Below are 52,497 nucleotides of genomic sequence, written 5' to 3'. Positions count from 1 at the left end.
GGGAGTCCGGGTGGCCGAGGTCTACGACGCGCCGTCGTGGTGGCCCCGGGCGTGTGAGCACCCTCACCGGCTCACGGGCCCGGGTTCGGCAGCGCGTCGACGCCCCGCCACGCTCCGTTCCGTGAGCGCCGTCTCAACTCGGCTGCCAGCGAAGGCCCGGAGCCCCGTGCAGCGCTCCGGAAGGAGGGCGTCATGGCCGACCACGACGACGAGCAGCGGCAGGACGCGGCGGAGAGGGAGCGGGAGGAGCAGCGGTACGCCGCCGCGCTCGACACGGCCGAGCGCCTGCTCGGAATGCGGCTGGAGCAGTTCCTGGACCGCGGCCCCGGTGAGCCCGCGAACGGCGCCGACTTCAAGCGGCTCGCCACGGTCCACACCTTCGGCGACTCCTGGCCGCGGACGGGCGTCCTCGACACCCGCACGCGGGCCCTGGTCTCCGTGACGATCGCCGCGACCCTGGGGACGCTCGAACCGCTGCGCGGACAGCTACGCATCGCGCTCAACAGCGGCGTCACCCCGGAGGAGATCGTGGAGGTCTTCGTCCACCTGGAGGCATACGCCGGTGCGGCCCGGGCGTTCGACAGCTATCGGATCGCCCTGCAGGTCTTCGCCGAGCGCGCGCAGGCGGACGGCGGCCGGGGCGTGGGGTGAAAGGTGCATGGCCAGCCGCGTGCCCGGGGTGGGCACCCCCTGCATGTCTGAAGGCGTACCCCGGCGGGAGGCCGGGCGTCAGGGGCCGGCCTTCGGTGGCGGTGCCGTGGCGTGCGGGCCGCGGAGTTCGGCGTAGACCGACCAGACCACCGAGACCGCGGGGACGGCGACCACCGCGCCGATCACCCCGGCCGCGATGCTGCCCGCCAGCACCGAGACGGCGACCACCACCGGGTGCAGGCTGACCGCCCAGCTCATCACCAGCGGGTGCAGCAGATGGCCCTCGATCTGGCCGATCACCACGATCAGCAGCAGCACCACGATCGCGATCACCGGGCCGCGGGCCGCCAGCGCCACCAGGGAGGCGACCAGCATGGCGATCGGCGAGCCGACCAGTGGGACGAAGGAGGCGAAGAACTCCAGCACGGTGAGCGGCAGGGCCAGCGGCACCCGCAGCAGGAAGAGCGCGATGCCGACCATGGCGGCGTTGCTGGCCGCGACGATGAAGATGCCGCGGGTGTAGCCGGCGAAGGTCCGCCAGGCGGCGCGGCCGCCCCGGTCGAGGTGGTCGCCGGCGGCGGCGGGCAGCAGGTCAGCGGTCCACCGCCACATCCGCTCCCCGGAGTGCAGGAAGAACACCGACATGAAGAGCGCCAGCGCCGCGCCGGTCGCCACTTCGACCGCCCGGCTGGCGCCGCTGACGGCGGTGCTGATCAGGGTCGAGCGGTGCGCGGAGAGGAAGTCGGCGATCTTCTTCTGGAGGTCGTCGAAGGTTTGGTGGGCGATATGGAAGGGGGAGCCCTCCAGGGCCTTCTCCAGCCGGTCCAGGCCGCCTTGGAACTCCTTGGTCAGGCTGGACAGGTCGTTCGCCACGGTCTCGCCGATCAGCGCCAGCAGCCCGGCCGGCACCAGGATGGCGACGGCCAGGCCGGTCAGCACCGCGAGCGGGCGGGGGAGGCCCCGGGCGAACAGGTCGACCAGGGGCCGGACGACCGAGGTGATCACCAGCGCGAGGAACCCGGCCAGGGTGATCAGGTGGAACTTCCCCAGCACCATCAGCACCACGTACGCGGCCGCCGCGACCACCAGCAGCCGCCACGCGTAGTCGGAGAGGCGCCGCAGACCGTGCGGTGCCCCGGCGCCGTCCGCCGTCCGACGGTCGGGCCGTCCGCCTCCCGGCCGCCTCACCGGCATGCCGCACCACCGCGCCCGGCCGCCGCCGCACCCGTCCGTCGCGCCGCCGTCCGCTCGGTCGCCGTCGGCCGGGTCGGGGCCCGTCGGGCGGGGGCGCGTCGGACGGGCCGGGGTCTGCCGGGGTGCGAAAGCGACATGAACCCTGGATAGCGGGTGGAGCGCCGTACGGGCTGTTCCCGCGCCGACGGGTGCCCGCCCTGCGGCCGATCCTTCACCCTGCGGGGCGCCGACCCGCGATGCGCGGGTGCGGCTCAGGCCTTGGTGCGGACCCCGTCCAGGGCGATGCCGAGGACCCGGTCGCGCTGCGCCTCGTCGGGGAAGGCCACCGAGGTGATGCCAGAGACCAGGCGCAGCAGGTCGTCGATGCTCATGTCCGTCCGCACCTCGCCGGCCTCCTGGGCCCGAAGCAGCAGGGGCGTGCCGGCGTCGTACATGGACTGGCGGCAGGCCAGGAAGACGTCGGTCTCCTCGCCCTCCAGTGCTTCGCGGATCGCGCGCTTGGTCATGGCGTAGTCGACGAAGCGGCGCAGCCAGGCGGCGAGGGCCTCCCACGGCGGTTCGCCGGAGACTTCGGCGGCGACCCGTCCGAGGTCGTCGACCTCGTTGGCGTACACCGCCTCGAAGAGGTGCCGGCGGGTGGGGAAGTTGCGGTAGAGGGTGCCGATGCCGACCCCGGCGCGGCGGGCGATGTCCTCCAGGGAGGCGTCGGCGCCGTGCTCGGCGAAGGCCTCGCGGGCGGCGACGAGCAGCGCGTCGAAGTTCCGCGCGGCGTCGGCGCGGCGCGGGCGCTGGGCGGCGAGGAACTCGCTCACCACGATCTGGTCCGGCACGGTGACCTCGTTTCGACGCCGGGATTGAACCGGAGGGGCACCTCCGCTAATGTGGAGGCATGCCTCGACTTTAGCACCGGGGCCTCCGCTTCGGCCTGCCGTAACGGCCGGCCGTCCTCCGTCCCGTGCCCTGCCGGTCACCCGCCGGGTGACCAGTCCCGGTCCTGCCCGCTCCCGAGCGCCGTCCCGTGTCGGAACGGCCCGAGCGGCCGGGTGCCCTGCTGCCCTCACGCCGCGTACTCCGCACGTCCGTACCCGCCGGCGCCTCCCCGTCGGTCCCGTGCCACGACTTCCGAGTCCCCGAGTCCCGAGAAGGTTCGATGAACCGCCAGTCCCATCGCCTCACCTTCGGCGTCCTCGCCACCGGTGCCGGCGTGTTCGCGCTGCTCCAGTCGCTGATCACGCCCGCGCTGCCGATCGTCCAGGCCGAGATGCACACCTCGCAGTCCACGGTCACCTGGGTGATGACCGCCTACCTGCTCTCCGCCTCCGTCTTCACGCCGATCCTCGGCCGGGTCGGCGACCTGGTCGGCAAGAAGCGCACCCTGGTGGCCGCGCTCGTCGCCCTGCTGGTCGGCTGCCTGGTCGCCGCCCTCGCCCCGAACATCACCGTGCTGATCGTCGCCCGTGTCCTGCAGGGCATCGCCGGTGCGCTCTTCCCGCTGTCCTTCGGCATCATCCGCGACGAGTTCCCCGCGGGCCGGGTGCCCGCCGGCATCAGCAACCTGTCCGCAGTGATCGCCGTCGGCAGCGGCCTCGGCATGGTCCTGGCCGGCCCGATCGTCGGTGCGCTGGACTACCGCTGGCTGTTCTGGTTCCCCGTCATCGTCGTCGCCGCCACCGCCCTGCTCGCCCACCGCTACGTCCCCGAGTCGCCGCACCGCACCGAAGGCAGCGTCAACTGGCTGTCCTCCGTGCTGCTCTCCGGCTGGCTGGTGGCCCTGCTGCTGCCCGTCAGCCAGGCGGCGAAGTGGGGCTGGGGCTCCACCCCGGTGATCGGCCTGCTCGCCGCCGCCGCCGTCCTCTTCGCGCTCTGGATCGTCGGCGAGACCCGTTCCCGGAACCCGCTGATCGACATGCGCGTGATGCGCCTGCCGGCCGTCTGGACCACCAACACCGCGGCACTGCTCTTCGGCGGCGGCATGTACGCCGTCTGGGCTTTCCTCCCCGGCTTCGTCCAGACCCCCGCCTCGGCCGGCTACGGCTTCGGCTCCAGCGTCACCGGCGCCGGGCTGCTGATGCTGCCGATGCTGGTCGCGATGTTCGTCTCCGGCCTCCTCAGCGGCCGGTTGGCCGGACGCTTCCCGGCCAAGGCGCAGCTCGTCACCGGGGCCCTGCTCGGCGCCGCCGCCTGCGCGCTGCTCGCCGCCCGGCACCACGCGCCCTCGGACGTCGCTCTCGCGGCGGGCGTGTTCGGGCTCGGCATCGGCCTGGCCTTCGCCTCGATGAGCAATCTGGTCGTCCAGAGCGTGCCGCCCGCGCAGACCGGCGCGGCGACCGGCATGAACGCCAACATCCGGACCATCGGCGGCTCGATGGGCGCGGCCCTGATGACGGGTCTGGTCACCGGCCACCTGCAGCCCGGTGGCCGCCCCTACGAGGCCGGCTACACGCACGGGTTCACCCTGCTGTCGGTGTTCTGCCTGGCGGCCGCGCTCGCGGCACTGGCCGTGCCGACCCGCCGCAGCGCCCCGGCCGCGGCGCCGGTCGCCGCCTCCGTGCCCCGGCGGGAGTCCGTCGGCAGCTGACCGGCCGTCCGTTCACGGCGGCAGGTGCGGGGCAGGTCCGGGATGCTGTGCTCGGACCCGCGGCGCACCTGCCGCGCGTCCGGGGCGGGTGGTCGCGCCGGTCTCCCGGGCCGCGACCCGCGGTTCGGCGAAGCGCCCGCGCCGGGCCGGCGTGGCCGTGCGGGCGCCCATGACATCCGTCATGTCCCTTTGCTGACACACCGTCGCTACCCGCGACCGGGCCGCCCTGCGAGACTGGTGATCATCACCGGGGCGAGCGCGTCCCGACGGGACGACACCACGGGGGACTTCATGCAGAGCACCGGCGCCGACACGGCCGCACCCGAACTCACGAGCGGCCCGGAGGAGGTCGCTGTCGCCGAGGTCGTGCCCACGGTCGGCGAGATGCGGCTGCCGGCCTGGTTCTTCGGCTTCGAGGGCGTCCTCGCCGGCGCCTTCGATCTGCTGAAGGCCTTCCCGTCCGTCTGGCCCGCCCTGGTCGTCCTCGCGGTGGTCAACATCACCGTCTCGCTCACCCTGCTGCGCAGGCGGCTGAAGCTGGCCAAGCTGCTGTGGCGCGGCAAGGGCACCCGCAAGGTGGCCTTCGCCCTGGTGGGCCTGCGGATCGGCATGCACGTCCTGCTCGGCGCCGTCGGCCTCGCCCTGACCTCCGCACTCGGCCACGTCCTGATGGCCCTGGTGATGGCGGCGATCACCGTCGGCCTGCTGGCGTACGTCCAGCGGACCGCCCTCACCGCCCTGGTCGCGGCCGGCAAGGCCACCGCCTGAGGTCCGGCCACCGCCCGGCGGCCGTCGCCCGGGGTCCGGCCGCTGCCGCCCGCGACCCCGGTCATCCCAATTGAGCAACCAATGGTTGCGTATCGGTCGGGGGCGTCGTAGGGTTATCTGCAACCAAAGGTTGCGAATGGATGGAGCGGCGGCATGGAGGAGTACGGCAGCATCGAGCGGGAGATCCGGGTCGATGCCCCGCCCGAGGTGGTCTACGAGGTCATCAGCACCCCCGAACACCTGCGGGAGTGGTGGCCGGACGAGGCCGAGCTGAAGCCGGTGCCCGGCGGGACCGGCGTCATCACCTTCGGCGACAGCTCCGCGCCGGACGCCAAGGTCGAGCCGATCACCGTGGTGGAGGCCGACCCGCCCCGGCGGTTCTCCTTCCGGTGGGTGTACGACGGTCCGGAGGCCGCCGCGCCCGGCAACTCCCTGCTGGTCACCTTCGACCTGGTGCCCTCCGGCGCGGGTACGCTGCTGCGCTTCAGCGAGACGGGCTTTCGGGAGAGGGGCTGGGAGGCGGCCGTGCTGGAGGAGGCCTACCGCGACCACGACAACGGCTGGACCTACTTCCTGCCGCGTCTGGTCGGCTACCTCGACCGGCTGGTGTCCACGCCATGAGCGCCGTCATCGACGACGAGCTCTGGTCGGCGGTCGGCGACCCGATACGCCGGCGCATGCTCGACCTGCTGCTCACCGAGGGCGGTGGCACGGCGACCACGCTGAGTGGTCGGCTGCCCGTCACCCGGCAGGCCGTCGCCAAGCACCTCGGCGTGCTCGACCGGGTCGGCCTGGTCCACGCCACCCCGTCCGGGCGGGAGCGCCGCTACGAGGTGGACGAGGCCCAACTCGCCCGCGCGGTCGCCCAGCTGTCCTCGGTCGGGGCCGCCTGGGACGCCCGGCTCAACCGGATCAAGCGGATCGCCGAAGCCATCCACCGCAGCCAGGAGGGCTGACCCGCTCGCCCGAGAGGCGCTGCCCGACCGCGGCGGCGCAGACCGATCGCGCCCGGACACCGGGCGCCCGCACCGAAGAGAGGTGTCGACATGCCCGACATCCTGCACAGGATCGGCGTCACGTCGTCCCCCGACGCCGTCTACACGGCCCTCACCACGATCGACGGGCTGGCGAGCTGGTGGACGGAGGACACCGCCGGCGACAGCGAGGTCGGCGGAGTGATCCGGTTCCGCTTCCTGCCCGGCGGATTCGACATGAAGGTCCTGGAGGCGAAGCCCGCCGAGCGGGTGGTCTGGGAGGTCGTCGACGGCCCCGAGGAGTGGATCGGCACGCAGGTCCGCTTCGAACTCGAGCAGGAGGGCGACTTCACCGTCGTCCTGTTCCGGCACCAGGGCTGGCGGGAGCCGGTCGAGTTCATGTACCACTGCAGCACCAAGTGGGCGACCTTCCTGATGAGCCTCAAGAAGGTGCTGGAGACCGGCGAGGGCGACCCGGCCCCGCGCGACGTCCGGATCAGCAACTGGCACTGATCCGTGCCGCGTCGACGCGCCCGCCGGACGGGATCTCCCGGGCCGGCGGGCGGCGCGTGCCGGACGTCAGGCGGTCCAGGTCCTGAGCCGTGCGGCGACCTCGCGGACCGGCAGCCCCTCACGGGCCTCCCGGGCCAGCGGCAGCACGGTGTCGAGCCCGGGCTTCACCGGCAGGTGGCACGCGGACAGGTAGGCCGCGGTGACGGTGGCCGCGTACAGCAGGTTGCGCACCTCCAGGCAGGGATTGCGTGCGAGTTCGCACAGCAGCGCGGCCGCCTTGTGGTGCGGCTCCGGGTAGACCTCGTGGGCGAGGACCTCGGCGCGATGCCGGGCCTCCGCGGCGATCGGCACGCCGTAGTCCACGACCTGCGGGTCGCCGGGGATCTCCTGCGCCAGGGCCAGGATCCAGGCGAGGTCGACCCTGAGGTTCACGCGGCGTACCCCGGCACCTCGTGCGGGCCGCGCGCGGCCCGGCCGGGCTCACCGGGGTAGCGGTCCTCGCCGAACTCCTCCTCGAAGGCGTCGGCGTACGCGGCGAGGAACGCCTGCGCCCCGGCCAGGAAGGCCGCCCGGGACTCGTTGACGTCCTGCTCGATCAGGTCGGCGACGTAGCCCTGCAGGCTCAGCCCGCGCCGCTTGGCCCGCTCCTCCGCCGCCGCGCGGATCTGGTCGTCCAGCCTGATGTTGGTCTGCTTCGCCATGCCCGACATGGTAGCTAGCACCCGGTATCGATGGCTAGCAGTCGCGAGCGGGGCGTCGTGGCTTCACCCGGACGCGCCGGCCGGGATGCCGGCCGGGCCGCAGCCCGGCCGGTTCCCTGGAAGGGACCGGCCAGGAGGAGGACACGGGTGCTGCTGGAGAACAGGAACGCCGTGATCTACGGCGGCGGCGGTGCGATCGGCAGCGCCGTGGCGCGGGCGTTCGCCGAGGAGGGCGCCCGTGTGCACCTGGCCGGCCGCACACGGGCGAGCCTGGACCGGGTCGCCGAGGAGATCCGCGCGGCGGGCGGCGAGGCCGAGACGGCGGTGGTGGACGCGCTCGACGAGGACGCCGTCGACCGGCACGCCGACGCGGTCGCGGAGCGCTTCGGCGGGATCGACATCTCCTTCGACCTGATCTCGTACGGTGACGTGCACGGCACCCCGCTGGCCGGGATGGCGCTGGAGGACTTCGAGCGGCCGGTGGTGAACGCCGTCCGGTCGATGTTCCTCACCGCGCGGGCCGCCGCCCGGCACATGGTTCCGCAGGGCTCCGGCGTGATCCTCAACTTCGGCGGCGACGGCGGCCGGAACCCGATCCGCGACTACTTCGTCGGCGGCTTCCAGGTGGCCCTGGAGGCGACCGGCACCCTGCGCCGACAGCTCGCCGCCGAACTCGGCCCGCACGGCATCCGCGTGGTGACCCTGCACACCGGTGGCATCCCCGAGACCGTCCCGGCCTCGGACCCGGCCCGCGACGCCATCACCGACATGATCGTCGGCAAGACCATGCTCGGCCGCGCCGCGAGCCTGACGGACGTCGGCCGGGTCGCCGCCTTCCTCGCCTCGGACCGGGCCGCGAGCATCACCGCGGCCTCGGTGAACATCACCTGCGGCGCCGTGGCGGACTGACGCCCTGTGCGCCGACGGGTGCTCAGCACGTCCCGCCCGGGCGGGCGCAGAGCCGACCGGCCCGCGAAGCTTTACCGAACGGTCGACCAACCGCCCCCGCGGGCCGGATAGGTTCCAGGCATCCCCGATCCCGCACCGGACGCCCCGCACCGGGCGTGCCGCCGAGGAGGCCTGCCATGACCCCCGTCACCCCGGTCCCCGTCGACCTGGCCGCGGCCGCCGCCGCGCTGCCCGCCGCCTGGAGCTCCCACCTGCTCGGGCACGTGGGCGGCGCCGCCGTGAAGGTCCTCCGCATGGACGGGCGGCCGCTCGACACCGAGCACCACCCCACCGCCGAAGCCCTGCTGGTCCTCGACGGTCGACTCGAACTCGTCGTGGACGGCGCCGAGACCACCGTCGGCCCGGGCGGCCTGGCCTGGCTGCCCGCCGGCGCGCGGCACGCCGTCCGCCCCGGCAGCCACGGCACACTGGTCATCGTCGAGGTGCCCGAGGCGTAGCCCGGCCACGGACCCGTCCGACGGAGAGGGACACCATGCCGAAGCAAGGGGACGCCATGCCGACGGCGCAGCAGTGGATCGACTCGCTGGCCCTGGAACCGCACGTGGAGGGCGGCTACTTCCGTCGCACCTACCAGGCCGACCACCGGCCCATGGTGGCGACCCCGGCCGGCGAGCGGTTCGCCGTGACCGCCATCCACTACCTGCTGACGCACTGGTCGCCGATCGGGCACTGGCACCTCAACCGGTCCGACATCCTGCACTTCCACCACCACGGCGACCCGATCACCTACCACCTGCTCCACCCCGACGGTCGGTACGAGAGCGCCGTCCTCGGCCAGGACCCGGGCCGTGGCCACCTCCTCGCGCTCGCCGTCCCGGGCGGCGTCTGGAAGGCCTCCCACCTCGCGGCCGGCGACCACGGGCTGATCAGCGAGGCGGTGGTGCCGGGCTTCGACTACGCCGACATGACGCTCGGCCGGGTCGAGGACCTGCTGCGCCGCTTCCCCGACCACGGGGAGCTGGTCCGCCGGTACTGCCGCCGGGCCTGACCGTCCGACAGGGGCCGCGGCTGCCCGGCGGACGGCGGCCGACACCGGCGGGCCCGGCCGACAGCCGCCGACCGGGCGCGCCGCGCGGACCGCTACCGAACCCGAGCACGCAGCGCCAAGGCGATCGGGGTACCGAGCGCGCAGGCCAGCGCACAGGCCGTCCAGATCGCGGTGTAGGCCCCCTCCTGCGGGACGGCCGGCCGCAGCAGCAGGTGGTCCAGCACGGCCGCCGCCCCCGCACCCGCGGCGGCGCCCGCCAGCGACTTGAGGGTGTTGTAGACACCGGTGCCGATCCCCGTCTGATCACGGGGGAGGCGCCGCATCAGCAGACCCGGCAGCAGGCTCAGGCCCAGCCCGGCACCGAAACCGCAGACCGCGCCCGGGACGGCGAACTGCCAGAACGCGTGGTGCCCGATCGCGATCGCCGCATAGCCGGCGGCGCACAGCCCGAAGCCGACCGCGAGGACGCCCGCCGCCCCGTGACGGCGGGCCAGTCGGTCCGCGGCGACGGCGCCGGCCATCGCGGCCACGGTCTGCGGGAGGTACAGCAGACCGAGCTGCAGCGGCACCGCGCCGAGGCCGTACCCCGTGTCCGACGGGTCCGCCGCCTCGAACGCCAGGGTGGGGCCCTGCGCGCCGTACAGGGCGCAGCCGAGCAGGAAGCTGAGCGCGAAGACCGGTGCGGTCGCCCGCCGGGACAGCAGCCGCACGTCCACCATCGGCCGGTCGGTGCGCAGTTCGTGGCGGACGAACAGGACCAGCAGCACCGGGCCGAGGACCAGCAGCAGCCCGGTCGCCGCCCCCGGCAGCACGGCACTCACGCCGAGACCGGCCAGCAGCAGGGTGAGGCCGAGCGACAGCAGCGCCGCACCGGGCCAGTCGATCCGCCCGTGCGCCCGGGTCCGCGAGTCCGGGACGAGCCACCACACCACCGGCAGGACCAGCAGCGGCAGCACCGCCAGGGCCCACAGCAGCGGACGGGTGGCGCCGTCGCTCGCGCCGAGCCCGCCGACCGCGAGCGCGCCGAGGGTCGAGCCGACGGTCAGCGAACCGACCAGCGGGCCGACCGCCGGGCCGCCGCGCTCCTCGCCGAGACCGTCGCGCAGGATCGCGAACTCCAGCGGCAGCCAGCAGGCCAGGAACCCCGACAGGGCGCGGCCGAGCAGCAGCAGCGGCAGATCCGGGGCGAGCGCCGTGCACACCGCGCCGAGCAGGGTCAGCAGGACGGTGGCGCGCAGCAGCAGCCGGTGGCCGTGCAAGTCGCCCAGCCGCGAGGTGAGCGGCACCGCGACGCCGGACACCAGGAACTCCACGCCGAGGGCGAGGCTCAGGTCTCCGGTGTCGAGGCGCAGCTGCTCGCCGAGACGCGGCAGCAGGATCGGGAAGCCGCCCTGCAGGACGCCGCTGGCGAACTCCACCAGGACGAGCAGGGGGACGGTCGTCCGGACGGCCGTCCGGACGGGGGCGACCGCAACGGGGACGGTCTCGGTCATGGGCACATCCGTGGGGGCCGGAGGGGCGGTGGGGGTGGCCGTAAGGATGGCTAACCTGGGGGCCCACGCCCCCGAGCCGCACGATTTCGCACCTGCGGCCCCCTCCGCGCAAGGATCGGCCATGATCGACGAGCTGGACCTGGCCCTGGTGGACGCGCTCCGGGTCGACCCGCGCGCTCCCTGGTCCCGGCTGGCGGGCCCGCTCGGCGTCGACCCGGCGACCCTCTCCCGCCGCTGGGCCAGGCTGGAGGCGGACGGCGACGCCTGGGTCACCTGCTATCCCTCGGCGGACCGGATCGGCCGCGGCCTGACCGCACTGGTCGAGGTCGAGTGCAGCTCCGGGCGGGTCGCCGAGGTCGCCCACGCCCTGGCCGGCCACCCGCAGATCGCCTCGATCGAGATCGTCACCGGCAGCGCCGACCTGCTGCTCACCGTCGCCTCCGCCGACCCGGCCGCGCTCGCCGGCCACCTGCTGGAGCAGATCTGCGCCGTGCCCGGGATCGGGCGCACCCGGACCGCCCTGGTCGAACGGACCGTCCGCGAGGGCAGCCGGTGGAGCGGCGGCGCCCTCGACGCCGAACAGCGCCGCGCGATCGCCGAACCGCCCGGCGAACTCCGCAGCCCCCGCGGCGGCCGGCAGATCGAGGCGGACCTCGCCCTGATGCAGGCCCTCGGCGGCGACGGCCGGATGCCGTACGCCGAACTCGCCGAACGGACCGGGCTGCCCGCCACCACCGTCCGCCGCCGGCTCGCCGAACTCCGCGACTCCGGACGGTTGGTACTGCGCTGCGACGCCTCACCCCGGGTCACCGGCAACCCGCTCGCCGTCCTGCTCTGGCTGGAGGTGCCGCCCGCCCGGCTGGAGGAGGCCGCCGGGTGGCTGGCCGGCCTGCCGCAGGCGCGGATGTGCGCGGTGACCGTCGGCCGGGCCAACCTCGCGCTCTACCTGATGGTCCACCGACTGCCCGAACTGCGCCGACTCGAGGAGGAACTGGCCAGGCGATTCGACCGGCTGCGGGTCCGCGACCGGCTGGTGACCCTGCGCACCGTCAAACTGGTCGGCCGGCTGCTCACCCCGGACGGCCGGGCGCACGGCTACGTCCCCATCCACCCGTGGCCCCCCGGCCGGCCCGGGGAGTGATCCCGGGCGGCCCGCGGCCTTCAGCCCGCTGCGACGGGTCAGCCGCGCTCCAGGCGGCCGATCGCCAGTGCCGCCAGCAGGGCGGCCGCGTCCGGCAGCACCGCGTCGTCGAACTCGGCCTGCGCCGAGTGGTTGTACGCCGCCGTGAACGGATCGCGCCCCGGGGGGCAGGCACCGAGCATCAGGTACGCCCCCGGCACCAGCTGCGCCAGCACGCCGAAGTCCTCGGAACCGGCCACCGGACGCGGCATCTCCACGTACCGGTCCTCGCCGAGCAACTGCCGGGCGGTGTCCGCGGCGAAGGCCGCCTCCACGGCGTCGTTGACCGTCACCGGGTAGCCCGGCTCGACGACCGCCGTGATCTCCATGCCGTGCGCCTCGCCGACGCCCCGCACCACCCGCACGGCCTCCTCGACCACCCGCCCGCGCGCCTCCGGCGAGAAGGAACGGACCGTCGCCGCGAACACCGCCTCGTCGGGGATCACGTTCTCCACCGTCCCCGCGTGGAAGGTGCCGACCGTCACCACCACCGGATCGAACGCGTCGAACCGCCGGGTCACCATCGTCTGCAGCGCGAGCACCGCCTCGCAGGCCGCCGGGACGGGATCCAGTGCCAGGTGCGGACTCGACCCGTGGCCGCCGCGGCCCCGCACCGTCACCCGGAGCGTGTCCGAGGCCGCCATGATCGGGCCCGGCCGGCTCGCCACCCAGCCGCCCGGCAGCAGCGCCGCACCCACGTGCAGCGCGTACGCCGCGGCGACCCGCTCGCCCGCCGCGTCCAGCACCCCCTCGTCGACCATCAACGCGGCCCCGCCCCCGCCCTCCTCACCCGGCTGGAACATGAACACCACGCTGCCCGCCAGCTCCCCCTGCCGCTCCGCCAGCAGCCGGGCCGCACCGACCAGGGCAGCGGTGTGCAGGTCGTGTCCGCAGGCATGCATCGCCCCCGGCACCTGCGAGGCGTACGGCAGCCCGGCCGTCTCCTGCACCGGCAGCGCGTCCAGATCGGCCCGCAGCAGCACCGCCGGGCCCGGCCGGCCGCCGCGCAGCACCGCCGTCACGGAGCTCAACTTCTCGCCGAGGGTGACCTCCAGCGGCAGCCCCTCCAGCGCGGCCAGCACCCGCGCCCGCGTCAGCGGCAGGTCGAGCCCGATCTCGGGCTCCCGGTGCAGCGCCCGCCGCAGCTCCAGCAGACCCGGTCGGAGCCCCTCGGCCGACTCGCGCAGCGCGGACAGATGAACGGCAGCCGACATGGCCACTCCTCCTGGGTAGACGGTCCCCGAATCGTCCCCCCGCGGGCCGCCCCGCCCGCCGGAACCGCACGGATCCTTCCCCCGCCGCCACCCCCACGCACGATTCCGCCGAGCTCCGGCACGGACGGTCGGTGGCGGACGGCACCATGCCGGGATGACCACGAGCGAACCGCGCAGTGCGGCCGAGGCGGTGGAGGAGCTGCGCGCCATCGCCCACGGGTGGGCGAACGGCCGGCGCTGCGACACGGCGCAGCTGCTCCTCGCCGCCGACCGCGCACCGTGGGCCGGGGTGGACGCACCCCTCACTGGCACCGCTCGCCGAGCTGCTCACCACCGAACGCGACCTGGCCGCGGCGCTGGTCGGGCAGGTCACGGACGGACTCGGCTTCGGCCTGCCGCTCGCCGACGGCGGTCCCGGCGGCCTGCTGCTGGCCCGCTGGTGGGCCGCCGAGATCGCCGCCGGCCGCCTCGACCCCGCCGAGGGCAGCGACCTCGTCGTCGACGACATCGCCGAAGTCCACGGCGAACACGCGGCGCTGCCCCCGTGCTGGACGCGGTACGGGCCCTCTGGAGCCCCCGCCTGCCCGGACCCTCCGCCGCCGAGGCCGACGCCCGCCTCACCCGGGCCACCCGCGAAGCTCCTCACCCGCGTTCAGGACCCACAGGGGTGAGCCCGCGAGCGGCCCCTAGGGGTGCCCCCACGCTCCTCTGGGGTGGCACGTGGGCGCCTCCGCCCGGGACGCCGCCACCGGTACGGACTACGCCCCGTCGGGGACCGTATCCACCGCGACGCGGACCCGGCCCTCACGCGCCCGGCCCCACGCGTCTGAGGCCGCGGGCCGCGGTCAGGCTCGGCCGCCCTCAGGCTCGGGCGAGGAGCCGGCGCAGGGTGAAGGCGGCGGCGCCGACGGCGAGGACCGCGGCGCCCTGCAGCACCGAGGCCGCCGGCAGGGCGAAGGCCAGGACCAGGCAGCCCGCGCCGCCGATCAGCGGCACGGCGCGCGGCGGGCGGCCCTCGGCGGGCGCCAGGGTGAGGGCGGAGGCGTTGGCGATCGCGTAGTAGACGAGCACGCCGAAGGAGGAGAAGCCGATCGCGCCGCGGACGTCCGCCGTGGCGGCGAGGACGGCGACCACCGCGCCCACGGCCAGTTCGGCGCGGTGCGGGACGCGGAAGCGCGGGTGGACGGCGGCCAGTACGTGCGGCAGGTGGTGGTCGCGGGCCATCGCCAGCGTGGTGCGGGAGACGCCGAGGATCAGGGCGAGCAGTGAGCCCAGCGCGGCGACGGCCGCGCCCGCCCGGACCAGCGGGACGAGCCCGGGGGCGCCGGCGGCCCGGACGGCGTCGGCCAGCGGGGCGGTCGTGCGGGCCAGCCCCTCCGGGCCGAGCACCGCGAGCAGGGCGAGGGCGACCAGCGTGTAGACGACCAGCGTGACGGCCAGCGCGACGGTGACGGCCCGCGGGACGGTGCGCGCGGGGTCGCGCACCTCCTCGCCGAGGGTGGCGATCCGGGCGTAGCCGGCGAAGGCGAAGAACAGCAGGCCGGCCGCCTGCAGCACGCCGTGCGGTCCGGCGTCCGCACCGACCGCCCAGTGCGCCGGGTCCGCGGCGCCGCCGGACAGGCAGACCGTCACCACGGCGGCCAGCACCGCCAGGACGGTGGCGACGATCGCCCGGGTGAGCCAGGCCGCCTTCTGCACCCCGACGTAGTTCACCGCGGTCAGCGCCGCCACGGCCGCCACCGCCACGGCGTGCGCCTGCGCGGGCCACAGGTACGAGCCGACGGTCAGGGCCATCGCCGCGCAGGACGCGGTCTTGCCGACCACGAACGCCCAGCCGGCCAGGTATCCCCAGAACGGGCCGAGCCGCTCCCTGCCGTACACATAGGTGCCGCCCGACGCCGGGTAGCGGGCGGCCAGCCGGGCGGAGGAGGTGGCGTTGCAGTACGCCACCGCCCCGGCCAGGGCCAGGCCCAGCAGCAGACCGGAGCCGGCAGCCGCGGCCGCCGGGGCGAAGGCGGCGAAGACGCCCGCGCCGATCATCGACCCCAGGCCGATCATCACGGCGTCGGACACGCCCAGGTGCCTCCGCAGCCCGGGCGGTCCGGCCGGTGCTGTCGACGTGCTCATGGTTCTCTCCCCCCGGGACGGATCGGATCGGGCCGCACAATAGACGACCTCGGTGTACGGCCGCCGAACCGGCCCGTGCCGCGGCCGGCGGGCGCCCCTCAGACGCCGGCGGCGACGAGCACCGCGTCGGTGCCGAAGCCGAGCAGCAGTCCGAGCAGGATCATCCAGGCGGTCAGCTCCTTCGTCCCCGCCCGCCGGGCGACGGCCAGCAGCTCGATCGCCACATAGAGGATCGAGCCGGCCGCCAGGCCGAGGAAGGCGACGCCGACCGTCTCGTCCACCACGCTCTGGCCGATCAGCGTGCCGACGAAGGTCGGCCCGCCGGCGATCAGCCCGAGCACGGCCAGGCCGCCCCACGACGGCCTTTCGCCCGCGGCCGCCAGCGGCGCCGCGATCCCGAAGCCCTCGGTCGCGTTGTGCAGACCGAAGCCGATGACCAGCAGGACGGCGAGCGAGATGTCGCCCTGCGCCGCCGAGTTGCCGATGGCCAGCCCCTCGGCGAAGTTGTGCAGGCCGATCCCGGTGGCGATCATCAGGGCGAGGCCGGCGGCGTGCGAGCGGGCGCCCACGGTCGGCTCGGTGGCCGCCGCGGCACCCGGCCCGGGGGAGCGGGGCGGGGCGGCCGCGCTCCGGCGGGCCATCCAGCGGTCGTAGCGGACGAGCCCCAGCAGACCGACCGTCAGCCCGGCGGCCAGCACCAGGCCGTCCTGCGCCGCCGTGCCCCAGTCGTGCGCGGCCAGCGCCTCGTCGGTCGGCTCCCACGCCGCGCCGAGGATGTCCCAGAGCAGGAAGAGCAGGACTCCGATCGCGACCGCGTTCAGCGCGGCCCGCAGCCGCGGTGCCGGCCGGCGCAGGCGCGCCACCGGCAGCCCCAGGAAGACGGTGACACCCGCGACGGCACCGAGCAGGGCGACTTGCGGACCGGACATCGAGCACCCTCCGGGGAAGCGCGGTGGCGGACGCCCCCGATCGACTGTGGTTAGCCTTACCTAAAGGGCGTTGTCTCCAGCCTGACCTCCACCGCGCGCGCTCGCACCTCCGGCCCGTCCGCCGTGCGGGCCCCTGCGGAGGGCGGGGCGGCCGGTCGCGCGGTCAGCCGCAGGCGCAGCCGGCGGTGTCGGTGGCCGTGTCCGGGTCGCAGCAGGCGTCCGGCGTGCCGGCCGGCTTGGTCAGGGTGTCGGCGTCGGCCTTGACCACGTAGACCTCCCAGGGTTCCCGGCCGGGTCCGTGCACCCACACCTTGTCCTGGAGTGCGTAGCAGCACGTGGTGTCGTCCTCCTCGGTGGTCGCGAGGCCGGCGTTCCGGAGGCGGGCGGCGGCCGCGGTGACCTGCTCGGTGCTCGCGACCTCGACGCCGAGGTGGTCCAGGCGGGTCTCCTCGCCGGGCTCGCCCTCGATCAGGACGAGCTTGAGCGGGGGCTCGGCGACGGCGAAGTTGGCGTAGCCGGGGCGGCGCTTGGCCGGCCCGGTGCCGAAGAGCTTGGTGTAGAAGGCGACGGAGCCTTCGAGGTCGGCGACGCGCAGGGCGAGCTGTACACGGGACATGGCGGTCTCCCCGATCCGAGGTTGTGCATCGATGGCTGTCGATACAGTTGAGCTTGCCGCCTGGATTCGATGACTGTCAACATAGATGCATGTCGAATTCTGGGCGGGTCATCCTCGGGCAGGACGGCGGTGCGGTGTGCCGCCCGTCGGTGGCGCGCGAACGCCTCGGCCGGCACCACTGCTGCCGGTACGACGTCGGCCTGCTGGAGCGCCGCAGCCCGAGCGTGGGCTGAGGGCGGGCGCCCCCGGGCGGGTGTCCCGCGCGGCCCGGGTATACTGGGCAGTGCGAAGGGGAGTAGTCCCGAAACACCGGTTGGTCGACACACTGGACGTCCGCACACCAGCGGACGGCCCGGCCGCCGGGCCGCAGCGCCTCCGGGCGGTGCGGTGGACGAGACCTTCGGCAAGGCATGACCGGCGCCCGCACCCGCGGGGGCCGTTCTTCGTGCCGGGCCGAGGCGTCCTCCCGGACCACCCGCGACGGGTGTTCGCACCGACACTCCGGCCCGGCCCCAGTAGAAAGCCCCCGGATGTCCCTCGACCCCCTGGCGATCCTCACCGCCTTCGGTCTGATCTTCCTCGCCGAACTCCCCGACAAGACGATGTTCGCGTCCCTCGCCATGGGCACGCGGATGCGACCGCTCTACGTCTGGATCGGCGCCTCCAGCGCCTTCGTCGTCCACGTCGCCATCGCCGTCGGCGCGGGCAGCCTGATCGGCCTGCTGCCGAACGTCGCCGTCAAGCTCGTCTCGGCCGCGCTCTTCGCCTTCGGCGCCCTCGTCCTGCTCCGCAGTGGCGGCGACCAGGACGGCGCCGACGAGGCCGGCCGGACGGTCACCGGGTTCTGGCCGGTGTGGACGGCGGCGTTCATGGCCGTGTTCATCGGCGAGTGGGGCGACCTGACCCAGATCACCACCGCCAACCTCGCCGCCACCAACGGTGTGCTCTCCACCGCGATCGGCTCGGCCGCGGCGCTGATGAGCGTCTCCGCCCTCGCCCTGGTGGTCGGCCGCTTCATCGCCAAGCGGGTGCCGCTGCGGATGGTCCAGCGCGTCGGCGGCGTCTGCATGGCCGCGCTCGCCCTCTGGTCCCTGGTCGAGGCCTTCACCGGCTGACACCCGCGGCCGCCCCGCACTCCTCCGACTGCCGCCGCCGGTCCGTTCCGGCGGCGGCAGTCGCGTGCGGTCCCACGGCCGGGACCCACAAGGCGGTCGGGCCGCGCATCAGGTGCCGCCGCACGCCGCCGTACCGACCCGAGCCGGAGCTCCTAGCGTGCGATCGCCGGGGTGCCGCGGGCGGTCAGGACGACGGCGGGCAGCACGGCGAGCGCGAGGAGCCCGCCGCCGAGGGCCAGCACGGGGTAGCCGGCCAGATCGACGACGGCGCCGGAGGCCAGTCCGCCGGAGGCCCCGGAGACGGCGATGGCGACGTCGACCATGCCCTGCGTCCTCGCCCGGGTGGCCAGCGGCACCGCGTCGGTGATGATCGCGGTGCCGGCGACCAGACCGAAGTTCCAGCCCAGGCCGAGCAGGGCGAGGGCCAGCGCCAGCAGCGGGACGGACCCGCCCGGCGCGATCGCGGCCAGCACGCCCGCCGCGAGCAGCGTCAGCCCGGAAGCGGTCGCCAGTGCCTTCCGTCCGTAGCGGTCGACCAGCCGGCCGGTCAGCGGCGACGGCAGGTACATCGCGCCGATGTGGATCGCGATGACCAGCCCCGACGCCGCGGTGCCGTGACCCATGTCGTGCATGTGGACGGGCGTCATCGTCATCACGGCCACCATGACGAGCTGGGTGAGGACCATCACCGCGGTGCCCAGCAGCACCCCGCGGCGCACCCCCGCGCCCGGCTCCGGAGCACTGTCCGCAGACCCGGCCGGGACGTCCGCACCGGCGCCGGCGGCGAGTTCCCGGGCCAGCAGCAGCGGGTCGGGGCGTAGCCAGATCGCGAGGACGGCGGCGGCCGCCGCGTAGGCGATGCCGGCCAGCAGGAACGGTCCGGCCAGCCGGGGTATGCCGAGGTCCGCCGCGAGGTCACCGGTCGGCGCGGCCAGGTTCGGGCCCGCGATCCCACCGAGGGTGGTGGCGACCAGCACCGTGGAGACCGCACGGGCACGGTGGGTCGGCGCGGCGAGATCCGCCCCGGCGTAGCGGGCCTGCAGGTTGGTGGCCGTCCCCGCGCCGTACACGAGCAGGGCGGCGAACAGCAGGACGGGGCTGTCGGCGACGGCGGCGGCGATCACCCCGGCGCTGCCGACCGCGCCGGTCGCGTAACCGAGCGCGAGCCCGGGCCGGCGCCCGCGGGCCGCCGAGATGCGGCTGACGGCGATCGCGGCGATCGCACTGCCCGCGGTGAACAGCGCACTGGGCAGGCCGGCCAGCCCGGCCGAGCCGAGCATCTGCTGCGCCAGCAGGGCGCCGACGGTGATCCCGGCGGCCAACCCGGCCCCGCTGAGCACCTGGGAGGCGACCAGGACGGTCAGGACGCGGCGCTGCGCGGCGTCGACGGACGCGGCGGCACCGGGGTCGGAGTCGGTCGAGGGCGTCGAGGCGGTACTCGTCACGGAGCGGGCCCTTTCGGCGGCAGATCGGCGTGCGGGACGGGGAACGGCAGGGGCTCCCGGGCCGGTGGACAGACAGACGCATCATGCCGTCGGCCCCGGCCGAGGGGAACGCCCCGGCCGCCCCGCGGCCGATCGGACCCGGAGGGACTCCGGCTGCCGGCGGACACGGCGTCGACAGCCGCGGGCCCCGGCCTCGGTGGGGCGCAGGACCGGTCCGTGCTGCGGCAGGACCGGCTCGCCCTCGCCGTCGGGCTGCTCGAAGGCGGACAGGTGGCGTTCCAGCGGCCGCTTGTCCACGGTGACGGCACCGGCCCCGACCTCGCGGTGGAGGGCGGCGAGACGTCGCCGCAACGTCGCCCCGTCCGCCTTCAGGTGGACGGGCTCCCAGCGGCAGCCGTGCCGCTCGACCAGCGCCTTGAAGTCCTCGCGTGCCGCCCGGCTCCAGAAGCTGTAGTCCACCACCACATCCCGCCGCGCCAGCATCAGGCCGACCGGCTCCTGCCGCTGCTCGCGGCGGACCTCCTCCTTCGGCGCGTCGAACGCCGCCTCAACCGGCACCAGGGCGGCGTCGCGCTGCCCGAGCCGCTGCCAGACCGCCTCGTCGATCGACAGCCGCACGTCCCCGCGGCGGACCAGCGCCTGCGCGTACGGGGTCTTGCCCGCCCCGGGGAGACCGCACATCAGGACCACCGTGCTCGCGGACTCCACCATGCGGCCACCCCGGTGCGGGACCGGACGGGCCGTCAGCCCGTCAGCCCGTCAGCCCGTCGGCCGGACCGGCCGCGGGCATGCGTGCGGCCCGGCGGCGCCGTCTGCGGCCGCCGGGCCGGACACCGCCGCGGCGGCTGCTACGCGGTACGGGGCTGGGTGAACCGCAGCATGTTCCCGGCCGGGTCGCGGAAGGCACAGTCGCGCACGCCGTACGGCTGGTCCATCGGCTCCTGCAGCACCTCGGCACCCGCAGCGCTGATCCGCTCGAAGGTGGCGTCGCAGTCGTCCGTCTCGAAGATGACGCCGCGCAGCATGCCCTTGGCCATCAGCTCGGCCACCGTCTGGCGGTCGGCCTCCGAGGCGTTGGGGTCGGCGAGCGGCGGCTCGAGGACGATCTCCACGCCCGGCTGGGTCGGCGAGCCGACCGTCACCCAGCGCATCCCCTCGAAGCCGACGTCGTTGCGGACCTCCAGGCCGAGGGCGTCGCGGTAGAAGGCGAGTGCCTTGTCGTGGTCGTCGACGGCGATGAAGCACTGCGAAAGCTTGATGTCCATGGCCATACGCTACGGACCGGCGTCCGATTTTGCTTCTCCGTTCCTGACCGGCCTGGTGTGCATCTTCGCGACACAGGCCGGGATGGGCGCGCCGTGGTCGTGGTCGCGGGCCCGGTACGCGCTCGGGCTCTCGCCGACCAGCTCGGTGAACCGCGAACTGAACGAACCCAGCGACGTACAGCCCACCGCCATGCAGACCTCCGTCACCGACAGGTCCCCGCGGCGCAGCAGCGCCTTCGCCCGCTCGATCCGGCGGGTCATGAGGTAGCTGTACGGAGTCTCGCCGTAGGCGGCCCGGAAACTGCGCGAGAAGTGGCCCGGCGACATGAGCGCGTCGCGCGCGAGCGCCGGGACGTCCAGCGGCTCCGCGTAGTCGCGGTCCATGCGGTCACGGGCCCGGCGCAGCCTGACGAGATCGGCGATGTCCACACCGAGCACGGTACAGGCCGCCCCCGACAGCGACCGGACGCCGGCGCGGCACCGCGGATTGCCCCGCACCGGCCGGACAGGGTGGAATCGCGGCGGGACGGCACGGTCCGCCGCCGGACTCGTACCGCCGGACCCGTACCGCCGACCCGCGAGGGCGCACCGCACAGGGGGAGAGCATGGCCGACAGCAGCCGCGGATTCGTCAGGGACGCACGCGGATGCCGCCACTGGGGACCGCACGGAGCCGCAGGGCTGCTGCTGCTCCGGGGCCCCGACCTGCTGCTCCAACGCCGCTCCTGGCGGGTCCACCACGGGCGCACCTGGAGCGTTCCCGGTGGCGCCCTGGAAGCCGGTGAGAGCCCCTGGGACGGCGCCCGCCGGGAGTTCGCCGAGGAGCTCGGCGGCGTCCCCGCCCTCCGCCACCTGCACACCTTCGTCGACGACCACGGGGGCTGGGCCTACCACACCGTGGTCGCCGAGGCCCTGGAGCCGTTCCGTGCGCGCCGCGGCGACGGAGAGGCGGCCGCCCACCGGTGGTACAGCCCCGCCGAGGTCGCCTCGCTGCGCCTCCACCCCGGATTCGCCGCCACCTGGCCCCGGCTGGCCACCGAGCTGGACGGCCTCGGGCCGCGCGGCTGACCGGAATCCATTCACGCCGAATCCGGCGGGAAACGGCGTCCGTGACGGACCGTGCGGAGCTGGCGGCAGCGGCACTGCACATCGGGCGGGGAACAATTCCGCACGGGATACCCGGGCGCTACATCGGAGCGAAAAGGGGCAAGTGAACACGCCGGACCGGCCGTTCGGCGGCGGGTGCGGAGAATAGCGCCGGATCCTCCGCGGCGTAAGGCCGTTCCTGCGGATCGGCTGAAAGAACGCCCTGGTCGGGACGGTCGGGGCCGTTGCCTTGGCGCGGCCGGAACGCAGCTGAATACGATCCCGGCTGCGCAATTCGGGTCGGTGGGAGGGAATTCCCCGGCCGGAATCGTGCGGCCGGAGGGAGCGGACCTCCTCCCCCCGGCGCCCGACGATCCCGCCGCCCCTTGCGGCGGTGGGCGGGCAGGAATGCCGGCCCGTGAAAGGAACACGTCCTTGCTGAAGAAACTGTCCGCCGTCCTCGGCGCCGTGGTGATGGCGGGCGCCGCCACCGTGATGGCCGCCCCGCAGGCCTCGGCGCTGGCCGCCTCTCCGACGGCCCTCTGCGGCTCCGGCTACAGCGTCGTCGACTCGGAGAAGCTGATCAACCGGGAGGTGTGGACCTACCTGCTCTACAACAGCTCCAACGGCTACAACTGCGTCGTCACCATCCGCGGCGAGGCCGGCAGCCCGGTCAAGATGGCGGCCCGCCTCCAGGTCCAGGGCAGCGCGGAGAAGAACGACACCGGCTCGTACACCAAGTACGCCGGCCCGGTGTACGCGTACGGCGCGGGCAAGTGCGTTCGGTGGGGCGGCTGGTTCAGCGAGTCCGACCAGAGCTCGTACTTCAGCGACTGGGACCACTGCGGCTGACACCACCGGCGTTTCGGGGCCGGCCCGGGAGGACTCCCCGGGCCGGTTCCTCGTTCACACCTGCTCCGTGTTCACACCCGCTCCGCGCCGCCGCCCGCCTGCAGCACCAGGCTGCTCCAGCGGACGCCGTCCCGGCCGTGCAGGTCGGGGCGCTCGGAGCGGTGGAGCAGCCGCAGGCCGAGCGCCCGCGCCGCCGCGACGGTGTCCGCGGCCGACACCTCGAACATGCGCCGACCGGCGGGCACCGGGCCGTGGCGCAACTGCACGAAGAAGCGGCCGCCGGGCGCCAGCAGCTCCGCGATCCTGGCCAGGGCGCGCGACCGCTCCGCGGGGTCCAGGTGCATCCAGACCGCGGTGGCGAAGACCGCGTCGAACCGCTGCCCGTCCCGCGCGCCCGAGAGTTCCGGAAGGCTGTCGTCGACCCAGTCGATCCCGGTGCCGGGGTGCAGGCGCCGCCCGTGGCGGCGCAGGGCCGTCGTGGGCTCGACCGCGACCACGCGGTGGCCGCGGGCCGCGAGTGCGGCGGCGTCGCGCCCCGTCCCGGCGCCCACGTCGAGCACCCGCCCGGGCCCGGCCGGCACGAGGTGCAGCACTTCGTGGTGGACCTGCTCGAAGGTGACCGCCTCGTACTGCACCGCCAGCAGGTCCGCCGCCTCGGCGTAGCCCGCCGTGCCCGGAACCCGCCGGTCGCCCCCGCCCGTCCCCGCCCCTGGATCACCCATGGGCAGTAAGGCTAGCGACCGGCCGGCGCCAGCCCTGCGCCGATGAACACTTATGAAGAGATTTCATGCTCTGAAACTCTTGGTACGGAGACATCCGCCGGGGAGGGAGAGAGGAGGCCGGACCCATGCCCGGCAGTCCGGTGACGAGCGGCACGGCGGTCGGCGCGACCCGCCGGTTAGGTTCGACGCGCGCAGGTTCGACGCGCGCACTCCGGACGGTACTCGCCGCCGCGGGGGCCTCGCCGTGCGTCCTCACGCCCGTCCTGCAAGGCTCCGCCGCGCCCGCCGCCCGCGCCGACCTCGGCATCGGCCCCACCGCCGACGTCGGCGACTGGACCCACCAACTCGCGGACGACATCGCCGTGATCGCCCTCACCCGCCCGGCGGCCGAGCACGCCCCGACGGCCGCCTGACCACCGAGGCCCGGGGGCCGGTCGGGCCGCTCCCCGCTCCGGTCCGCAGTGGTGGGCGGCGCGTACTGCTGCTCCCTCTGATCCGCGTGCGGCTTGGTCTGCGGCCGGCGCCCCGCGTCCTCTCCGGGAGCGGTGCCTACGGCGGTGGCGGGGTCGCCCGGTCGCTGCCGCGGATGGTGTCCGCGGCCCGGACCAGGGCGGTCAGGACGGTGCGCACCGCCAGGCGGGCGGTGCGTTCGGGGCGGTGCAGGACGTCGATGTGGCGGCTGGCGTGCACCCCGGTGAGCGGGCGGAGCACCACGGCCGGGTGCGGCCGTGCCGTCCAGCGCGGCATCAGCGCCAGCCCGCCGCCGGCCGCGACGACCTCCGCCGCGACCGTGAACTCGTTGATCCGGTGGACGATCCCGGGCCGGCGGCCGGCCACCGCCGCAATGGCCTCGACGGTGGCCAGCAGCGGGAAGCCGTCGTGGACGGTGATCCACGGCAGGCCCGCGACGTCGTGCGGAGTCAACCGCTCCCGGGCCGCGAGGGGATGGCCGGCCGGCAGCGCCACGTCCAGCGGCTCGTGCAGCAACGGGGTGACCGCCACCGTGCCCGGCCAGGGCGCGGTGTGGTCCAGACGGTGCGCCAGGACGAGGTCGTGGTCCCGGGTCAGCTGCGGGAACCGGTCCTGGGCGACGTCCTCGTCCGCCAGGGTGAGCCCCGGGAAGCCCTCCGCCGCAGCCGCCTGACGCAGCAGCAGCGGGAAGAACGCCGCGCCCGCACTGTGGAACGCGGCGACCGACACCAGGCCCTGCGGCTGCTCCACGAACCGGTCGACCGCGTGCCGGGCCCGGGCCAGTGCCGCGGACACGTCGATCGCCGCGTCCGCGAGGGCCCGCCCGGCATCGGTGAGCACCAGGCGCCGCCCGGCACGCTCGGTCAGCGGGACCGGCACCGAACGCTGCAGCAGCCGCAACTGCTGTGACACCGCCGACGGCGTCACCGTCATCGCCTCCGCGACCGCCGTGACACTGCCGAGCTCGCCGAGCTCCCGCAGCACCCGCAGTTGGCGTTCGTCCATCCGCACAGCCTAGGTGCTGCTCCAGGAGACCTTCCGCGCAGAGCTCACCGAGGGGCTTGAGTAGTCGTACCTCATGCAGGGCGGTTCGGCCGTCGGGCACGGCAGGGGCCGTCGGGCAGACGCCCGCATCCGCCCGGCCGTTCGACCCGAGGTGATCACATGAACGCTCCGCCCGCGTACGGTCCACCGCCGCCCGTGTACGGTCCGGCGCCGCGCCGGCCGGCCGAGATCGCCTTCGGTGTCGTTTCGGGGCTGCTCCTGTTCGGCGCCCTCACGGTGAATGCGGGGCTGTCGTTCGTGAGGCTCTTCGTACCCGACGGCTGCGGATCCTCGCCCGTGTCGGGCAGGCGCGTCTGCGGCGGAACGGGCTACCTGGAGGTGTGCGCGGCACCCTGGGGCCCGCCGGTCGCGGCCGTGCTGGTGGCCGGGCTCGGCGCCGCCTGGGCACGTCGCCGCGGCCGGACTCCGTGGCCGGCCCTGCTCCCGGCGGTGCTCGTCCACCTGACCGGCCTCGGCTTCGTCCACGTCTCCGTCCGGGGGTCGACCGGTTCGAAGCCGGAGACCGGACGCGGCCCGCCGCGCCGTCCCGCAGGCCCCCCGTCGCACAGGAAGCCGAGTACGGGACGACGACCCCCGGGTCAACCGTGCAGCTGTGCTAAAAGATCGTTTCAGTAAGTGGTCCTTGGCTTCACGGTCGCGCTCCGGCAGCGTGGTGGCCGTGCCTGACAACCGCCGTACCGACCTGGTCCTGCTGCTCGTGGCGATCGTCTGGGGCTCCAGCTATCTCGCCGCGAAGGCCGCGACCGGCGCCGTCCCCGTCCTGACCGTCCTCTTCGTGCGCTACGCCCTCGCCGGGCTCGCGGCCGCCGCCGTGATCGCCGCCGGAGCCGCCCGCCGCCCCCGCCGACGCACCGGCCCGCGCACCCCGGCCCGGCTGCGGCCCGCCGAGCTGCGGTACGGCTCGGTGCTCGGCCTCACCCAGGCCGCCGTCCTCGCGATCGAGACCTACGGCGTCGCGCACACCAGCGCCGCCAACGCCGGACTCATCATCAGCCTCACGATCGTGCTCACCCCGCTGCTCGACCGCACCGGCGGACGCGGCCCGCTGCCGGGACGGTTCTTCGCCGCCGCCGGGCTCTGCGTCCTCGCCGTCGGACTGCTGATGTCCGGCACCGGCCTGCACACCCCCGGCCTCGGCGACCTCCTGATGCTCGCCGCCGCGGTCGTCCGCGCCGCACACGTCGCACTCGTCGGACACCTCACGGCCGGACGAGACCTGCGCCCCATGCACCTGACCGCCGTGCAGACCGCCGTCGGCACGGCCGTGTTCGCCGCGCCCGCCGCCGCGGGCCTGCACGGCCTCGCCCAGGCGAGTGCGGCCACCTGGGGATCGCTGCTCCACCTCGCGCTGTTCTGCAGCGTGTTCGCCTTCCTCGCACAGACCTGGGCGGTGCAGCGCAGCTCCGCCAGCCGGGCCAGCCTGCTCCTCGGCACCGAACCCGTCTGGGCGGTCGCCGTCGGCATCGGTCTCGGCGGCGAACGGCTCACCGCACCCGCCGCCCTCGGCGCCGTGCTCATGGTCGCCGGCACCTACTGGGGCCAGGCCGTCGAACGCACCCACCGCACCGCGGCACCGGCCGTCGCCGACCGCCCGGCCGAGCCGCTGCCCAGCGCCTGACCGGCCGCGGCCCGGTGCAGCGGCTGCCGACCGGCATCACTGCGGAGTGTCTTCACGGGCGATCGGGTAGCCACAGGGGCGCTGGGGGGTGCCCCCAGCGCCCCTGAACCAACCACCCGACCGCCCTTTGAAGACATCCCCTACCCCGGTGCGGACCGGGAGACGGCGGCGAGGGCGTCGACCAGGGCGCCGACCAGCGGATCGGTACAGTCCGCGGGTCGGGCGGCGACGATCCGGCTCGGCGGGTGGCCGTCCACCGGGACGAAGGCGATGCCGGCCCGCGCATGCCGCAGCGCGGCCCCGGCCGGCAGCAGCCCCACGACGCCCTCCCACACCACGCTGTGCAGGCACTCCTCGACCGAGGCCACCACCGGGCCGGGGGAGTCGTCCCCGCCGGCCAGCCAGTAGGCGCGCCACCGGGCGTCCGTCCCGGGCGGCAGGCGGAAGCGCGGGCGGGCGACCAGCTCCGAGACGTGCAGCCGGTCGCGGTCCGCGAGCGGATCGTCGGCGGGCACGGCCGCGACCACCGGCTCCACCCCGAGCGGGCGGACCGTCAGACCGGCGGTGTCGAAGGGCAACCGGGTCAGCGCCAGGTCCCCCCCCGCCGCTCCCGCAGCCCGGCACTCGGGTCGGTGACCGGCGCCTCGCGCAGCCGTACCCGCAGCCCGGGGCGGCTGCGCCGCAGGGCGGCCAGCGCCGCCGGGCCGACGTCCAGACCCGCACCGGCGGCGACGCCGACCACCAGCACCCGGCCGGCCCCGGCGCCGCGCACCCGTTCCCGGGCGCGCTCGGCCCGTTCCAGGAGATCGCGCGCCTCCGCGAGCAGCACCTCGCCGGCCGGGGTGAGCCGGGCCCCGGTCGGGATCCGGTCGAACAGCCGGCACCCGAGATCCGCCTCCAGGTCGCGGATCCGGCGGCTCAGCGGCGGCTGGGCGAGGTGCAGCCGGGCCGCCGCGCGGCCGAAGTGGCCCTCCTCGGCCACCGCGACGAAACAGCGCAACGCCCGCAGGTCCATGACCGGCCACGATACCCAGAACCGAACCGCCCGTCCGAAACCGGTCTTGGACGGGCCCGGGCCGCCCCCGGTGAGGTGGTGTCGGGCGGCGGACAGCAGTGTCCGCCGCCACCCGTCGACCGAGGAGTCCGCCCGTGTACGAGAACCCAGACGACCTGCACCGCGCCCGAGCCGTCGGCCGGGCCGCCCCGGCGGAGTTCGCCGCCTGGCTCGCCTTCCAGGAGGCCGTCGACCGGGAGGACGGCGTCGTGCCGCGGCGCTACCGCGAGCTGATCTCGGTGGCCGTCGCGCTCGTCACCCAGTGCTCCTACTGCCTCGACGTGCACACCGCCGCAGCCCGCCGACACGGCGTCAGTGTGGAGGAACTCGCCGAGACCGCCTTCGTGGCCGCCGCCGTCCGGGCGGGCGGGACGCTCGCCCACGCCCTGCTCGCCGACCGGCTCTACGAGCAGCACGGCAGGCACGGCCGCGCGGACGGGGCCGTGCACGGCGACGTGTCCGTGCGCGGCTGACGGCCGTTCGGCGGCGGGCGGCCCGAGGCCGGCGCCGACGGTCGGTCAGTGCTGCCGGGCGGTCAGCGCCCGGACGGCCGCGGCGGCGGCATCACGGACGGTCGGGAACCAGTCGTCCGCGGCCGTCCGCCGCAACCGTTCCACCGCGCCGTGTGCGCCGACCCGGCCGAGCGCCGTGGCGGCGCGGGCCCGGACCCGTTCGTCGGGGTGGGCGAGGGCGCGCTCCAGCAGCGGGCCCGCGGCTGGGTCGCCGCGCAGACCGAGGGAGGCCGCGGCCTCGGCGCGGGTGCGGGAACACGGGTCGGAGAGGAACTCCGTCAGCAGTCGTACCGCGCGGCCCGTCCCGCAGTCCGCACGCCCGAAGAACCAGGCGAGCGACTGCCGGAGCCGGCGGTCGGCCTCCGGCGTCCACGGCACGTACGGGAGCAGCGCCGCCACCGCGGCCGGGCCCGCCGCGACCAGCGCCCGGCTCGCGGCCTCGTGCAGCCGGCGGTCGTCCGCCGACCCGGTGAAGACGGCCACCAGGGTGCGCACCGCGCCGGGGCCCGGGCGCAGCGCCGCCAGAGCCTCCAGCGCCACCAGGGCCACCGGGCGCGGCGCGGTGGCGAGACGGACGAGCAGCGGGACGAAACGGTCGTCGGAGACCCGGGCGACCGCCCGCACCAACTCCTCGTCCCAGGGCAGGTCGGCCGTGACGGTGAGCCGCAGCAGTGCGTCGATGCGATCCGGATCGGCCCGCCGGCACAGGTCGAGGACATGGCCGCGGGCACGGTGCGCGGGCGGGCCGTCCGGTGTCTGCGGTCGGCGGTGCCTCGTGGCCACGGCTTCGGACGGCGGTTCGACATCCATGGGCACGATCCAACCCGGCGGGAACACGGCCGTGCAACGGGATTCCGGGCAGCCACGGGCAGCCCGGTGGCAGCCGGATGCCGTTCGTCGTCGGGTCGTGAGGATCTGCTCCTCAGCGCTCGGCCGCCGGGGGCGGTTCGGCCGGGCTGGGGGGGGAGTGCGGCCGGCGCGGGTGCCGGCGGGTGAGCGCTGCGCCCTCGGCGGAGGGGCGGCCGGTGCGTCGGGTGTCAGGGGAGGGTCAGGATGCGCGGCCCGTCCTCCGTAATGGCGACGGTGTGTTCGATGTGGGCCGCGCGGCTGCCGTCCGTGGTGAAGAGCGTCCATCCGTCGGCGCCGGTGCGGTAGTCGTCGCGCCCGCCGGCCATGAGCATCGGCTCGATCGCGAGGACCAGGCCGTGGCGCAGCGGGAAGCCCCGGCCGGGGCGCCCCCGGTTGGGCAGGTGCGGGTCCTCGTGCATCCGGCGGCCGATGCCGTGACCACCGAAGCCCTCCGGCATGCCGCAGCGGGCCCGGCGGGCGACGGTGCCGACAGCGTGGGAGATGTCGCCGATGCGGCCGCCCGCCACGGCGGCGGCGATACCGGCGTCGAGGGCCCGGCGCGTGGCGTCGATCAGGGCCTGGTCGGCGGGCCGCGCCGTGCCGACGGTGAAGCTGATCGCGGCGTCGCCCGTCCAGCCGTCCAGCTCCGCGCCGCAGTCGATGCTCACCAGGTCACCGTCGCGCAGCCGGTACCCGGTCGGGATGCCGTGCACCATCGCGTCGTTGACGGAGGCGCAGATCACCGCGGGGAAGGGCGTGGGCGCGAACGAGGGCCGGTACCCGAGGAACGGGGAGCGGGCCCCGGCCTCGGCGAGCACACCGCGCGCCACCTCGTCGAGTTCCAGCAGCGACACTCCCGGGCGCGCGGCCCCCTGCACGGCCTCCAGCGCGCGGCCGACCACGCGTCCGGCCTCACGCATCGCATCCAGCGCCGCGTCCGACTTGATCTCCACCATGTGCGATTCCCCACCCCGGATGGACCCAATACTTATACCGGTATTAATATCACGGTCATGGTGAGGACTCCATTGACCCCGTGGGAGCGCGAGCGCGGCGAGCGGTTCGGCGCACTGCTGCGCCGGGCCCGGGGCGACCGCAGCATGGTGGAGGTGGCCGCGGCGGCGGGCGTCTCCGCCGAGACCCTCCGCAAGATCGAGACCGGCCGGGCACCGACACCGGCGTTCTTCACCGTCGCCGCCCTGGCCGCAGCGCTGGACGTCTCCCTCGACCGGCTGGCCGCCGCCTGCGCGGAGGGCGAGGGCGGGCGCGACGAAGCGCTCTCGGCGCTCTCGGCCTGAACGGGCGCCTGATCCCGCCCGCCGAACCTCTGAAGGTGCTCAAGTCCGGTATGAAGCAACGGAGTCGGGGGAATTCGCCGGTCGGGCCAGGTGTGTCCCGCGTCGGGCCGCACCCCGCTGTCCGGCACCGCGGCCCGCCTCCGGAGGTGGACGATGGGAACGTTCTGGACGGTCTGCTCGGCGGCCGGCGTGGTCGTGGCCGCACTGCTCCGCCACTGGCCCGCCCGCGGCCGGACGGACGGCCTGGGCGCGGCACGCCTGGCAGCCCTCCGCGGCGGTCCGAAGGCCGCGCTGGTGGTGGTCGTCGTCGAGTTCCGACTCTCCGGAGCACTGGACGCCGACCGCGGCGGACGGCTCCGGCTAAGCGGCAGGGTCGACCTGCCCGCCGACCCGACCCCCGCGCACCGCGCCGTCCGCAGCGCCCTGTCCAGACCGCTCGCCCTGGCCGACGTGGCCGCACGACCCGCCGTGCAGCGGGCCCGGCACGATCTCCGCCGGGACCTGTCCGACCGTCACCTGATCTGCGGCCCGACCCGGCTCGCAGGGGTACGCCTCATCTCGGCCGCCGCCGCCGGTGCCGCCGGCACGGCGATCCTCCAGGGCTCCGTCGTGCCCGGCGCGCTGCTCGCCGCCGCCGCCCTCGCCCTGCTCCTCGCCGGCCCCCGAACCGCGGCCGGCCGACGCGAACTCGCCCGCCTGCGCCGACTCCACCCCCTGCCCACGGTCTCTGCCGCGACCACCCGCCCCGTGGACCGACCGGGCGCCGCCGAGGAGACGGCCCTGCTCGTCGCGGTCCACGGCAGGCGCGCGCTGCGCGTCCTGCTGCCCGTCTTCTCCGCCCGGACGGGACTGCTCGGCGGCCGGACGGCCCGCGACACCGTCAGCCGCTCCGACGGAGCCCACGGCTTCCACCACGCCTGGATCTCCGGCTCGGACACGGGCGGCGGCCACGGCCTCTGAGACCCACCCACCCGGCCCCGGCCCGACCTGACCGGCCGACAGGACCGCCGGCCCGGGGCCGAGGCGACGCGGACCGGGGAGGGGAGCCCTCAGCCGGCGGCCTTCGCGATGAGCTCGGCGATCCGCGCCTCGGTGTCGGCCGTCAGCTCCGTGAGGGCGTAGGAGGTGGGCCACATGGCGCCCTCGTCGAGGTCGGCCAGGTCGCTGAAGCCCAGGGTGGCGTACCGGGTCTTGAACTTCTGGGCGCTCTGGAAGAAACAGACGACCTTGCCGCCCCGGGCGTACGCCGGCATCCCGTACCAGAGCTTCGGTGCGAGGTCCGGTGCCGTGGAACGGACGATCCGGTGGAGCTGTTCGGCGAGGACCCGGTCCGCCTCCGGCATTTCGGCGATCTTCGCCAGGACGTCCTGCTCGGCGTCCGCCTTGGCCGTGCGGGGACTGCGGCGCGCGGCGGCCTTGAGCTCCTGGGCGTGCTCCTTCATCGCCTCGCGCTCCTCGGGCGTGAACCCGTCGAACTTCTGCTCGGCGGCACTGCTGCTCCGGGGGGACTTCTTGGCGTTCGACATGTCGCTTCCTCTCGTGCACAGGTCTGTAGGGGTTCGCGCCGACACCGCTGCGGAGGGCATGCTCTGCCGCACCGCGGTCAGGGGCCAGGGTAGGCGGCAATGGCATGGGAGAAGCGGGAGTTCTCCAACGAGTCGCATCGGCCCCGGGGGTGTCTTCAAGAGGCAGTCGGGTGGTTGGTTCCTGGGAGGTGCCCCCACGCGCGCCCCTTGTCGGTTCCCATGCGCCCGTGAAGACACGCTCCGGGGGTGCCGGTCAGTCGAGCCAGCGGCCGTCGCGGAGAAGGGTGCGGCCGGGCGGCTCGTCCGCCTCGCGCCGGGCCTGGAGGCGGCGCGGCGTGATGCGGAACCAGCGGTACGGGGTGGCGAGGGTGCGGGGGTCGGAGCCGGTGCGTGCGGCGAACCGGTCGCCCCGCTCCCGGGACAGCGCATCGATCTCGAGGACGTCGACGTCGCCGTCGATCACCGTCACGTCGCGGGTGGGCCCGAGGGCCGTCCGGCCGGGCCGCCGTCGGTTCCCCGCCCGTCCGGGCGGACTGCCGCCCCGGATCGTCCGTGCCGGTCATGCTCGCTCCCGAGGTCGCGGCCGTGATCGCCCGGGCCTCCGCCGGGCCCGGTCGCCGTGGTCACAGCCTCTCCCGACCGGTGTGCCCTCCGCCTCCGTGCCGACCACGGAGAGCACCACGGAGTGCGGCACGGAGAGCCTCACCGAGTGCGGTACGGAGCGCGGCGCGGAGGGCCTCACCGAGTGCGGTACGGAGCGCGGCACGGGGGGCGCGGCGCGCGGACCAGGCCGGTGGGCGGGAATGCCGCGGGTGCGGAATTCACACGCATCTGGAGTTCTTGTGAGGTCTCACCCGCCGCCATTGACAGGTGCTCGACACCGGTTGCTAAGCTGAACCGCACACGATCAAAGATCAATTGCGCCGCGTTTGCGCGCCTGGGGGCAGATAGTTGATCAATGTGACGCGCGAGAGCGCACCAGCGGCGGCGGACGGTTCATCGGCGAAACTGCTGAGCCTTTTCGCCACTCCGGTTGCGAAGATCCCGTGCCCTTTCGGCGCGGAAATCAACGAGGAACTGGCGGCAGCCGTACTGAGCCGGTCGGCGGCGGACATCAAGGACCTCTCCTTCAAGTCCGAGACGGTGGGGAACCTGACGGACTGGGGCGATCCGGGGGTGGACCGACTCACCTCCTGGGTCCTGGCCATGGCCCGGACGTTCGTGGAGACCCTGCGGGGCGAACCGCTCCACCGGGCCGTGGGTGCGACCCGCCCGTCGGACGTCCGCCTTGCCGCGCACCGCAGTTGGGCGAGCATCTACCGCGGCGGCAACCATCACGCGCCGCACTTCCATCCCAACACGGCGATCGCCGCGGTCTACTACGTCGCTTCGGCCGGCGCCTGCGACCTGGAGCTGGCCGACCCGCGCGCGAACGTGGAGTTCTTCGACCCGGGCATCAGCTTCGCCAACGAGGGCCGGACCGTGCGGATCGGCTCCGGCCCCGGAACGCTGCTGCTCATGCCGGGCTGGATGAAGCATTCGGTACCCCCGTACGAGGGTGCCGACGTCAGAATCTCGATCGCGTGGAACCTGGCCTACGCCTTCAGCGCGGACGTCGCCCTGCAGCCGGCCGGCGACTGAAAGGAGATCCCGAACCCGACCGGAATCGCCCTGCGCCAAAGATCCGCGATCACCGCACACAGATGCACGTCCGATCAATTCCGAGGAGTAATCTGTGGCCATCGAAATCTACTCGACCGACACCGACTCGGGTCAGATCAGCGTCGTCCGCAAGGAGGGCGACGGCTACGAGCACGTGACCTCGATCCCCGTCGGCAACGCACCGCGCGGCAGCGTGAAGTTCACCCGCGACGGACGCGGCTTCGTCTCGAACACCTCGACCAACTCGGTCTCCGAGATCGACGCCCTGACGCACCGTGAGGTCGCCCGGATCACCGTCGGCTCCGGACCGCGCGGGCTGGGCATCCTGCCCGGCGACCGCTACATGCTGGTCTCCAACTCCGGCTCCAACACCGTCTCCGTGGTCGACCTGGAGTCGCGCGAGGAGCTCACCCAGATCGCCGTCGGCCGCGACCCGCGGCACATGGCGATCGTCGGGGACAGCGCCTACGTCTCCGTCTGGGGCTCCGGGTACATCTCCAAGATCGACATCTCCGGGCTGAGGAAGGGCGACGCCTCGGACGTCCGCGAGATCGCGCGCATCCGCATCCAGGAGAACTCCCACCCCTACAGCCTCAACGTCGACCGCACCGGCCGCTTCGCGCTCGTCGCCTGCAACTCCGTCGACTACGTGCCCGTCATCGACCTCGCCACCGACCAGGTGGTCAAGCGGGTCCCCGTCACCAGCCAGGGCGGCCGCGCCGTCGCCTTCTCCCCGGACAACCGCTACGCGCTGGTCACCCTGGAACGCGAGTCGGTGATCGCCGTCATCGACATGGAGACCCTCGAGACCACCCGCTACCTGCCCACCGGCCCGTCCCCCCGCGGCATCGCCGTCGACGAACGGGACTTCACGGTCTACGCCTCGGCGTTCGCCCGCGGCACCGTCCTGCACGTCGACCAGCCCGGCAGCATGCCGCACGCCATCACCGTCGTCCGGCTGGAGGACGTCGACCTCGGAGCCGAGCAGGACTCCCCGGACCGCAAGCCCGTCTTCGCGGACATCCCGGTCGGCTACGGCCCCTGCAGCGTCTCGCTGTTCGACACCGACCGGGTGAGCCTGGACAACGTCGACCTCGACGCCGCCCACATGTCCCACAGCTCGGTCGGCTCCGCCGGCTGACCACGGACCACCGCACACCGCCTGCGCCGCCGTCGGGACCCGACGGCGGCGCACGCAGGGAAGGACACCCACACCCCGCATGAAGTTCCACGCCCTCCAGCCCTGGGCCCTGGTGCCCGAACGGCGCACGGTCGACATCGAGGCCGCCAAGGAGCGCGAACGCCTCTACAGCGACAACTTCCGCTTCCTGCGCGCCGCGCGGCAGCCCGAGTTCTGTGCGCCCTGGGTGCTGGGCCAACGCATCGGATGGCGCATCCCCAGCCCGGTCGACGTGACGCTCTCCCCGCTGCCGCAGGTGGAGATCTCCGCACAGGAGGCCGAGGCCGCGGCCGCCGCCGTCGGCAAACAGGAGGTCTGGTTGCGCAGCGGCACGGCGCTGGCCATGGACAAACCGCCGTGGCTCCACCTCTTCCAGTTTCGCGAGGGCGACGGCTGGGGGAGTATGTTCGTCCCCAACGGCCGGGGCACGGTGGAATGGCGTCTGGGCTGGATGCCGGAGGACGTGGCACCGCTGTCCGTCCTGACCTTCCCGTCCGAGGAACTGCCGGACCTCGGCGTCCAGGTCGGCGTGCTCACCGCGGCGTCGCTGGGCCGGATGGAGTCGAGCGGCTTCAGCATCGCCGTCAGCCCGCGAACCACCGTCCACGTCCGCCGAGGACAGGAGATCGCCCGGATCGTCCTCGTCGGCCCTGAATCCCTGCGGGACTCGTGACTGCCGAACTGACCACCGACGAGGCGCGCCGCATCGCGGTCGCCGCCCAGGGCCTGCACCCCGTGCAGCCCGCCACCCCGACCGCGGCCGAGACGCTCGCCCGGCTCGGCTGCCTCCAGATCGACTCGATGTCTGCCGTCCGACGCTCCCACGAACTCGTCCTGCTCGGACGCGGAGTGACACTCGATCAGGCACTGACCCTCGGTACGGCGGCACAGGCTGGTACCTCGTTCGAGGGAATGGCCCACGCCCTCTCGCTCGTCCCGCTCGACCTCTGGCCGGCGTTCGGGTTCCGTCGTCGCCGCATCCTCGCGGACGGCTGGCGCGGCCCGGCCGTCGACACGGCGGCCGTCGACCGTGCGCGTGACGTCCTCCAGGCCCGGGGCCGGGTCCGGCTCCGGGACTTCGGACGGACGACCGGCACCGGCTGGGAACGGGACTCGGTGTTCCGCTGGGCCCTGGAGTGGCTGGCCGCCACCGGCGGCGCCGTCTGCGCCGAACGCGACCGCTGGGAACGGGTCTACTGCCTGCCCGAACTCGCCCTCCCCGAACACCTGCTGCGCACCGAACTCCCGGACGACGCGTGCCTCCGGCTGCTGTGCGCCCGAGCCGTCGACGCACTCGGCGTCGCCACCACCAAGGACGTGGCGGACTACTTCCGGCTCCGGCCGGCCCAGGCCGAGGCCGCTCTCACCGCCCTCCGGCTGGAGCGGCGCACGGTCGCGGGGTGGCGCGAACCGGTCTGGCTGGCCCCGGAGGCCGACCCCGGGCAGAAGGTCGACGAGGACGCCGTGACCCCGCTGTCCCCCTTCGACTCACTGATCTGGACCCGCGAGCGGCAACTGCGGCTCTTCGGCAAGGACTACCGACTGGAGGCCTACAAACCCGCCGCCAAGCGGGAGTTCGGCTACTTCGCGCTGCCCGTCCTGTACGGCGCCGACATCGTCGGCCGCCTCGCCCTGCGCCGCCGCCCACCCGCGCTCGTCGTGGAGAACTCCGAGCTGGACGACGGCCTGGCACCCGCCGTCCTGGAACGGGCCGCCGCCCTCGCCGCCGAGTGGACCGGCAGCGACACGGTCAGCCACGAAAGGGACCACGCGTGACCGAGCAGCCCGCACCGCCCACCTACCGGACCCTGTGGGGCGACCGCCGCGTCGTCTGCGTCATCACCGCCGTCACCCTGGGACGCCTCGCGGCCGGCATGGTCCCGTTCGGCATGATCGCGCTCTTCACCGGCCGGCACCAACTCGGCTGGGCGGGAGCGGCCTTCGCTGCTTTCCTGATCGGCGCCGCCCTCAGCGGCCCCGCCAAGGGCGCCCTGATCGACCGGTTCGGCGCGCACCGGCTGCTGCTGCCCATGGCGGCCGCCTTCGCCGCGACGACGTCCGCCGCGGCCGTACTGGCACTGTCCGACTCGGTCGTCCTCCGGCCGCTCGCGCTGGCCCTCACCGCCGCGTCGGCCGCGCTCGCCCCGCCCAACAGTGCCGTCCTGCGGACCGTCTGGACGGAGATCGCACGCAGCGACGAGGAGAACACCCGGCTGCACTCGCTCGACTCCGTCGTCGAGGAGGCCACCTTCGTCGTCGCACCCCTGCTGACCTCCGGCATCTGGCTGGCCGTCGGGGCCCAGTGGGCCGTGATCACCGGCGGGCTGAGCGCCCTGCTCGGCACGCTCTGGTTCAAGCGGATGATCCACTCGCTGGGCGCCGACCGGGTGCTCCGAGGCACCCCGAAGCGCTCCGGACCCGCCGGCGGAACCGACGGACGCGGCGGGGTGCTCCTCTCGCGCAACGGTGCGGCGCTGCTCGTGCCGATGGCCGCACTCGGCATCGCCATGGGGGCGCTCAGCGTCGGCTACCCCGCCTGGACGCTCGCCCACGGACACGTTCAACTCGCCGGTGTGCTGATGGCCCTGGATTCGGTCGGCGGCATCGTGGCCGGCCTCCTCTACGGCCGCCTGCCCACCCGTGACGCCCGGCCCTGGCTGCGCTACTTCGGCGCCGTCCTCGTGCTGGTCGCCGGCCTCGCCGTGGTGGCCGTCAGCGGCGGCCTCGCCCCGGTGATGCTGGGCAGCCTGCTCGTGGGGGCCTCGCTCACCCCGATGTACATCATCGCCTACGTCCTGGTCGGCGCCGGATTCCCGAAGGACCGGCACACCACGGTCAACGCGGGCATCGGCTCGGCGTACAACCTCGGCTCCGGGGCCGCGGCCCTGGCCGTCGGGGCACTGCTCGGCGGGTGGCGGCTGACGCCGACCCTCCTACTGGTGGCCGCCGTGGCTCTCGTCCTCGGGGCCGCCGCCCTGCTCGGCCGCACCCTGCCCACCGCCACCGACACGGGCGCGGCTGCGGACGCTGCCGGTGGCAGCGATTTGGCGGCCCCGGTGGAGGCCGACGCCCGGTAGCGGTCCCGGCCCGGTGGGTGGCCACGGCGTGCAGCCCGCCCCGCCTCCACCGGGCCCGGCCCGACCCGACCGCGCGCTTCGGCATGTCGGCAAAGGCGGGACAGGCGGCCATGGGGCTTGTCTTCGAGGAGCAGTCGGGTGGTTGGTTCAGGGGCGCGGGGAACCGCCCGGTCCCGACCTGCGTGTTCGAGCCCCGTCATGTGCTCCTCTTCCGCCGGGTGCCGCACTCACAGGTGACGGTCCGTCATGTATTCACGGTGGCGGTCGCGAATGCACAGCGACTAAACGCCCGGGTGGGCCCCGGGCGGCCGGTCCCGGGTGCCGGGCGGCGGGCCGAGGACCAGCGGTTCGGCGGTGCCGGCGGGGAGTTCGTCGACGGCCGTGTCCGCAGGGGTGCCGGCCGCGACGGTGAGGACGGCGGTCGGGCGGAGCGCCCGGGCGGCGGTGTCCGGGTCGGCCGCGGCGCCGACCCGCAGCAGGCGCAGGGCCCGCGGGTCGGTGGCGGCGCGGTCCGGGAAGGCGTCGGGGTCGATCTCGCCGGGCCCGAAGCACTCCCGGTGGGCGCAGAAGTGGCCGTCAGCCGGCCGTCCTCCCAGCGCCGTTCGGCCCAGTCGTCGGTCGGCAGGAGGTGCCAGCCGCCGTCGATCTCGTGGGTGAGCGCGCCCAGCCGGGCAATGGCGCGCTCGGCGGGCGGTCCGACGGCGACCGCGACCGACTCCGGGTCGGCCGGGTTCGGCCCGCTGATCAGTCGTATCTCCGCCATGGTTCCAGTGGATCAGGCGCGGCGCGCGGAAGGCCTCCCGGGAGCCGCCGGCGACACCGATCGGTGCCGCCGGCCGCCGCCGCGGGGGTGAGGTGACGTCAGCTGGTGCCGCCGTTGACGACCGGGCTCTGGATGGCGCCGACGGTGAGCTTGCGCCGGTTGAGGATCTCGTCGTAGGTGCCGTCGGCGACGAGGCGCCGCATCGCCTTGGCGAGGACGTCGCGCAGCTGCTGGTCGCTCTTGCGCAGGGCGATGCCGTACGGCTTGGGCTGGAGCTGCGGACCGGCGATGTCGAAGGCCTTGCCGTCGGCCGCCACCTGCGAGTTGTAGAGGGCCTTGGGGTAGTCGGTGACGTAGGCGTCGGCCCGTCCGCTGCGGAGCTCCTCCATGGCCCCGGCGTCGTCGGTGGTCTCCACGACCTTCAGCGGCTTGCCCTGGCCGTCGCAGAAGGCCTTCTGCCGGACGGCGAGGTCGTTGTGGGTGGTGCCCTTCTTGACGGCGACGCCGTGCCCGCACAGGTCGTCGATCTTGGCGATCTTGGCGGGGTTGCCCTTGCCGACCATGATGCCGATGCCGGCCATGTAGTAGTCGACGAAGTCCACGCCCTCGTTGACCTGCTTGCCGCTCTTGTCCAGCCCCTGGCGGCGGTTGAGGTTGTCGGTGATGCCGGACATCGCGACGTCGTACTTCTTGTCCAGCAGCCCGGGCAGCACGTTGCTGAACGGTCCGGCGTCCTGGAACTCGAACTTGACGCCGAGGACCTTCGCCATGGCGGCGCCGAGGTCGGGGTCGAGCCCGTCCGGCTGGCCCTCCGTGCTGCGGAAGATCACCGGTGCGGCAGTGAGCGAGGCGCCCACCCGGATCACCCCGGCCTTCTTGACGGCCTCGGGGAGCTGGTCGTGGAGGTCGGCCTCGTTCGTGCCGGAACCGCCCGCACTGCAGGCGCTCAACAGCAGGGCGGAGGAGAGGATGGCGGTGACGGCGGTGCGGCCGCGCCCGGGCAGAGAAGTCATCGTATTCCCAAGTCGTTTCAGAGCGCGGCAAGTTCGGGACACGACGACACAAGGCAGTCCGAGGGCTCTCACTGGCCCCGCTCCGGTGAGATGAGTCGCCTCCGGCCGCCGAGGCCGCCCGGGCATGCCGGGGCGACCTCCGGAGGGACGCTGTACTCGGCCGATGATAGTTCGCGGGGCCGTGGACACGACACGTGGGGTCCCGCTCAGCGGACACCGGTGCTCCGGTTTGCCGCATGTCGGCGCCCGCTTTAATGAATGAACAGGCATTTATTAATCGAGGAGCGGAGATGGCCGGGCGCCCCCGGGGGGTCGACGACGTGGTGATCCTGCGCGCCGCCGCCGAGGTGATCGGCCGGCTCGGCCCCGCCGGGCTGACACTGGCCGCGGTGGCACGGGAGGTCGGGCTGGTGCCCGGCACCCTCGTCCAGCGGTTCGGCTCCAAGCGCGGCCTGCTGGTCGCCCTGGCCGAGCAGTCCGTCAAGGACGCCGACGCCATGGCGGGCCGGGCGCGCGAGCGGCACGGGGCGGCCCTCGACGCCCTCACCGCGCTGGTCACGGCGTGGCTGGCGCCCATGGACGCCCCCGAGCGCTTCGCCAACCACCTGGCCTTCCTGTGCCTGGACCTCACCGACCCGCAGCTCCACGAGCACGCCCTGGCCGCCCACCTCGCCCAGCGCCGGGCGGTCGAGCGGCTCCTCGCGGACGCCGCGGCCACCGGCGAACTCAGGGCCGGCACGGACACCGCCGCCCTCGCCGGCTCCGTCCAGGCGGTCACCGCCGGCGCCGGACTGACCTGGGCGCTGGAGCGCCACGGCACCCTCGCCCAGCGGGTGGCGCACGAGCTGCGGACCCTGCTCGCCCCTTACGAGGCCTCCGGGCACACGACCGCCCCGCACACGACCGCCCCGCACCCCGACCGCCCCCGTACCCCGGAGGAAGCATGACGATCGACACCCGGCCGCTGGCCGGCGCGGTGGCCCTGGTCGCCGGAGGCACCCGCGGCGGCGGCCGCGGCATCGCCGTCGAACTCGGCGTCGCCGGCGCCACCGTGTACGTCACCGGCCGCAGCAGCTCGGCCGGACGCTCCGACCTGGACCGCCCGGAGACCATCGAGGAGACCGCCGCGCGCGTCACCGCGGCCGGCGGCCGGGGCATCCCCGTGCGCACCGACCACAGCAGCCCGGAGGAGGTCCGCGCCCTGGTCGACCGGATCGCGGCCGAGCAGGACGGCCGGCTCGACGTCCTGGTCAACTCCGTCTGGGGCGGCGACGCGCTGACCGACTGGGAGCACCCGCTCTGGGAGCAGGACCTGGACACCGGACTGCGGCTGCTGCGCCGGGCGGTGGAGACCCATGTGATCACCAGCCGGTACGCGCTTCCGCTGATGGTCGCCCGCCGGAGCGGCCTGGTCGTGGAGGTCACCGACGGCAACACCGCCCGCTACCGCGGCAGCTTCTTCTACGACCTCGCCAAGTCCACGGTGATCCGGCTCGCCGTCGCCCAGGCCGCCGAGCTGAAGCCGCACGGCGTCGCCGCGGTGGCGATCACCCCCGGCTTCCTGCGCTCCGAGGCCATGCTCGACCACTTCGGCGTCACCGAGGCGAACTGGCGCGACGGCGTGGCGAAGGACCCGGACTTCGCCCACTCCGAGACCCCCGCCTACCTCGGCCGGGCGGTGGCCGCCCTCGCCGCCGACCCCGACGTCATGGCCAAGTCCGGCCGAGCGCTCGCCACCTGGGGCCTGTACCGGGAGTACGGGTTCACCGACGCGGACGGCACACAGCCGGACTTCGCCGCCCACTGGGCGACGAACCTGGAGGAGCAGTACGGGCCGCTCGGCGACCCGCTGTGACGCCAGGATCTCAGACGTCCAGCAGCACCCCCGGGTTGAGGACACCGTGCGGGTCGAGGGCGCTCTTGGCGGCGCGCAGCGCGAGGGCGAAGGGCTCCGGGCGCTGCCGGTCGTACGACCGGCGGTGGTCGCGGCCGACGGCGTGGTGGTGGGTGATCGTGGCGCGGTGGCGGTGCAGCACGTCCTCCGCCACCGACTTGAGCTCGTCCCAGACGGCCTCCTCGTCCCCGGGCCGACCGCCGGCGATCACGGTGAAGTAGGGCGCGGCGCCGTCGGGGTACACGTGGGTGAGACGGCAGTTGACGAGCGCGGGGTGGCCGGTGGCCCTGCGTGCCGCGGCGCCGACCTCGGTGCGGATGTCGTCGATCAGGGCCGGGATCGCGTCCCAGGTGGCGGCCGTCTCGAAGGTCTCGACGACGGCGCCCATCCGGGCGAGGCCGTCGCGCAGGTAGGGCATCCGCAGGAAGGCGCTGCGCCAGGCCCCGACGGCGGCGTCCGGCGGTGCGTCGGCCCCGGTCTTCGCGGTGGTGCCGCCGTGGGTGCGGGCCAGGTCGAGGGCCACGCCGAGGCGGTCCCCGACGGGGGCGGTGGCCGACTCGAAGCCGAGCACCAGGACGGCCGAACCGTCGTGGGAAGCGCCGGAGAGCGCGGCCTCACCGGCGTCCAGCAAGCGGCAGTTGGCGGGCAGCAGGTCGGACTGGGCGATGGCGCGCACCGCCTGCAGGGCGTCCTGGAGGCCGGTGAAGGCCACCGCTGCCGAGGCCTTGTGGCCGGGGCGCTCCTGCAGTCGCATCCAGGCCCGGGTGATGACGCCGAGAGCCCCCTCCGAGCCGAGGAAGAACCGGTCGGGGGAGGGGCCGGCGCCGGAGGACGGCAGGCGCCAGGAGGTGCCGGTGCCGGCGGGGGTGACCACCCGCAGGGACTGGGCGAAGTCGTCGATCCGGGTGCGGCCGGTGGCATAGTGGCCGCCGGCCCGGGTGGCGAGCCAGCCGCCGAGGGTGGAGAACTCGAAGCTCTGGGGGAAGTGGCGCAGCGTCAGCCCGTGCGGTCGCAGCCGGTCCTCCAGCGCCGGGCCGAGGATGCCGGCCTGGACGAGGGCGGAGCGTCCGGCGGTGTCGATCTCCAGGACGGCGTCCATGGCGGTGAGGTCGAGGGAGAGTACGGCCCGGTGGGCCTCGCCGCGGTACTCCACGCCGCCGACGACGGAGGAGCCGCCGCCGTAGGGGACGACGGCCACGCCGTGCTCGCCGGCCCATTCCAGCAGGTCCGCGACGTCCCGGTCGGAGCGCGGGTGGGCGACCAGGTCGGGGATCCGGCCGGGGCGGCCGCGCAGGGCCCGGGCCACGTCGCGGAAGGCCTTGCCCATGGCGTGCGAGGCGCGGACGGCCGGGTCGGCGGTGACCAGCGGGGCCAGGGCGGCCGGCGGGGTGACGGCCGGCGGGCCGATCCGCAGGTCGGCGATCTTCGGAACGGGCAGCGGGCGGGCCAGGGTGCCGGGGACGAGGGCGCCCATCTCCAGGCATTCGGCGTCGTCGGGGTGGGCGTCGGCCCAACCCCAGCCCCACCAGGAGCGGGTGCGGTGCGTACGGGGTGCGGCGGCCTCGGCCATGGGGCTCCCTCGGGTGGCGAACGACGGACGGCGAACGATGGACGGCGGACTCGCGGTGGGTGGCGGACGTACCGGGGCCGTGGAACTTACCAAGCGGTAAATTACCGTAGGGTAAGATCCAGGGCATGGCAATCCCCCCTTCCCGGGCCGGCACCAAGGGCGTCCCGCGGGCCGACCGCGAACGCCAGATCCTCTCGGCCGCCACCGAGGAGTTCGGCCGCCGCGGCTACGAGGCCACCTCGCTCGCGGCCGTCGCGGCACGCGTCGGCGTCACCAAGACCCTGCTGCACCAGTACTTCGGCCCCAAGCAGGACCTCTACCTCGCCTGCCTCGCGCCCGTCGGCGACCGTTTGCTGGCGGCGATCCGCGCCGCCATGGACGCGGGCGGCGACGCCCGCCCGCCGACGCCCCTGCGGGTGCTGCACAACCTCTTCACCGCCCTGGAGGGGCAGCGCGAGGCCTGGTTCGTCCTCTACGACACCTCGCTGCCCCCCGACGGCGAACCCGCCCGGCTCGCCGCCCACTACCGGGCGGCCGTCGACGAGCTCGCGGCGATCGGCACCCTCGACGTCCTCCACCGGACGGGCCCCGCGGACGCGCGCGAGGCGGACCCGCTCGACGCGGACGCCCTCGCGCACGCCTGGCGCGGCCTGGCCACCGCCCTGGTCCGCTGGTGGATCAAACACCCTGAGGAGTCCGCGGACGCGATGGCGCGGCGCTGCGAACGCCTCTTCGCCGCCGCCCGCAGCGCCCTCGGACCCGGCTCGCCCTGACTGCACCGGGCGGGACGCAGCCCTCGGCCCCGGCAACGGACGTCCGCTGCCTGGGCCGAGGGCTGCGCCGCCGCTACGCGGGCGCCGCCGCGGTGTGCAGCGCGCTCACCTCCGCCGCCGTCAGGGCCCGGTCGTAGGCGTGGACCTGGTCGACCGAACCGTTCCAGAAGTCGGTGTTCTGCACCCCTGCGGAGCGATGCGTTGCGGCAGGTGCTCCGCGCGCTCACTTCGTCCGATGTCGGTTCACGCGAAACGGGGATGACGGTGCGTCGATGTGCGGGAACGTCAACTGCGTCGGGCGGGCCGCGCCGCGTGCGTCCATCGCCCGGATGTTGCCGGGCGCGGCGGCCGCCGGGCCCGTGGTGCCGGCGGCGCTTCGGAAAGCAGGCCCGAGACCGACCGGGCCTGTGATCAGTGCGGCCGCAGCCCGTCGAAGACCACCTCGTAGATCCGCTCCCGGGCGGCCGGGTCGTCCCTCAACTGCTCCATGGTCGCGCCGGTGCCCACCAGGAGGGCGAGCAGTTCCGGCAGGCCCAGATCGGCGCGGACGGCCCCGGCGCGCTGCGCCCCGGCCAGCAGGTCGGTCAGCTGCGCCCGGATCGCCGTGGTCGGCTCCTGCAGCGACGCGTGCACGTCCACCCCGGCCGCGGCCAGCGCCTGGGTGAACTCGTTCTTGCCCTCGGAGCGGTCGACCACCAGGCGGAAGCAGTCGAAGAAGGCCTCGGCCGGCTCGGCCCCGGCGGCCAGATCGGCGGCGCCGGCCGCGATCGCCTCGAGCCTGCGCACCATCACCGCCGCCAGCAGCGCCTCCTTGGTGGGGAAGTGCCGGAAGAGGGTGCCGACCCCGACGCCTGCGGCGCGGGCGATCTCCTCCGTCGGCACGTCGACGCCCCGGGTGGTGAACACCTCGGTGGCAACGTCCAGCAGTTTCGCCCGATTGCGGGCTGCATCCGCCCGCAGCGGGCGCTCCCGGCTGCCGCTCATCCCGCTCGTCTCCCTTCCGTGCGCGGCGGATCCACCCCTGGACAACCGGACTGCCCAGTCCGTATCGTTCGAAGCGGAGTCGCCAGTCCGATTGTACCGATGCTTCCGATGGGGGTTGATCATGTCCGAAACCAGGTCGCCGCGCGAGGTCTTCCACGCGCTGCTCGACGGCATCACGGCCGGGCGGTTCACGGAGCTCGTCGAGCTCTACGCCGAGGACGCCGTGGTGGAGACGGTCTTCGAGCCGGTCGGGCCGCGCCGCTTCGAGGGGCGGGCCGTCCTCGGAGCGCGGTTCGCCGAGGTCGCCGCACACTCGCCGCTGGAGCTCAAGGCCGCCAACGTCGTCGTCCGGGAGACCGACGATCCGGAGGTGGTCGTCGCCGAGTTCGACTACCGGGTGCACCACCGCACCACCGGCAGGAGCTTCGAGGTGGCCAACATCCAGGTGCTGCGGGTGCGCGACGGACTGATCGTCCACAGCCGGGACTTCCACGACCACCTTGCCCTCGCCGTCGCCGGCGGCCACCTGCCGCAACTGGTGACGGCGCTCGAAGGCCGGTAGCAACCCGGGCCGGCCGCGGGTGGTGCCGCGGGGCCGGTGCCCGCCCGCAACGGACTCGAGCGACCGACCGCCGAGCAGGGTACCCGCGCACCGGTCACCCCCGCCGCACGGGAACGGCGCAATCGCCCGACCGCGTCCTCCCCGGTGGAGGAGACGCCACCCCGACCGGCGGGACGGGGACGGAACGGACCGGCATGGCTGCATCGGAATCCGCCGCGTGGGTGCGGACCGTCCGGGGCCGGGAGGCCGCAGCAGTTCCGGGTCGTCCAGCCCGTCCAGGATCAGCGGCCACTCCGACTCGCGTGCGTGGAGCCCGCCGAGCACCCGGTCCTCCAGCGTGCCGGTGCCTTACCGGGAGCCGGGGTTCCACCGTGCCGACGGAGGTGTTCCAGCACCTTGAGCAGACCGGCCTCGAGCCAGATGTCGTCGCGGGCGGACACCCACGAGATGTCCCGGTAGCTCCACAGGTACGGATCCCAGGTGTGGCCTCCTGTGTGGCTCGCGTCGAGTGCGCGAAGAGTCTTGCCCGATCCTCCCGGCCCGACGAAGGCGCGGACCGGAGCACGTCGCAGGGGCAGGCCGGGCCTGTGCAGTCCCAGCGGCCCGTGGAGCCGGCCGCGGCGGCTCGTGGTCCGTACGCCCCTGACCGGCCGGTCGGGCAGCGCCGGGCCGCCGTAGAACCGATCGGGATACAGATCGGTCGGCAGGCCGCGCGGGTCGTCCTTCAACGGGCCGGGCGCGCCGACGGGTCAGGGTTCCAACAGCTTCTCCTCCACCGAACGGTCGAGCTTCCGGCACCGGTGTCAGTCGGCCGCCGCCTCGGGCACTCCGACGCGGACCAGCTGCCCCAGGTGGTCCGAGACGTAGGCCGCAGGCCCGGACCGCATCGGCACCGGCTCCGCCAGGAAGAGGTCCGTGCCGGTGACCGGGTGGTGTTCGGGACTGCCCTGGACCAGGACGTAGTCGACGCGGTGCGCCCGTGCCCCGTCCGGCAGCAGCGCGGTCTGGAAGGTCGGCAGGTCGGCCGCGGCGAACGGGTCCCGCCAGGTCCCGCCGTCGACGATCGCCCGGTAGAGGCCGCTGCTGCTCGGGGCATTGAAGTCGCCGACGAGGAACGACAGCCGGGTATCGCTGCGGCGGGCCCGCCGCAGGGCTTCGTGCACCGCCGCCACCTGCGCCCGTTGCAGGGCCTCGTGCCGATTGCCCGGGGACCAGTCCCCGTCGTGGTTCGCGGTCAGATGGGTGTTGCCCACGACGGTCCGGCGTCCGGCGAGTTCGTAGGTCAGCACGCCCTGCAGTGCCGCGCCCGCCGCCGCGCCGGCGCGGAAGAGCAAGCCGCCGCGATGCGCCCGGGTGCTGCGAAAGGACCGGTAGACGGCCGATCGCAGCGGCATCCGGGAGAACGCGACCAGGCCGCCCGCCGGCTGGCCCAGGAGACCGGGCCTGCGGGCCAGGAAGGGATGGGAGGGCAGCCGGGCGCGGAGGAAGGCGAGCAGGCCGGGCGTCCAGACCTCCTGAAGGTTCACGACGTCCGCGTTCATGCGCTCGATGCGCGCGCAGATCTCGGCCGCCCGCTCCCTCAACGGATGCAAGGTGTTCCTGACCCCGCAACAGACGTTCAGCGACGCCACCGTGAGCGTGTCCGCCCCGTTCCCCACGACCTCACCCCCCGCCCGCCCCGATGTCATCTCCCGGGGAGCACTCCGGCACCGTACCCCGACCGGCGAACGCCCGATCCCCGCCGGTGCCCCGGGCCTCGGCCGCAACGAGGACCGTCACACCGACGAGGCCGGCGTACGACGTCAGGGGTCAATGATCGACCGACGGCGGGACGGGGTTGGGCCCGCGCCGGACCTGAACGCCGAAGCGCACCGCGCGCCGCCCGTCGGAGGTGGCAACCGGACGACGGGCCCGCGGGGCCGGGGCCGGCACAGGGGTGGGACCTGATGTCCGATCACGGTCTTTGGATACTGTCCCGCGTGTGACGGTTTCATGGGACGACGAGCCGGGGCTGGCAGCGAGCCGCCTCGACAGCCTGCTCCGAACGGCATCGCCCGTCGAGTTGATGCGCCTCGAAGCGGACTATCGCCGCCGGCGCCAGAGCCTCAGCTCCACCGGCGTCCTGTTGGGCGGCCAGGCGCCGGGCGATGCGCGAACCGGTCCGCATGCCCTCGCCGTGGCGGCCCTGATGTCGTTCGACCGCTCCGGGTACCTCAGGGAAACCGGCGTCGCCCTGCTCGGAGCGTCCCCCGACCCCTTCGCACTGCCCTTCCTGCTGCTGCGGCTCAACGATCCCGTCGAACAGGTCAGAAACCTCGCGCAGAACGCGGTCACCGCGCGGCTGACCGACGCCGGGGACGTGGGGATCCTCGTTCGGCTGCTGCCTCTGTTGGACGGAATACGCAGACGCAGCAGGGCGAGCCTCATGCTGGCCGGAGTGGAGGACCTCCTTCGTCGTTCGGGAGCGGAGGAGCTCCGGCGAGGCGCCCGCTCGAACGATCCCGTGGCGCGGGCGTGCTGCCTGCGGTGGCTCGCGCTGATCGATCCGACGGGGGCCGTCGAGACCGCCTTCGCCACCAAGGACCCCGGCCTGTGGCAGTGGGCCGCCCGCCTCGTCACCTCGTCGAGGCTTTCACCGGCCGAGCAGGACGCCCTTCTCCCGCTCCTGGACGGATGCGCGAGCCCCCGCGTACGACTGCGGGCCCTTCGGGTCCGGGCCCGCCAGCCGCACGGCGAGGGACACCTGCGCGACGCCATGCTCGATCCCGACGCCCGGGTCCGCTACCACGCTCGCGCCACCCTGTACGCGCGTGGGTACACCGACCTGGCACCGCAGGTGTACCGCGACGCCCTCGCGCCCGGGGACGTGCCGGACGCCACCGCCATCGGCGCACTGGGAGGGCTGGCCGACCTCGGAAGTGCCCGCGACGTGCCACGCGTGCTGGACTTCACCACCCACCCGAAGACACGGGTACGCGCCGAAGCATGGCGCACGCTGAGCCTGCTGGCCCCCCGGGAAGTGGAGCGCAGAGCCGCTCGACTGGCCGCCGACCCGAGCGCCAAGGTACGGCGCTACCTCCCCGGGCATCAGTCTGCCTAGCCGCCGGTGGAGCGCCCAGCGCCCTCCCTCCGGGCGACCGGAACGGCCTTGCGCGCCGCGCAGCCGGTCCGGGGTGAGGACGGCGATCCGGCCGTCGTCCGGCGCTCAGCCGAGGACGAGTTCGTGCTCGACGGACGACTCGTCGCCCGGGACGGGGACCGAGCGGCCGCTACGCGTGAAGCCGATCTTCCGGTAGAAGGCCTCGGCCCGCTGATTGTCCTGGTGCACGTAGAGACGGACACGGGAGACCTTCGGCACGTCAAGCCGGTGGGCGAAGCAGATCGCCGCATCGAACAGGGCCTGGGCGAGACCGGTGCCGCGCTGCTCCGGGCGAACGAACACACCCACCAGATGGGCCTGGTCGACGTCGATCTGCCCGCCGAAGACGTCCTTGCGGCCGGCCCGCTCGATCAGAACCGTCACCGATCCGTCCCAGGCGCCGTCCGTCCGCTCGGCGACGAACTGCTGGACGATCACGTCGCCCCGGGAGCCGGCCGCGCGCTCCCGCCAGAACTCGTCCGGCTTGGCGACGGCGTTGTCGTACGTCTCCAGGAAGGCGATTGCCGCGACCGGATCCCTCAGCGCCTCCAGGCGAAGATCCTTGACGCGCTGCCAGTCCTCAACGGTTACGGCTCGTATGACGTGACTCATACGCCGATCCTCATCGCGCGCGGAGAGCAGGGCAAGCGGATTTCGGGCTGCCGCACTCCGCCTGGCCGTCCGTCCCACCAGGGGCGACACGGACGCGGCGGGCACGACGTGCAAGAGGTGCGGACCACGCTTCGGGCAGGCCGCAGGGTCACCGTCGGCCGGCTTCTGCGCGGACATGTCGGCCGGGCCGGCGCGGGCGCACGAGCCATCACCACCCGCCCGGCGGCATCCGGCGCCCCGGCGTAGCCCGGCCGCCACCGGGCGGGTGAAGCCGACGGTGCGTCGCATCCGCGCTGCGCCGGCCGCGCCGCGCGCCCGCCTAGCGTCGAGCCCGTCCAGCGTGGCCGGGCCGACGGACTGCCCGGATGCGCGCTCCCGCACCCCGACCGGAAGGCCGCCCCGCATGCGCATCCGCCCGTCGTGCTCCAGAACCGGACTGGTCGTCATGGCCGTGCTGCCGCTCCTGGCCGCCACCGCGGCGGGTACGCCGGCGCTGGCCGACACCCCGGCACCGCACGGCCGCGCGGCCGTCCCCGGCACGGCACCGACGTGGAACCGCTCCGCCGCCGACCAGGGCAGGGAACGCGCCGAAGCGCCCGTCACCGTGCGGGTCTACCTCGCCGGCCGCGACCAGCAGGGCCTCGACGCCTTCGCCCGGCAGGTCTCCGACCCCGCCTCCGCGGAGTACGGCCACTTCCTGACGCCGCAGCAGCTCGCCGAGCGGTTCGGCAGCAGCGACGCCCAGAGCGAGAAGGTCGGCACCTGGCTGCACTCCTCCGGGATGCGCGTCACCTCCACCAACCGCCACTACCTCACCGCCGAGGGCGACGTCGCCGACGCCGAGCGGGCCTTCGGCACCGAACTGCACACCTACCGCAAGGGCACCCGCACCTACCGGGCGCCGGCCGGCGACGTCAGCGTGCCCGCCGACCTGGCCGACGACGTGCTGAGCGTCACCGGACTCAACACCGCCCCCAGCAAGGTCCGGCCCGGCCGCCCCAAGCCGCAGGACACCCTGCCCGGCCCGGGCAGCGCCTTCGTCAACTCCGGCCCGTTCTCCGACTACTTCGGCTCCGACCCGGCGACCGGCACCCCCGCGGCGTACGGAGCCGTCCGGCCCTACGTGATCCAGGGCCTCAACGGCACCCAGCTGCGCAGCGCGTACGGCGCGGCCGCCACCGGCCTCACCGGCCGCGGCGTCACGGTCGCCGTCGTCGACGCCTACGACTCCCCGACCATCGGCGACGACGTGACCCGCTACGCCGCGGAGCACGGCGATGCCCCGTACACCAAGGACCAACTGCTGCGCTACGACCCGGCGGTGTGGACGCACACCGCCCCGCCGGAGGTCGACCCGAACGGCTGCGACGCGGCCGGCTGGTACGGCGAGCAGACCCTCGACATCGAGGCCGTGCACGGCGTCGCCCCCGACGCGGACATCTCCTACGTCGGCGCCTCCTCCTGCTACGACCAGGACCTGATCGACGCCCTGGACCGCGTCGTCGACCAGCACCTCGGCGACATCGTCTCCAACTCCTGGGGCGAGCCCGAGAACGCCAGCGACCCCGCCTTCGACCGGGTCTACCAGCACCTGTTCAAGCGCGGCGCCGCCACCGGCATCGGCTTCTACTTCTCCAGCGGCGACTCCGGCGACGAACGCGAGAGCACCGGCACCAAGCAGACCGACATGCCGGCCTCGCTGCCCTGGGTCACCGCCGTCGGCGGCACCTCCCTGGCCCTGGACGCCTCCGACACCTACCGGTTCGAAACGGGCTGGGGCACGCTGAAGTCCGTCCTCTCCGCGGACGGCACCAGCTGGACCGACCTCCCCGGCACCTTCAACGGCGGCGCGGGCGGCGGCACCAGCGCCCGCTTCGCACAGCCCCGCTACCAGCGCGGCGTCGTCCCGCAGTCGCTCTCCGGCGCCAACGGCGGCCGCAACCGGGTCGTCCCCGACATCGCGGCCGTCGCCGACCCCAACACCGGCTTCCTCGTCGGCCAGACCCAGACCTTCCCCGACGGAAGCGTCCGCTACAGCGAGTACCGCATCGGCGGCACCAGCCTCGCCTGCCCCGTCGTCGCCGCCCTCCAGGCCCTCGCCCAGCAGGCCCAGGGCTCCCCGATCGGCTTCGCCAACCCCTCGATCTACGCCCGCTACGGCAGCCCCGCCTACCACGACGTGGTCGACCACCCCTTCGGCCCCGGCATCGAACTCGCCCAGGTCCGCGTGGACTTCAACAACACCGTCGACGCCAGCGACGGCACCACCACCTCGCTGCGCACCATGGGCCACGACACCTCCCTCGTCGCCGACCGCGGCTACGACGCCGTCACCGGCGTCGGCAGCCCGACCGCCGACTACCTCACCTCCTACGACTGCCCGCCCGACCGACGCCCGGGCCGCCGCACCACCGACTGACCCGCAGCACCGACCGACCGCGTCCACACTGGGGGCCGTCAGAACGGCGGGTGCCGTCCCCGTGGCCAGTTCGGCTCCCCGCCGGCGGGCGGCCGGGCCAGGGCCACCGACGGCCGACCAGCACCGGCCGGGTGAGCACCCCGCTCCGCAGCGGGCGGGGCGGCGAGGCCCACTCGGTCACGCCCGAGCCGGGGCCGAACTGCGGTGGCCCGGAACCCGGGAGTCCGGACCGACCTTCCCGTGGCCTCAGACTCCGAGCTGCGCGGCGGCGAGGGCGGTGCCCTCGACCCGGGCACGGATCTTTGCGAAGGCCGTCTCACGGGAGGTCGAGACGTCGTCGGCGAACGGCGCGAAACCGGCGTCGTCGCAGGTGCCCAACCGGTCGGGCGGGAGGTGGCGGGCGGCCTGCAGCACCCGGTCACGCACCTCCTCCGGCGACTCCACCCGCGGGTCGAGCGGGTCGGTGACCCCGACGAAGACCCGCGCCTGCGGGGGCAGGAGGTCGGCGGTGAGTCGCAGCACCCGGTCGGGGTCGGGCTCGCTCGCCACCTGCAGGTAGAAGACCCCGGCCGTGAGCAGGAACAGCTGCGGCAGCAGGCCCGCGTAGTCCACATCGAGGCTGTGCGTGGAGTCCTGGTCGGCGCCGGGCCCGCAGTACACGCCGATCCGGCCGCGCTCGGCCTCGGTGAAGCGCGACAGCACCCGGTTGTTCAGCTCGACGAGTTCGGTCAGCAGCCCGCCGCTCGGGTCGAGCTTCAGCGACAGCCGTCCCTCCTCGAAGTCCATCTGGACGACGTGGGCACCGGCGTCGAGGCAGGCCCGGATGTCCGCCTCCGCCTCGCTGACCAGGTCGTCGAGGAACTGCTCGCGCGGGTAGCCGGCGATCCCGGCGGGCGGGTACAGCAGGCTCAGCGCCGACGGGGCGGCGACGGCCTGCTTCACCGGGACGGAGGCGTACCGCTGCGCCGCCCGCAGGTACTCCGCGGCACCGGTCTTGTAGCGGAAGGGCCCGGAGGTGAGGACGGGCAGCTGCCGGTGGTGGCCGTCGAGGAACGGGAGGACGACCCCGTCGGGCGA

Annotated in this window: 60 protein-coding genes (1 of these 60 cut by a window edge); 30 read left to right on the top strand and 30 right to left on the bottom strand. The window is 74.4% G+C overall.

The features are described 5' to 3' along the window. Positions 1-192: 192 nt before the first annotated feature. A complete protein-coding gene (locus KSNIM_RS02085; protein WP_263101473.1) occupies positions 193-651 on the top strand; it encodes a carboxymuconolactone decarboxylase family protein in 459 nt (152 codons plus the stop codon). A 78-nt stretch (positions 652-729) separates the two neighbouring features. Here KSNIM_RS02085 and KSNIM_RS02080 read toward each other — a convergent pair whose 3' ends face one another. Next, entirely contained in the window at positions 730-1,845 is a 1,116-nt protein-coding gene (locus tag KSNIM_RS02080) for an AI-2E family transporter (RefSeq protein ID WP_263101472.1), read from the bottom strand. A gap of 251 nt (positions 1,846-2,096) precedes the next feature. Beyond that, on the bottom strand, positions 2,097-2,675 hold the full coding sequence (locus KSNIM_RS02075) for a TetR/AcrR family transcriptional regulator (protein WP_263101471.1): 579 nt from the start codon (positions 2,673-2,675) through the stop codon (positions 2,097-2,099). A gap of 320 nt (positions 2,676-2,995) precedes the next feature. Here KSNIM_RS02075 and KSNIM_RS02070 point away from each other — a divergent pair, with 320 nt between their 5' ends. The 5 genes from KSNIM_RS02070 (at position 2,996) to KSNIM_RS02050 (ending at position 6,678) form a co-directional block, all read left to right on the top strand. After that, the gene (locus KSNIM_RS02070; RefSeq protein WP_263101470.1) at positions 2,996-4,423 is read left to right on the top strand and encodes an MFS transporter; all 1,428 of its coding nucleotides are present in this window, start codon (positions 2,996-2,998) and stop codon (positions 4,421-4,423) included. A 291-nt stretch (positions 4,424-4,714) separates the two neighbouring features. Continuing rightward, entirely contained in the window at positions 4,715-5,191 is a 477-nt protein-coding gene (locus KSNIM_RS02065) for a hypothetical protein (protein WP_263101469.1), read from the top strand. Between the two features lie 153 nt (positions 5,192-5,344). Further along, the gene (locus tag KSNIM_RS02060; protein WP_263101468.1) at positions 5,345-5,812 is read left to right on the top strand and encodes an SRPBCC family protein; all 468 of its coding nucleotides are present in this window, start codon (positions 5,345-5,347) and stop codon (positions 5,810-5,812) included. Continuing rightward, entirely contained in the window at positions 5,809-6,147 is a 339-nt protein-coding gene (locus KSNIM_RS02055; protein ID WP_263101467.1) for an ArsR/SmtB family transcription factor, read from the top strand. Before KSNIM_RS02060 ends, KSNIM_RS02055 begins: the two co-directional genes overlap by 4 nt. 90 nt (positions 6,148-6,237) lie before the next feature. Next, positions 6,238-6,678, top strand: a complete 441-nt coding sequence (locus KSNIM_RS02050) for an SRPBCC family protein (protein WP_263101466.1) — start codon at positions 6,238-6,240, stop codon at positions 6,676-6,678. Positions 6,679-6,744: 66 nt separating this feature from the next. On the opposite strand, the gene KSNIM_RS02045 is transcribed toward KSNIM_RS02050, so the two are convergent. Then, positions 6,745-7,110 (bottom strand): hypothetical protein, encoded by a 366-nt coding sequence (locus KSNIM_RS02045; protein ID WP_263101465.1) that lies wholly within the window; start codon positions 7,108-7,110, stop codon positions 6,745-6,747. Beyond that, a complete protein-coding gene (locus KSNIM_RS02040) occupies positions 7,107-7,379 on the bottom strand; it encodes a hypothetical protein (protein WP_263101464.1) in 273 nt (90 codons plus the stop codon). Before KSNIM_RS02040 ends, KSNIM_RS02045 begins: the two co-directional genes overlap by 4 nt. 147 nt (positions 7,380-7,526) lie before the next feature. Here KSNIM_RS02040 and KSNIM_RS02035 point away from each other — a divergent pair, with 147 nt between their 5' ends. The 3 genes from KSNIM_RS02035 (at position 7,527) to KSNIM_RS02025 (ending at position 9,336) form a co-directional block, all read left to right on the top strand. Next, entirely contained in the window at positions 7,527-8,288 is a 762-nt protein-coding gene (locus KSNIM_RS02035; RefSeq protein ID WP_263101463.1) for an SDR family NAD(P)-dependent oxidoreductase, read from the top strand. A 176-nt stretch (positions 8,289-8,464) separates the two neighbouring features. Further along, the gene (locus tag KSNIM_RS02030; RefSeq protein WP_263101462.1) at positions 8,465-8,785 is read left to right on the top strand and encodes a cupin domain-containing protein; all 321 of its coding nucleotides are present in this window, start codon (positions 8,465-8,467) and stop codon (positions 8,783-8,785) included. 35 nt (positions 8,786-8,820) lie between these two features. After that, the gene (locus tag KSNIM_RS02025; protein ID WP_263101461.1) at positions 8,821-9,336 is read left to right on the top strand and encodes a cupin domain-containing protein; all 516 of its coding nucleotides are present in this window, start codon (positions 8,821-8,823) and stop codon (positions 9,334-9,336) included. 92 nt (positions 9,337-9,428) lie between these two features. Here KSNIM_RS02025 and KSNIM_RS02020 read toward each other — a convergent pair whose 3' ends face one another. Next, complete coding sequence (locus KSNIM_RS02020; RefSeq protein WP_263101460.1) at positions 9,429-10,829, bottom strand: MFS transporter; 1,401 nt, start codon at positions 10,827-10,829, stop codon at positions 9,429-9,431. Between the two features lie 121 nt (positions 10,830-10,950). Between KSNIM_RS02020 and KSNIM_RS02015 the strand changes: the two genes are divergently transcribed. Then, entirely contained in the window at positions 10,951-11,970 is a 1,020-nt protein-coding gene (locus tag KSNIM_RS02015) for an Lrp/AsnC family transcriptional regulator (protein ID WP_263101459.1), read from the top strand. Between the two features lie 38 nt (positions 11,971-12,008). On the opposite strand, the gene KSNIM_RS02010 is transcribed toward KSNIM_RS02015, so the two are convergent. The 5 genes from KSNIM_RS02010 to KSNIM_RS01990 form a co-directional block, all read right to left on the bottom strand. After that, a complete protein-coding gene (locus KSNIM_RS02010) occupies positions 12,009-13,223 on the bottom strand; it encodes a M20 family metallopeptidase (RefSeq protein WP_263101458.1) in 1,215 nt (404 codons plus the stop codon). 302 nt (positions 13,224-13,525) lie between these two features. Then, positions 13,526-13,753 (bottom strand): hypothetical protein, encoded by a 228-nt coding sequence (locus KSNIM_RS02005; protein WP_263101457.1) that lies wholly within the window; start codon positions 13,751-13,753, stop codon positions 13,526-13,528. Positions 13,754-14,084: 331 nt separating this feature from the next. Continuing rightward, positions 14,085-15,350, bottom strand: coding sequence for an APC family permease (locus tag KSNIM_RS02000; RefSeq protein ID WP_263101456.1), 1,266 nt, complete (start codon positions 15,348-15,350; stop codon positions 14,085-14,087). 98 nt (positions 15,351-15,448) lie between these two features. After that, positions 15,449-16,279: a ZIP family metal transporter gene (locus KSNIM_RS01995; protein WP_263101455.1), complete on the bottom strand. Its 831-nt coding sequence runs from the start codon at positions 16,277-16,279 to the stop codon at positions 15,449-15,451. A 163-nt stretch (positions 16,280-16,442) separates the two neighbouring features. Then, complete coding sequence (locus KSNIM_RS01990; protein ID WP_263101453.1) at positions 16,443-16,895, bottom strand: ArsI/CadI family heavy metal resistance metalloenzyme; 453 nt, start codon at positions 16,893-16,895, stop codon at positions 16,443-16,445. 89 nt (positions 16,896-16,984) lie between these two features. Between KSNIM_RS01990 and KSNIM_RS01985 the strand changes: the two genes are divergently transcribed. Both KSNIM_RS01985 and KSNIM_RS01980 read left to right on the top strand, forming a co-directional pair. Further along, positions 16,985-17,128, top strand: coding sequence for a hypothetical protein (locus KSNIM_RS01985; protein WP_263101452.1), 144 nt, complete (start codon positions 16,985-16,987; stop codon positions 17,126-17,128). Between the two features lie 297 nt (positions 17,129-17,425). Next, positions 17,426-18,010: a TMEM165/GDT1 family protein gene (locus KSNIM_RS01980; protein WP_263101451.1), complete on the top strand. Its 585-nt coding sequence runs from the start codon at positions 17,426-17,428 to the stop codon at positions 18,008-18,010. A 152-nt stretch (positions 18,011-18,162) separates the two neighbouring features. Here the strand turns inward: KSNIM_RS01980 and KSNIM_RS01975 are convergent, their stop codons facing one another. The 4 genes from KSNIM_RS01975 to KSNIM_RS01960 all read right to left on the bottom strand — a co-directional run bounded on the left by KSNIM_RS01975 (position 18,163) and on the right by KSNIM_RS01960 (position 21,149). Then, complete coding sequence (locus tag KSNIM_RS01975; RefSeq protein ID WP_263101450.1) at positions 18,163-19,455, bottom strand: MFS transporter; 1,293 nt, start codon at positions 19,453-19,455, stop codon at positions 18,163-18,165. Between the two features lie 81 nt (positions 19,456-19,536). Continuing rightward, the gene (locus KSNIM_RS01970; protein WP_263101449.1) at positions 19,537-20,166 is read right to left on the bottom strand and encodes an AAA family ATPase; all 630 of its coding nucleotides are present in this window, start codon (positions 20,164-20,166) and stop codon (positions 19,537-19,539) included. A gap of 137 nt (positions 20,167-20,303) precedes the next feature. Then, positions 20,304-20,720 carry a VOC family protein gene (locus KSNIM_RS01965; protein WP_263101448.1) on the bottom strand — a complete coding sequence of 139 codons (417 nt, stop codon included), beginning with the start codon at positions 20,718-20,720 and terminating at the stop codon, positions 20,304-20,306. A gap of 9 nt (positions 20,721-20,729) precedes the next feature. Further along, positions 20,730-21,149 (bottom strand): helix-turn-helix transcriptional regulator, encoded by a 420-nt coding sequence (locus KSNIM_RS01960; protein ID WP_263101447.1) that lies wholly within the window; start codon positions 21,147-21,149, stop codon positions 20,730-20,732. Positions 21,150-21,325: 176 nt separating this feature from the next. Here KSNIM_RS01960 and KSNIM_RS01955 point away from each other — a divergent pair, with 176 nt between their 5' ends. Further along, positions 21,326-21,787, top strand: a complete 462-nt coding sequence (locus KSNIM_RS01955) for an NUDIX domain-containing protein (protein WP_263101446.1) — start codon at positions 21,326-21,328, stop codon at positions 21,785-21,787. A 453-nt stretch (positions 21,788-22,240) separates the two neighbouring features. Then, a complete protein-coding gene (locus KSNIM_RS01950) occupies positions 22,241-22,657 on the top strand; it encodes an acetyltransferase (RefSeq protein ID WP_263101445.1) in 417 nt (138 codons plus the stop codon). Between the two features lie 71 nt (positions 22,658-22,728). On the opposite strand, the gene KSNIM_RS01945 is transcribed toward KSNIM_RS01950, so the two are convergent. Beyond that, entirely contained in the window at positions 22,729-23,379 is a 651-nt protein-coding gene (locus tag KSNIM_RS01945; protein WP_263101444.1) for a class I SAM-dependent methyltransferase, read from the bottom strand. 125 nt (positions 23,380-23,504) lie between these two features. Here KSNIM_RS01945 and KSNIM_RS01940 point away from each other — a divergent pair, with 125 nt between their 5' ends. Continuing rightward, complete coding sequence (locus tag KSNIM_RS01940) at positions 23,505-23,792, top strand: hypothetical protein (protein WP_263101443.1); 288 nt, start codon at positions 23,505-23,507, stop codon at positions 23,790-23,792. Positions 23,793-23,928: 136 nt separating this feature from the next. Here KSNIM_RS01940 and KSNIM_RS01935 read toward each other — a convergent pair whose 3' ends face one another. Next, positions 23,929-24,855 carry a LysR family transcriptional regulator gene (locus tag KSNIM_RS01935; protein ID WP_263101442.1) on the bottom strand — a complete coding sequence of 309 codons (927 nt, stop codon included), beginning with the start codon at positions 24,853-24,855 and terminating at the stop codon, positions 23,929-23,931. Positions 24,856-25,573: 718 nt separating this feature from the next. Between KSNIM_RS01935 and KSNIM_RS01930 the strand changes: the two genes are divergently transcribed. Next, positions 25,574-26,533 carry a DMT family transporter gene (locus KSNIM_RS01930; protein ID WP_263101441.1) on the top strand — a complete coding sequence of 320 codons (960 nt, stop codon included), beginning with the start codon at positions 25,574-25,576 and terminating at the stop codon, positions 26,531-26,533. 140 nt (positions 26,534-26,673) lie between these two features. Here the strand turns inward: KSNIM_RS01930 and KSNIM_RS39025 are convergent, their stop codons facing one another. Then, a complete protein-coding gene (locus tag KSNIM_RS39025) occupies positions 26,674-27,111 on the bottom strand; it encodes a LysR substrate-binding domain-containing protein (RefSeq protein ID WP_317633982.1) in 438 nt (145 codons plus the stop codon). Between the two features lie 5 nt (positions 27,112-27,116). After that, positions 27,117-27,548 carry a LysR family transcriptional regulator gene (locus KSNIM_RS39020; protein WP_317633981.1) on the bottom strand — a complete coding sequence of 144 codons (432 nt, stop codon included), beginning with the start codon at positions 27,546-27,548 and terminating at the stop codon, positions 27,117-27,119. A 134-nt stretch (positions 27,549-27,682) separates the two neighbouring features. Between KSNIM_RS39020 and KSNIM_RS01920 the strand changes: the two genes are divergently transcribed. Further along, the gene (locus KSNIM_RS01920; RefSeq protein WP_263101440.1) at positions 27,683-28,060 is read left to right on the top strand and encodes a carboxymuconolactone decarboxylase family protein; all 378 of its coding nucleotides are present in this window, start codon (positions 27,683-27,685) and stop codon (positions 28,058-28,060) included. Positions 28,061-28,105: 45 nt separating this feature from the next. Here the strand turns inward: KSNIM_RS01920 and KSNIM_RS01915 are convergent, their stop codons facing one another. Both KSNIM_RS01915 and map read right to left on the bottom strand, forming a co-directional pair. Continuing rightward, positions 28,106-28,909, bottom strand: coding sequence for a HEAT repeat domain-containing protein (locus KSNIM_RS01915; protein WP_263101439.1), 804 nt, complete (start codon positions 28,907-28,909; stop codon positions 28,106-28,108). Between the two features lie 227 nt (positions 28,910-29,136). Next, complete coding sequence (gene map, locus KSNIM_RS01910; protein WP_263101438.1) at positions 29,137-29,904, bottom strand: type I methionyl aminopeptidase; 768 nt, start codon at positions 29,902-29,904, stop codon at positions 29,137-29,139. 57 nt (positions 29,905-29,961) lie between these two features. Between map and KSNIM_RS01905 the strand changes: the two genes are divergently transcribed. Beyond that, entirely contained in the window at positions 29,962-30,246 is a 285-nt protein-coding gene (locus tag KSNIM_RS01905; protein ID WP_263101437.1) for a helix-turn-helix domain-containing protein, read from the top strand. A 153-nt stretch (positions 30,247-30,399) separates the two neighbouring features. Next, a complete protein-coding gene (locus tag KSNIM_RS01900) occupies positions 30,400-31,206 on the top strand; it encodes a TIGR04222 domain-containing membrane protein (RefSeq protein WP_263101436.1) in 807 nt (268 codons plus the stop codon). Positions 31,207-31,295: 89 nt separating this feature from the next. On the opposite strand, the gene KSNIM_RS01895 is transcribed toward KSNIM_RS01900, so the two are convergent. From KSNIM_RS01895 to KSNIM_RS01885, 3 genes are all read right to left on the bottom strand, one after another. After that, positions 31,296-31,772 (bottom strand): iron chaperone, encoded by a 477-nt coding sequence (locus KSNIM_RS01895; RefSeq protein WP_263101435.1) that lies wholly within the window; start codon positions 31,770-31,772, stop codon positions 31,296-31,298. Between the two features lie 253 nt (positions 31,773-32,025). Continuing rightward, positions 32,026-32,241, bottom strand: a complete 216-nt coding sequence (locus KSNIM_RS01890; protein WP_411543639.1) for a hypothetical protein — start codon at positions 32,239-32,241, stop codon at positions 32,026-32,028. Positions 32,242-32,686: 445 nt separating this feature from the next. Continuing rightward, positions 32,687-32,887, bottom strand: a complete 201-nt coding sequence (locus KSNIM_RS01885; RefSeq protein WP_263101434.1) for a hypothetical protein — start codon at positions 32,885-32,887, stop codon at positions 32,687-32,689. 28 nt (positions 32,888-32,915) lie between these two features. Between KSNIM_RS01885 and KSNIM_RS01880 the strand changes: the two genes are divergently transcribed. From KSNIM_RS01880 to KSNIM_RS01860, 5 genes are all read left to right on the top strand, one after another. Then, positions 32,916-33,413, top strand: coding sequence for a 2OG-Fe(II) oxygenase family protein (locus KSNIM_RS01880; protein WP_263101433.1), 498 nt, complete (start codon positions 32,916-32,918; stop codon positions 33,411-33,413). A 94-nt stretch (positions 33,414-33,507) separates the two neighbouring features. Beyond that, positions 33,508-34,575: a YncE family protein gene (locus KSNIM_RS01875; RefSeq protein ID WP_263101432.1), complete on the top strand. Its 1,068-nt coding sequence runs from the start codon at positions 33,508-33,510 to the stop codon at positions 34,573-34,575. 79 nt (positions 34,576-34,654) lie between these two features. After that, entirely contained in the window at positions 34,655-35,287 is a 633-nt protein-coding gene (locus KSNIM_RS01870; protein WP_263101431.1) for a hypothetical protein, read from the top strand. Then, positions 35,284-36,390, top strand: a complete 1,107-nt coding sequence (locus tag KSNIM_RS01865) for a DNA glycosylase AlkZ-like family protein (protein ID WP_263101430.1) — start codon at positions 35,284-35,286, stop codon at positions 36,388-36,390. The genes KSNIM_RS01870 and KSNIM_RS01865 overlap by 4 nt, the downstream gene beginning before the upstream one ends. Further along, positions 36,387-37,691, top strand: a complete 1,305-nt coding sequence (locus KSNIM_RS01860) for an MFS transporter (protein ID WP_263101429.1) — start codon at positions 36,387-36,389, stop codon at positions 37,689-37,691. Before KSNIM_RS01865 ends, KSNIM_RS01860 begins: the two co-directional genes overlap by 4 nt. A gap of 861 nt (positions 37,692-38,552) precedes the next feature. Here KSNIM_RS01860 and KSNIM_RS01855 read toward each other — a convergent pair. Beyond that, complete coding sequence (locus KSNIM_RS01855; RefSeq protein WP_263101428.1) at positions 38,553-39,467, bottom strand: ABC transporter substrate-binding protein; 915 nt, start codon at positions 39,465-39,467, stop codon at positions 38,553-38,555. 290 nt (positions 39,468-39,757) lie between these two features. Here KSNIM_RS01855 and KSNIM_RS01850 point away from each other — a divergent pair, with 290 nt between their 5' ends. Beyond that, positions 39,758-40,414 carry a TetR/AcrR family transcriptional regulator gene (locus KSNIM_RS01850; protein WP_263101427.1) on the top strand — a complete coding sequence of 219 codons (657 nt, stop codon included), beginning with the start codon at positions 39,758-39,760 and terminating at the stop codon, positions 40,412-40,414. Continuing rightward, positions 40,411-41,322, top strand: a complete 912-nt coding sequence (locus KSNIM_RS01845; RefSeq protein ID WP_263101426.1) for an SDR family oxidoreductase — start codon at positions 40,411-40,413, stop codon at positions 41,320-41,322. Before KSNIM_RS01850 ends, KSNIM_RS01845 begins: the two co-directional genes overlap by 4 nt. A 10-nt stretch (positions 41,323-41,332) precedes the next feature. On the opposite strand, the gene KSNIM_RS01840 is transcribed toward KSNIM_RS01845, so the two are convergent. Then, complete coding sequence (locus KSNIM_RS01840; protein ID WP_263101425.1) at positions 41,333-42,931, bottom strand: FAD-binding oxidoreductase; 1,599 nt, start codon at positions 42,929-42,931, stop codon at positions 41,333-41,335. Between the two features lie 125 nt (positions 42,932-43,056). Between KSNIM_RS01840 and KSNIM_RS01835 the strand changes: the two genes are divergently transcribed. Next, positions 43,057-43,704, top strand: coding sequence for a TetR/AcrR family transcriptional regulator (locus KSNIM_RS01835; protein ID WP_263101424.1), 648 nt, complete (start codon positions 43,057-43,059; stop codon positions 43,702-43,704). A gap of 73 nt (positions 43,705-43,777) precedes the next feature. Here the strand turns inward: KSNIM_RS01835 and KSNIM_RS01830 are convergent, their stop codons facing one another. Both KSNIM_RS01830 and KSNIM_RS01825 read right to left on the bottom strand, forming a co-directional pair. Next, positions 43,778-43,888 (bottom strand): LamG domain-containing protein, encoded by a 111-nt coding sequence (locus tag KSNIM_RS01830; protein ID WP_263101423.1) that lies wholly within the window; start codon positions 43,886-43,888, stop codon positions 43,778-43,780. A gap of 227 nt (positions 43,889-44,115) precedes the next feature. Further along, positions 44,116-44,688: a TetR/AcrR family transcriptional regulator gene (locus tag KSNIM_RS01825; RefSeq protein WP_263101422.1), complete on the bottom strand. Its 573-nt coding sequence runs from the start codon at positions 44,686-44,688 to the stop codon at positions 44,116-44,118. Between the two features lie 121 nt (positions 44,689-44,809). Between KSNIM_RS01825 and KSNIM_RS01820 the strand changes: the two genes are divergently transcribed. After that, entirely contained in the window at positions 44,810-45,250 is a 441-nt protein-coding gene (locus KSNIM_RS01820; protein WP_263101421.1) for a nuclear transport factor 2 family protein, read from the top strand. A gap of 803 nt (positions 45,251-46,053) precedes the next feature. Here the strand turns inward: KSNIM_RS01820 and KSNIM_RS01815 are convergent. Then, the gene (locus tag KSNIM_RS01815; protein WP_411543638.1) at positions 46,054-46,938 is read right to left on the bottom strand and encodes an endonuclease/exonuclease/phosphatase family protein; all 885 of its coding nucleotides are present in this window, start codon (positions 46,936-46,938) and stop codon (positions 46,054-46,056) included. A gap of 293 nt (positions 46,939-47,231) precedes the next feature. Between KSNIM_RS01815 and KSNIM_RS01810 the strand changes: the two genes are divergently transcribed. Next, positions 47,232-48,350, top strand: coding sequence for a HEAT repeat domain-containing protein (locus tag KSNIM_RS01810; RefSeq protein WP_263101419.1), 1,119 nt, complete (start codon positions 47,232-47,234; stop codon positions 48,348-48,350). A 105-nt stretch (positions 48,351-48,455) separates the two neighbouring features. On the opposite strand, the gene KSNIM_RS39015 is transcribed toward KSNIM_RS01810, so the two are convergent. Further along, positions 48,456-49,448 carry an N-acetyltransferase gene (locus KSNIM_RS39015; RefSeq protein WP_317633980.1) on the bottom strand — a complete coding sequence of 331 codons (993 nt, stop codon included), beginning with the start codon at positions 49,446-49,448 and terminating at the stop codon, positions 48,456-48,458. Between KSNIM_RS39015 and KSNIM_RS01800 the strand changes: the two genes are divergently transcribed. Beyond that, positions 49,447-51,420 carry a protease pro-enzyme activation domain-containing protein gene (locus KSNIM_RS01800; RefSeq protein WP_263101418.1) on the top strand — a complete coding sequence of 658 codons (1,974 nt, stop codon included), beginning with the start codon at positions 49,447-49,449 and terminating at the stop codon, positions 51,418-51,420. The two genes, KSNIM_RS39015 and KSNIM_RS01800, sit on opposite strands and share 2 nt — an antisense overlap. Positions 51,421-51,666: 246 nt before the next feature. Here KSNIM_RS01800 and KSNIM_RS01795 read toward each other — a convergent pair whose 3' ends face one another. Continuing rightward, positions 51,667-52,497, bottom strand: partial view of a cobalamin-independent methionine synthase II family protein gene (locus KSNIM_RS01795; RefSeq protein ID WP_263101417.1) — the 3' portion only. The gene runs 225 nt beyond the window's last position; only the last 831 of its 1,056 coding nucleotides appear in the window; its start codon lies beyond the right edge, outside the window — the gene reads right to left on this strand; its stop codon occupies positions 51,667-51,669.

Source organism: Kitasatospora sp. DSM 101779 (assembly GCF_025655475.1).
Taxonomy (GTDB): Bacteria; Actinomycetota; Actinomycetes; order Streptomycetales; family Streptomycetaceae; genus Kitasatospora.
The sequence above is the reverse complement of the archived record's forward strand: the minus strand, read 5'-3'. Positions and strand labels throughout refer to the sequence as shown.

Bases quoted from the DNA above. Each gene is read 5' to 3' on its own strand.
- KSNIM_RS02070 (WP_263101470.1), top strand. From the start codon at position 2,996: ATGAACCGCCAGTCCCATCGCCTCACCTTCGGCGTCCTCGCCACCGGT.
- KSNIM_RS01985 (WP_263101452.1), top strand. From the start codon at position 16,985: ATGTCGAATTCTGGGCGGGTCATCCTCGGGCAGGACGGCGGTGCGGTG.
- KSNIM_RS01945 (WP_263101444.1), bottom strand. From the start codon at position 23,379: ATGGGTGATCCAGGGGCGGGGACGGGCGGGGGCGACCGGCGGGTTCCG.
- KSNIM_RS02065 (WP_263101469.1), top strand. From the start codon at position 4,715: ATGCAGAGCACCGGCGCCGACACGGCCGCACCCGAACTCACGAGCGGC.
- KSNIM_RS01905 (WP_263101437.1), top strand. From the start codon at position 29,962: ATGGTGAGGACTCCATTGACCCCGTGGGAGCGCGAGCGCGGCGAGCGG.
- KSNIM_RS01935 (WP_263101442.1), bottom strand. From the start codon at position 24,855: ATGGACGAACGCCAACTGCGGGTGCTGCGGGAGCTCGGCGAGCTCGGC.
- KSNIM_RS02040 (WP_263101464.1), bottom strand. From the start codon at position 7,379: ATGGCGAAGCAGACCAACATCAGGCTGGACGACCAGATCCGCGCGGCG.
- KSNIM_RS01825 (WP_263101422.1), bottom strand. From the start codon at position 44,688: ATGAGCGGCAGCCGGGAGCGCCCGCTGCGGGCGGATGCAGCCCGCAAT.
- KSNIM_RS01850 (WP_263101427.1), top strand. From the start codon at position 39,758: ATGGCCGGGCGCCCCCGGGGGGTCGACGACGTGGTGATCCTGCGCGCC.
- KSNIM_RS01940 (WP_263101443.1), top strand. From the start codon at position 23,505: ATGCCCGGCAGTCCGGTGACGAGCGGCACGGCGGTCGGCGCGACCCGC.
- KSNIM_RS02055 (WP_263101467.1), top strand. From the start codon at position 5,809: ATGAGCGCCGTCATCGACGACGAGCTCTGGTCGGCGGTCGGCGACCCG.
- KSNIM_RS01815 (WP_411543638.1), bottom strand. From the start codon at position 46,938: ATGACATCGGGGCGGGCGGGGGGTGAGGTCGTGGGGAACGGGGCGGAC.
- KSNIM_RS02085 (WP_263101473.1), top strand. From the start codon at position 193: ATGGCCGACCACGACGACGAGCAGCGGCAGGACGCGGCGGAGAGGGAG.
- KSNIM_RS01885 (WP_263101434.1), bottom strand. From the start codon at position 32,887: ATGTCCGCCGCCGACCGGCTCAGTACGGCTGCCGCCAGTTCCTCGTTG.
- KSNIM_RS02010 (WP_263101458.1), bottom strand. From the start codon at position 13,223: ATGTCGGCTGCCGTTCATCTGTCCGCGCTGCGCGAGTCGGCCGAGGGG.
- KSNIM_RS01855 (WP_263101428.1), bottom strand. From the start codon at position 39,467: ATGACTTCTCTGCCCGGGCGCGGCCGCACCGCCGTCACCGCCATCCTC.
- KSNIM_RS01835 (WP_263101424.1), top strand. From the start codon at position 43,057: ATGGCAATCCCCCCTTCCCGGGCCGGCACCAAGGGCGTCCCGCGGGCC.
- KSNIM_RS01995 (WP_263101455.1), bottom strand. From the start codon at position 16,279: ATGTCCGGTCCGCAAGTCGCCCTGCTCGGTGCCGTCGCGGGTGTCACC.
- KSNIM_RS01900 (WP_263101436.1), top strand. From the start codon at position 30,400: ATGGGAACGTTCTGGACGGTCTGCTCGGCGGCCGGCGTGGTCGTGGCC.
- KSNIM_RS02020 (WP_263101460.1), bottom strand. From the start codon at position 10,829: ATGACCGAGACCGTCCCCGTTGCGGTCGCCCCCGTCCGGACGGCCGTC.
- KSNIM_RS01970 (WP_263101449.1), bottom strand. From the start codon at position 20,166: ATGGTGGAGTCCGCGAGCACGGTGGTCCTGATGTGCGGTCTCCCCGGG.
- KSNIM_RS01800 (WP_263101418.1), top strand. From the start codon at position 49,447: ATGGCCGTGCTGCCGCTCCTGGCCGCCACCGCGGCGGGTACGCCGGCG.
- KSNIM_RS01915 (WP_263101439.1), bottom strand. From the start codon at position 28,909: ATGGATGTCGAACCGCCGTCCGAAGCCGTGGCCACGAGGCACCGCCGA.
- KSNIM_RS01870 (WP_263101431.1), top strand. From the start codon at position 34,655: ATGAAGTTCCACGCCCTCCAGCCCTGGGCCCTGGTGCCCGAACGGCGC.
- KSNIM_RS02050 (WP_263101466.1), top strand. From the start codon at position 6,238: ATGCCCGACATCCTGCACAGGATCGGCGTCACGTCGTCCCCCGACGCC.
- KSNIM_RS01820 (WP_263101421.1), top strand. From the start codon at position 44,810: ATGTCCGAAACCAGGTCGCCGCGCGAGGTCTTCCACGCGCTGCTCGAC.
- KSNIM_RS02025 (WP_263101461.1), top strand. From the start codon at position 8,821: ATGCCGAAGCAAGGGGACGCCATGCCGACGGCGCAGCAGTGGATCGAC.
- KSNIM_RS01955 (WP_263101446.1), top strand. From the start codon at position 21,326: ATGGCCGACAGCAGCCGCGGATTCGTCAGGGACGCACGCGGATGCCGC.
- KSNIM_RS01845 (WP_263101426.1), top strand. From the start codon at position 40,411: ATGACGATCGACACCCGGCCGCTGGCCGGCGCGGTGGCCCTGGTCGCC.
- KSNIM_RS39015 (WP_317633980.1), bottom strand. From the start codon at position 49,448: ATGACGACCAGTCCGGTTCTGGAGCACGACGGGCGGATGCGCATGCGG.
- KSNIM_RS01840 (WP_263101425.1), bottom strand. From the start codon at position 42,931: ATGGCCGAGGCCGCCGCACCCCGTACGCACCGCACCCGCTCCTGGTGG.
- KSNIM_RS39020 (WP_317633981.1), bottom strand. From the start codon at position 27,548: ATGGACCTGCGGGCGTTGCGCTGTTTCGTCGCGGTGGCCGAGGAGGGC.
- KSNIM_RS02000 (WP_263101456.1), bottom strand. From the start codon at position 15,350: ATGAGCACGTCGACAGCACCGGCCGGACCGCCCGGGCTGCGGAGGCAC.
- KSNIM_RS02030 (WP_263101462.1), top strand. From the start codon at position 8,465: ATGACCCCCGTCACCCCGGTCCCCGTCGACCTGGCCGCGGCCGCCGCC.
- KSNIM_RS02080 (WP_263101472.1), bottom strand. From the start codon at position 1,845: ATGCCGGTGAGGCGGCCGGGAGGCGGACGGCCCGACCGTCGGACGGCG.
- map (WP_263101438.1), bottom strand. From the start codon at position 29,904: ATGGTGGAGATCAAGTCGGACGCGGCGCTGGATGCGATGCGTGAGGCC.
- KSNIM_RS01990 (WP_263101453.1), bottom strand. From the start codon at position 16,895: ATGTCCCGTGTACAGCTCGCCCTGCGCGTCGCCGACCTCGAAGGCTCC.
- KSNIM_RS02015 (WP_263101459.1), top strand. From the start codon at position 10,951: ATGATCGACGAGCTGGACCTGGCCCTGGTGGACGCGCTCCGGGTCGAC.
- KSNIM_RS01895 (WP_263101435.1), bottom strand. From the start codon at position 31,772: ATGTCGAACGCCAAGAAGTCCCCCCGGAGCAGCAGTGCCGCCGAGCAG.
- KSNIM_RS01965 (WP_263101448.1), bottom strand. From the start codon at position 20,720: ATGGACATCAAGCTTTCGCAGTGCTTCATCGCCGTCGACGACCACGAC.
- KSNIM_RS01980 (WP_263101451.1), top strand. From the start codon at position 17,426: ATGTCCCTCGACCCCCTGGCGATCCTCACCGCCTTCGGTCTGATCTTC.
- KSNIM_RS02060 (WP_263101468.1), top strand. From the start codon at position 5,345: ATGGAGGAGTACGGCAGCATCGAGCGGGAGATCCGGGTCGATGCCCCG.